The sequence below is a fragment of the Streptomyces sp. NPDC037421 genome, from assembly GCF_055602105.1.
Window position 1 is genome coordinate 27074 of record NZ_JBVJWV010000031.1, and the last position, 53409, is coordinate 80482.

Consider the following 53409-nt stretch of genomic DNA (forward strand, 5'->3'; position numbering starts at 1 on the left):
CGGCGGGGAGCTTCTTGGTGGTCTGGAAGGTGCGGACGGCGGCGGTGGTGGCGGGGCCGAATTCCCCGTCCGCGTCGATCCGGCCGCCCGAGGCGTTGAGCTGGTGCTGCAGGGCCTTGACGGCGGGGCCACGGCTGCCCTGCTTGACCGTGACAAGCAGCGCCCCCCAGGTGCGGGGGCCGATGATGCCGTCGGCGGGGAGCTTCTTGGTGGTCTGGAAGGTGCGGACGGCGGCGGTGGTGGCGGGGCCGAATTCCCCGTCCGCGTCGATCCGGCCGCCCGAGGCGTTCAGGAGCTCCTGCGCAGTCACGACGTCGGTACCGCGGCTGTTCGCCTTGAGGACCGGCGCCCCGGTGACCGGCGGTGCGGTCGGCTGCTGCGGGGCGGGCGTGGTACCGTCCCCGTCCCCGGCGCCGAGATGGGCGAGCTGCCGCAGCTCGGCGAGCGAGCCCCGGAAGACATTCAGGTCCACGTTGTTCTTCGACGGAATGCCGGGCACGTTGCCGGTCTCGGTGTACTGCCAGATCTTCCAGCCCTGCCCGGCACGCGGAACGGCCGCGGGCTCCTTCGTGCCGCTCTCGTACCGCGGCTGCCACAGGACGTGACCCGCGAACATCGACCCGTTCCCGTTCATGCAGGTGTCGACGAACGGCTTGTTGGTGTAGATGATCGGCTTGACACCCATCTGCGTGCTCACGACGTCGAGGAAGGCCTTGACGCCTGCGGTGCTGAAGTTGCCCGGGCAGTGCCCGGCCTTGTCCAGCTCCAGGTCGAGTGTGGGCGGCAGCTCTCCGGCGCGCTTTCCCGTGTAGCCAGCCGCTTTCATCGTGTCGACGAAGTTGCGGGCCTGGGCGGCCCCCGGCGTGCGCCCGTAGAAGTGGTACGCACCCTGCAACAGCCCGGCCTGCCCGGCGGCCTGGAGGTCGCGGCTGAACCAGCGGTCGCTCCAGTCGGCGCCCTCGGTCGCCTTGGCGACCATGAACACGTAACCGGAGGCGCGGACCTTGTTCCAGTCGATCGCCGCACCACCGGTGTGGTTGTAGTGGCTGGTGTCCACGCCCCTGACGTCGAAGCGCGCGGGGGAGCTCGCGTTCGCCGGCAGGATCGTCATGCCCGCGAAGAGCATCCCTCCGCTCGCGAGTGCCGTACTAGCCCAGCTGATGGCCTTCTTGGTCGTCTTCCCCACCGCCGTGTCCTCTCGGTCCTGCCCGGGCCGCGCCCCGCGTGGCAGGGTCTGGCTCGTGGGCCGTTGGTGAGCGTTGTCGCTCGAAAGAGGACGCTGACCGTCCCGCCGTACCAGCGCTAGAGTCTGGGTGACAGTGGGTCACATCAGGATGCGTAAGCCGCTGACCAGCACGTTTCAAAGCCAGTTGGGGGTTGTGTGGGACAGTTAGGGACGGGCGGAGGCCGTGATGAGATGGCACAGGACGGCTCCGCCGAGTCGCCGGAGACTCCGGAACTCGCTGCGATGCTGAATCTGATCCGCCGGTACATGGCGGAGCTGGGCTGGTCCTACAACGTGATGGGGCGCAAGACCGATGCCTCGTCAAGCACCTGGAACCGCTGGTGCACACAAGGGAAACTGCCCCGGCGGGAGGCGCTGGTCAGCTTCGCCGACGCCGCACCCCGAGTGATCGAGAAGACCGAGCTGCTCAGGCTGTGGGAGGTCGCGTGGGCGGCACAGGAAGCACGGCAGACGCAGGTCACGGCTCTTGAGCCGACCGAGGAACAGCACCACAACGCGTCCGCCGTCCCGGCAGGGCACACACAGCCGGCCACGGCTACCGGATCGGCCCCACAGGAGGGCCGCCGCATGACGCGGGCCGTCCTGTTATCCGTCTCCGGGCTCGCGGCCGCCGTGATCGCGGGCACGTTCCTGTTCTGGACCCTCGACAGTGACGCGAACACGTCCTCCGGATCACAGGGACCGCCGCCGGCCTCCTCGGCCGCAGCGTCGCCGTCCCCCACGGTCAGTTGCCATGGAACTGCGTGCGCCTCGCTGGAGCCGGCACAGTCGATCTGTTCCAGGGATGCGGTCACGGCGTATTCCGGCAACCAGTACGGAGCGGTAATCGAGCTTCGCTACAGCGCCCACTGCAGCGCCGCCTGGGCAAAGATGAGCAAGACTTCACCTGGGGACCGCGTGGCCATCACGCCCGTCCAAGGCCCTGCCGAGGAGTACCGCCAGCAGTACGGGCGTGACGCGCACACCCGTATGGTCGCTGCGGACAAACCGGAGGACGCCCGCGCCTGCGCGATAGTCCAGGACCGCGGCACCGTCTGTGCTACCGAACCGGGCGCCCCCACGGCCGCACCCAACTGAGTCGACGGGTCGATGCGGTGCTGGCCCCGGACGGTGGCAGCACCGCCGACCGCACGGAGGGAACGGCCTCTACGGCGAACTCGCCCTCGGTGACGCAGACCACGGGCTTCACTGGAAGTCATGCCCCGATGGCGTCAGAGGGGAACCGGCTAGACGCGGACGTTGCCGGTCGCCGAGACGCTGCTGCGGTAGGTGAGGCCCGCAGCGAGCCTTCTACGGCGGGAAGCAACAGCGCACCGCGCTGTTGCCGGAGCCGACCGACCCGGACGCCCTACCCCAGCTGCACCCAGCGATCTATCTTGGGCTGGACACACGTCACGGCGACCGAGGGGGATCAGTGGCTCTGGCAGCGAAATCGCTCATAGAAGACGCAAAGAGGAAGCAAGACCAGGTAGCCCGCAAGAACCCGGCGCACCCCGACGAAATCGCTCAGTCCCAAGCCGCCATCAACCTGGCCCTCGCCCAAAGCAACGTCGAACTCGCGGGTGCCATCAAAGCCCTCACCGACGCGGCCGGAAAGAACAGCGCCACCATCAAGGACGCCATAGCCAACCTGTCCACCAAGCTTGCCGACCTAGCCAAACGCTGAGCAGCCAGCGCAGCCGATACCGCCTCCGATCAGTTCTCCAGGGCGTGCTGCTGCCCGCTGCCCGCCCGTACGCCCGCTACGCCCAGCTCCCGTCCGCCACACCTGTCAGGCCATCGCCCACCCCAGCCCGAGCCTCGCCAGTTGCTGGAGCTTGTCGGCGGTGAGCTTGGCGCGCCTGCTCTTGGTGTTCGACAGAAACACCCCGAGCTTGACCTCAGTGCCGTCCTCCAGCCGCTCTACGTGGGCCCTGGGCACCGTCACGGAGCCCGTACGGGCCTTGTACTGCGCCTCGAAGGCCCGCACGGGCGCCGTGGACGGCTGCGTGAGTGCCTCCGGCTCCGGGGCCAACGGCGTGATGCCGAGCTGCTCCAGGCGCTTCGCGCGCAGGCCGGTCATCTGCCCCGCCCCGTACGCCCGTCGCTGCTCCGCGATCCACTGCCCAAGGGGGTACGTACGCGCCCTCCTTGTGCCCGTACGGAACCCGGGGCGTGAAGCTCGCGTTCGGTGAACTCTTGCGCGACGCCCAGTCGCGAGCCCAGTCTGCTTCTCCGGGGTGAGCTCCGCCGCCGCCAGCCAGTTCTCTGGTCCTACTCGGACAGGAGGGAGTACTCCGCCACATCCAGGACGCTGGGGATGGTGCCCTCGATGATTCCCAGCCGGTAGGCGCGCAGCAGGCCGAGGTCCCGGTCGCTGGGAGGGTTCTTCTCGGCGGCCCATGCCTCCGCTTCGGCGCACGCGCCCGCGCGGGCTTCCTCTTCCTGCTGGAATTCCGGGCTCTTGGCGAGCTCTGCTCGCGCGTCGGCCTGGATGGTTGTCCACTCGGCGGGGATCAGCGTGGCGAGGCGTTCACGCACGTCTGCGGGCATGTCGTCGAGCCGGTTGATGAATGCCTGCTCGGTGTTGAAGAGGTCGGTGATCTCGTCTGACCTGTTCACGTGCATCCATACGCAGTGGTTGCCGATGTTCTGGTAGTCGCCGACGGCGTGGCTGATGCCCAGGCGCACGCGTACGGCCCGGGCGGTGTCGTTGTTGACGATGGGGAAGTTGCCTGCGGGGAATTTCGACGTGATCCAAGAGTCGTCCCTCAGGGCAGTCGAGTAAACACGAAGCGTATGTTTCAGGCCGGCCCGTATCAGGCTGACCCGTAACCGGGCCCCGCCCACGCCGAGCTCGGCGAGTGCCGGAGGTTCGGGGTTGCATAGGTTCTCGCGACCACTCTGGATGGTCCGACCCGGATTCCGGCTTCCACGGTGCTTGGGGCCGGTTTGCCCTGTCTCCAGGAGGGGGAGGTTTTTGCCGCCCCGAGTGATCGACTCGGGCTTACGGGAAGGTTGTGGGGATGCCGCAGCAGGGTGTCGTGAAGTGGTTCAACGGCGAAAAGGGGTTTGGCTTCATCGCTGTCGATGGCGGGGGGCCGGATGTGTTCGTGCACTACTCGGCAATCCAGGGTGCCGGCTTCAAGGAGTTGCAGGAGAACCAGCGGGTGGAGTTCGAGGTGACCCAGGGCACCAGGGGTCCCCAGGCCGATCAGGTGCGGGTTCTCTGACTCCTCGTAAGGCCCGCGGCACGCTGGCCCCAGGCCGGCCCGCACGCTGTCGAGGCCGACACCGATCGTGATGGGCGGCACGGGCTTTTCACCCGCTGGTGGCGACGGCCTGCACCGGCGGGTGGGCCCTACGTGGTCCGGGGCCGGTGAGTGTCGTCCGCGTGGTCAGGTCGGTGCCGATCGCGGGCGGCCGGCATGCCGCACCTGGAGCAGGAACTACGCCTCGCTTCCCCCCGGCTCTTCGCGCCCAGTCCACGCCCAGCTTCGCGAGGGCGGCGAGCCGGTCGGCGGTGAGCTTGTCACGCCGGCTCTTGGTGTTCGAGACCCAGACGCCCAGCTTCACGACCACCGGCTCGGCCTCGCCCTCGACCGCAACCTCCTCGCCGTGGGCGCGCGGCACCGGCCGGTGGGCGCCTTCCCGCTCCACCCACTGCGTGAGGGCTGCCAGGCCCTGCTGGAACGCCTGCTGCGCCTTGCTCGGACCCCTTCGCCGTACGACCAGCCGCCGGGGCCGGAGCCGCCGCCTCAAGCGGCTTGACGTCCAGCGCGGTCAGCCGCTTCTGCTGCTCGGGCAGGAACCGTGCCCCGGTGGCTGGCTGGCTGCTTCTGCTGCTGGAGCCACCGTCCGATGTCGTCGCCGTCCATGAGTACGCCGGGGGCGATGTCGGGCAGCTGGCCGTCGGCGTCGACCAGGTCCGCGAGGACGCGGTGGTGGCGTTGCCAGTCGAGTGGCCAGGGGCAGTTCCAGTCCTTGTCGATCGCGGCGAGCTGCGCGGCCCGGCTGGTCGCGGTGTCCTCGTTCTTCCCGAGTCCGTTCTTGGCGCCTGTGCGGCGGAGGTTGGCCATGTACTGGCCGATGGACACCATCTCGTCGCCCGGTGGCCCGCCGATAGGGCCGCAGGGCGGCGAGCTTGGCCTCCCATGCCTCTTCTCCGGGTTCCCACACCATCCCGGCCTCAGGCGCGTCCAGCAGAGTCTTGCGCCGGTCCTCGAGCTCCCCGGTGCGCAGGGCTTCGCGCTGCTGGTGCACCCACCGCCCCAGCGGGAACGCCTTCGTGACGCCGACCTCGGTCTCGGTGTCGTACGGGACGGCGTGAAGGCCGGTGATCCCGTGCTCGGCCCGCCACCGCAGCAGGGCCTGGTAGCCCTCCAGCCACACCAGCGACTCGGGCCGGTAGACGCGGGTGCGCAGGAACGCGGCGATGGTGGCGGCGTCGCGCGGGCTGGAGAAGTGCAGCAGCGCGGACTCCGCGGCGCCCCGGGGGTCACGACGCCCCGGGGCCCTCCACTTCGCTGACCTCCCGGCTCAACGACGGGCGAGGTGGCGTGTCACGCCCAGTCACCGTGTGGCGGCCTCGGAGATGTGATGACGGGTATCTGTCCGTGGGCCGGCTCTCGCGCGGCTCACCCCGGGGCGCCCGGGGTGAGCCCCTGCTTGTCCAGGTTGTAGCGCAGCTGGGCGAAGCCGCCGACGTCGGCGGTGGAGTCCAGGCGGAGCGGGATGTCCTTCGTCAGCTCGCCGAAGAGCCGGTGGCAGCCGGCTCCGATCAGGACCGGGGCGACGCTGATGATGAGCGCATCGACGCGACCTGCGCGGATGAAGCTCTGGATGAGGCGTCCGCCGTCGGGCTAGACATGCTTGATCCCGCGCTGGTCGAGGTCGGCGAGGAGGCTGTCGATGTCCCGGTAGACGGTGATGCGGGGGTTGGCGTCCTCGGGCAGCGTGGTGCTCAGGACGCCCACGTGGCGGTTGCCGTAGTGCCGGTTCTCCTTGCCGAAGCCCATGACCTCGTCGTAGGTGTTTGCGGCCCGTGATCACGGCGTCGACCGAGTTGAGGAACTCGAAGAAGCCGAGGTCGCCGGCCTTCTCGCCGCGCGGGGTCAGCCATTCGATGTCATCGTCGGAGCGGCCGACGCAGCCGTCGAGGCTGGTGCCGATGAAGACGGTGGCGCTGAAGGTCATGAGGTCGTCCCGAACAGGTGGTCAAGGTCGGCGCGGAGCAGGGCGGCGGGATTGCCGTCGCCGGTGAGGGCCCACCGCAGCAGGGAGGAGCCGTCAGTGGTGATCTTGATGGCGCGGGCGAGGCGCGGTACGTCGGTGCCGGGCGGGAGCTCGCCCTTCGCCAGGGCATCGGTGAGCAGCTCTTTTCAGTGCGGCGTCCACCGCGCGGGTGTGCGCGGCGGCATGGACGCGGAACTCGGGACCGGTCAGGTCGAGTTGGAGCATGCCGAGGTGATTGGCCATTTCCTCGGAGGTGGACATGTGGCCGCGAATTCCTTGGCGACAGCGTGCAGTGCCGCCAGGGGCGAGTCGTGCTCGGCCCGCGCACTCCGGTAGGGCGCGGCGGCATGCGCGGCGGCGTCCGCCGCGAACGCCGGCAGCAGGCCCCGTTTAGACCCGAAACGCTGGGACAGGGTCGCCGGCGAGACCCCCGTCTCGGCGCCAACATGCGCCAGCGTGAGCTGCCGGGACCGTGCGCACCAATGGCGTTGGAGCTGCCGTTCGCCTTCGTGCTGAGCTCCGCCGCCTGACTTTGGTCCGATCGGCTGGATGTGCCGGTGGTTCGTGCGGGGGTGCTCCGCGGTGCGGCGGAGTCGAGGTTATGAAGGGGAGTCGAACGAAATCGGATGGAAGTTCGCCATCCGGTCATTCCCGGACATCAATCTCAGGAGTCGCATGATGCGCCCCATCAGAGCGGCCGGCCTCGGCACGGCCACGCTGGTCACCCTCCTCGCCTGCACCCCCGTCGCGGCCGCCGCGACGGACACCGGTTCCGCCCAGGCCAGGGATAAGGCCCGGATTATCACACTCCTGGCCGAGGTGCAGCAGCTGAACCGCTTCCCCGTCACCCCCGGCAGCGTCTCGCAGGGCGATCAAGTCGTCGTCCGCTCGGACCTCTTCGACGAGGCGCACAACAAGGTCGGCGAGACCCACGGCACCTGCACCACCACCCGGGGCGGCGCCGACGAAGCGGAGCAGTGCGTCGTGACCTACACCCTCCCAGGCGGCCAGCTCACCGTGCAGGGAATGTACTTCAACTACCTCGACCAGGGACCCTTCGACAACGCGATCACTGGCGGCACCGGGGAGTACAAGAAGGCTCGCGGCTGGGTCCACTCCGACACGATCGCCACGACCCCCAAGGTCGTGCGGCGCTTCACGATCCACCTCGTCTGACGGACCCGGACGTCACATAACCCCGGAATCCGGCCTTCTCCCCTGGCGTAGCACCATTGGAGACGGTCGTACGAAAGGAAGTGCGGGTCAAGGGGACGTCCAGGGCGGCTCACCCTTCAGATCGCCAAACGCACCGACGACATGAGCGGGTTCGTGGTGCTTCCACGCAGGTGGGTGGTGGAGAGGACGCTGAGCTGGCTGATGCGCTCGCGGCGCCTTGCCCGGGACTACGAGACCCGGCCCGAAAGCAGCGAAGCCGCCGTCCTGTGGTCGATGACCATGCTCATGGGACGCCGCCTCGCCCGCGACCGGAGCCGACACGTCACCCGGCAGCCCGCCTCGGCGTGAACACCCCGGGCCGCTCCTCGGCCAGCCAGCCCCGCTCCACCAGCCGCTTCCCCTTCGACCGCACCCCCTCGACCTTCGCCGGCACCGCTTCCAGGCCCAGCCGCCCGGCCAACTCCCGCGCCCGCAGCCCGGACCCGCCCGCCTCCGCCTACAGCACGCCCCCCAGCCGCTGGTAGTCCGGCGCGAGCACCTCCAACGTCAGGCCCACCCGCCACTGCGGCACCACCGGCCCCGCCACCGGGGCCTCGGCAACGGCCGTCGCCGACCCCGGCGGGTGGTCGGCCGCCGGCTCCGGCCCGGCCAGGGCCTCGGCCGGCTCCACGCGGGCGATGGCCCGCCGCTCAGCACCGCCTCCGCCTTCGCAAGCTCGGCCGGTACCCGCTCCGCCTCCTCGCGGAGCTCTTCGACCCGAACTTGCGCGGCCGTCTCGCGCGCTTCCAACAAGCCCATGACCGAAGCCATCGTGCCCCGTCGCCGATCCAGGGTCCGGTAGGCCGGTTGTCCTGATCTGCCTCCGCGCCGGCTTTGCCCTGGGATGATCAGGCAGTTCCTGGACAGCTGCGAAAGGTGAGGGGGAGCGTGGTGTGGGACTACTCGGAACTCAGCGCGGAGGCACGCAGGCTAAGGGCTGTCCCGTAATCCCCGGTGGATCGGCGCACGGCGTCGGGTGCGGTGCATCGCAAGGCGGAGGGGCGCCCCCGTACTGGGCGTATTCGGGCGTTCCGACAACGCAGCGAGGTGCCGTAGCCGGCGTCGTGCGCCCGCCGGGGATTACGGGACAGCCCTTAGGAGGTCCTGATGCCCTAAGGGCGGCATACGTCCAGCTCGGGCGGAGGCTAGGCCAGCGGCGAGCCTTCATTCTCGGCGCCCTTGCCGTCGGCGTGCCGGTGGCTGGGTGGAAGGTCTTGACGGACTATCGCGACCGCCGCGCCGTTGCCGCTTCCCAGGCCACGGTCGGGACCTCCGAGGCCGTTCTCGCGACGGAGGAGGCCGTACTCGCGGAGGCGGAGGTTGTGTTCGCGGCTGTCGAGGCCACGCCCGTGGTCGACGAGCCGGAGCCGGAGCCCGCCGCCGAGTCCTCGCCCTCGGCCGCCGTAGTCCAGTCCACCCGAGCGGCCGGCGGGCAGGTCAGCGCGTAGGGGCGCGAATTCCCCAGCGCTGGCTGATGGGAAGGGCGACGCTAGGACTCTCCTTGGTCCTCTCTCGCGCAGCGCACCGACCGGCCGACCGGGGAGCCCCCTGGTACGGGCGTAGCTTCGGCAGCAGCCTGGTGAGCGGGAGAGGACGCCGGTAGTCCGCCAGGACGCGGTGGTGCCGCCGCCAGTCCAGCGGCCAGGGGCAGTTCCAGTCCTTGTCGGTCGCGGCGAGCTGCGCGCCCCGGGCCGCCGCAGTGTCCTGGTTCTTCCCGAGCCCGTTCTTGGCGCCCTTGCGGCGGAGGTTCCATGTACTGCCCGATGGGCGCCATCTCGTCGTCCTCGTCCCACACCGCATCTTGGGGTGCCGGTAAGAACGCTGTCACCAGCCGCAATCGGCGGTGATCTCGCGAGGGCATCACTCGTGTGGGTGGGTCCGAGGCCGTACGGCTGCGGCGGGTGAAGCTCTGCGAAGACGATCGGCGATCGCGGCCCGTACTCCGCTGGACCTGGATGAACTCGTCGAGCACTGGACGTTGCTGAAGGACGAGCCGGCGCTCGTGTCCGGCAAGCGCGGTGCGACGCGACTGGGCTTCGCCGTGCTGCTGAAGTTCTATACGCAGTACGGCCGGTTTCCCCGGGGCCGGGCCGAGCTGTCTGGTGAGGTCGTGGAGTTCGTCGCCAGGCAGGTACAGGTGCCCGCCCCGGACATGGGTTTCCATGACTGGACGGGCCGTACGGTCGAGTACCACCGCGCGCAGATCCGGGAGCACCTCGGCTTCCGTGAGTGCAGCGTCGCGGACGCGGAGAAGGTGACGACGTATCTGGCCGGGCACGTCGCGGACAAGGAACGCAGGCCTGAGAAGCCGTTGCCATACCGATCACGGAGCCTGTCGATCGAACGGGCGTCTCGATCGGCTGGTCGCGGGCACTGCCCGGCATGAGGGCAGGGCCTGGCGGTATACGGGGATAATCCAGAGGAGCGGACGGCCGCGCGCTGCTACGGTCGGGCGCCATGAGCTGGCTCCCCGACAACTTCGTCCATCCCGTCCTGGTACCGCTGCCGGGCGGTGGTCATCACCTGCGACCGATCCGGGAGGCGGACACCCCGCTCGACTATCCGGCTGTGATGGGTTCCCGCGAGCGGCTGTGGACCATCTACGGCCCAGCCTGGGGCTGGCCCGCGGCCACCATGACCTACGAGGCCGACCAGGCCGACCTGTTGCGGCACGAGAAAGAGATCGCCGCACACCAGTCTTTCAACTACGCGCTGTTCGACGCGGCGGAGACAGCTCTGCTCGGCTGCGTCTACATCGACCCGCCGGAGAGGGTCGGCGCGGACGGTGAGATCTCCTGGTGGGTGGTGGACGAGCTGGTGGGCAGCAAGGTCGAGCAGGCCCTCGACGAGCTGGTGCCGCAGTGGATCGCCGCCGACTGGCCGTTCGAGCAGCCGCGCTTCCTCGGCCGAGAGATCTCCTGGTCGGACTGGCTCGCCCTGCCTGAGCACCCCGACGCGTAAGTAGCTTTTATCGTAAGGCTCTGGGACTGGTGCTCGAACGGTCGTCTCGGCCTGACTACGGTCAGCCTCCTCACGCAGGCCATCGACCCGACGCCGAGCAACGAGCTCGTGCTGTTCCAGTAGTCCAACGATGTGTGCCGCGGCCTGCAGGCGCTCGCCCTCGCCGCCCTGCCCCTGCTCACGACCACCTCGGCCTCCCATGCGGCGGTCCGTGTCCCGGTGCAGGTCTCCGCCCCCGCTGGGAAGGGCACTGCGGCTGCGGTGAGCAACTGGTACTTCGCTTCCTCCGGCCCAGTGGAGACGGGATCCACGGGCCGTTGGACACCCGGAGCTCTGTGCGGCCCTGGCCCCTGTGGCTACAGCATTATGTGGCGACTGAGTCTGGAGGCTGCCGGCGACGCGAGGTTCCTCGACGAGGTGGGGTCTTCTGTCGCCCTGGTGACGAACAACGCGGGTGCCCGGGTGGGCAACTGCACCGTGCAGAGCTTTACGCGGGTCCTGTGTGTGCCGGACGCGGCCGGGTCCGTCCAGAACGGAGACGGTCTCCGCCCCGGCTTGCTGGTGCTGCGGGCTGTGTCCACTTCCTGCACGGATACCGCCTACGCCGTCTGGTACGACGACGGTACTGCCGACGGCAACGAAAACGATGGCAAGCCGATCTTGACGACCGACGGCTGCGCGTAGCCAAGGTGGAGCTGTCCTGGCCCGCCGGGGTGCGGGGTACGGCCGGCTCTGCCGATCGGGGTCGTGCGGCACGGCCGTGTGTACGCGTTGGTGTCTCCGGTGGTCTGTTCGGTTTTGGTGAGGCGGCGGGTGCGGATGAGCTTGTGCTCGATGAGCTTGTCGAGGGCGTCGTTCTGGTCGGGGGGTCGGGGATCGTGGCGGACGCGGAGGCGGTTGTCGGGGAGGACCTGGGCGACGGCGTGTGCGGCGGGGGTGCCGGTGGGGGGCGGGGTGCCTTCGCGGGCGCAGGCCACGAGTGTGTCGAGGAGGGCGCGTTCGGCGGGGGTGGGGCCGAGGTCTTCTACGGGGCGGCCGACGCGCCGGCTGGGTCCCTTCTCGGCGTAGAGGCGGAGCATGTCGGCCGCGAAGACGGGGCCGGCGGCGAGCTGCTGGAGGGGTGTCAGGTCGCCGTGTCTGACCAGGCGGGGGATCTGCTGCTCGTGGACGTCGAGGATGGCGGCGGCCTCGGCGACACCGGCGAGTTCGGGCATGTCGGGTTCGGCGGCGCGCCGGTCGGCTTCGGCTTCGGTGAGCACCTCGGCGCCGGTGACGGTGTCGGGAAGTCCCAGTGCGCGTACCGTCCGGCGGGTGGTTTCGACGGCCTGGGCGAGGGCGTCGAGGACGGTGTCGGCGTCGGTGTACAGGCGCACGGAGAGGTTGCCGTTCCGGTGTTTGAGGTCTGAATGCAAGGGAATCCGCGGTCTTGGAGGTTGATGCACGTGATTCCCCTGCTTCTCGTTCTTCTGCTGGCCCTGCTCCTTTTCGGTGCGGGGTTCGCTTTGAAAATCCTGTGGTGGGTCGCAGTCATCGTGCTGGTGCTGTGGCTGGTCGGCTTCGTTGCCCGGCCCAAGGGCGGCAGCGCCCGCTGGTACCGCTGGTAGTACCCCGCGCGAGCGGGCCGGCGCAGCCGGCGCACCTCGGCCATCCGCAGTGAATTCCCGCGCTCCGGCCGGAAAGCCGGGCGAATGGCATAGCGGCGGGACGCTCCCGCCGAATTCCGCAACCCAGAGGAGTTGATCAGAGTGACCGAGCGCGTATGGCATTACAAGTCGACCTCGGGCCATCTGGCCGGGACCGACCTGACCGGCTACAAGGTGGAGGCGACGGACGGCAGCGTCGGCAAGGTGGACAAGCACTCCGACGAGGTCGGTGACGCCTATCTGCTGGTCGACACCGGGGTGTGGATCCTGGGGAAGGAGGTGCTGCTTCCCGCGAGCACGGTGGTGAGTGTCGACCCGGAGCGCCGGAAGATCTACGTCGACCGCACCAGGGGCCAGATCAAGGACGCTCCCGAGTTCCACCGGGAACAGCACCTCGGCGACAGCGGGTACCGAGAGGAGCTGGGCACCTACTACGGCACCGGCGCTCCGTTCGGGGGCCGCCCGGCCTGACCGCGGCACGGAGTTCCGGAGGCGATGCCGTACCGCGGGCCGAGCGGGTCCTTCGCGGTGAGGATCGCGGCCGCCACGGCACCGCTCCGGTGCCCGGGCGCCGGGGAGTGCTTGGGTGGAGTCAGCCAGCCCCGATCCGGAGGAGAACCATGAACAGCGATGGCCGTCCCGACGACCAGGCCCAGAACATGCGCGCGAAGGCCGAGGAGCTCGAACTCGCGGCCCAGCGGTCCACCGACCCCGACGAACGTCGGCGGCTGAACGAGAAGGCCCTGCACGTCCGGCAGAAGCTCGAAGAACTCCACGGGCCGGAGAGCGCCACCATGGACCCGATGTAGCCCGCCCGCGCGGCATACGCCCCGTATGGGACATGCCCGGATGGCCTTCGACGGCTGGATCGCCGGCGTCTACCACTTCGACGAGGTCCGGACCGGGCCGGTGGCCGTCCGCGCCGGGCACACCGCCTGGGAGGTCTCGGCGGGCGCACTGGCCCTGCGCTTCGACGTCGGCCGGCGCGGCCCGCTCGGCCTGGCCCTCCGGGCCGTCCCGCGTCCGCTCGCCCGCCGGCCGGCCTGGGCCGCCCTGGCCACCCTGCCGGCCCGCGCGCTGGCCGGCGTACGCACCCGCGGCAGCTCCCGGCCCGGCCGGCGCCAGTGGTACGCGGCCTTCGACCTCTTCCCGATCACCGCGGCCGCCGCCTCCCTGGACGGGACCGACCTCGGTCCGCTCGCCCCGGTCCTGCCGCCCGTCCGGTTCGGATTCGCCTCGGCCCCGGCCGCGCCGTCCCTGGTACGGGTCGTCTCTGCCATCCGGGAGCGAGAGGGTTCGTGAGCCGCCCGGAAATCATGCGGCCGCCGGCGGCGGCCGGTGCGAGACTCGGCCGCATGAAGCTCAACGACCCCAAGGACGACCTGCACCGCTACCTCAAGGCGGCGCGCGAAGCCGTCGTCTGGAAGCTGGACGGGCTGGCCGAGTACGACGTCCGCCGCCCCCTCACGCCGACGGGCACCAACCTCCTCGGCCTCGTCAAGCACCTCGCCAGCGTCGAGTTCGGCTACTTCGGCCCGACCTTCGGCCGCCCGCACGGCGAACTCCTCCCCTGGCACGAGGAGGACGCCGAGCCCAACGCGGACATGTGGGCGACCCTGGACGAGTCACGCGAGGACGTCCTCGGCCTGTACCGCCGAGCCTGGGCCCACGCGGACGCGACGATCGAGGCGCTGCCGCTCGACGCGATGGGCCACGTCGCGTGGTGGGGCGAGGGCGGCGACGCCACCCTTCACCGGATCATGCTGCACATGACGGCCGAAACGAACCGGCACGCCGGCCACTGCGACATCGTCCGCGAGCTGATCGACGGCAGGACCGGCATGCGGGCGGCCAACAGCAACATGGCCGGCGGTGACGCGGCCTGGTACCAGGAGTACTGGAACAGGCTGGAGGCGACCGCCAAGCAGGCCCAGGCCGAACCGAGCTGACGCCGGGAACGCTCAGAGCCCGTCCGCCGTGTACGGAGCCGGGCCGGGCCGGGCTGACTGCTGAAGGAGCCATCCTCGTGTCTGCTTCTCCCGCACCCTGCCGCGCTCTCGCCGTGCGGGGCCGCCACCGGACGACGGTGGCGGCCCCGGCGCGACGTCGCCGTACCTCGGCCGCCGGATCCGCGAGGGCCGACTCCCGGCGGAGTGCGTCACCGCCCCGCCCGCCAGGGAATGGCCACCGGCAAGCGGGACACAAGCGGAGCGTGCTGAAGACACTTCCCCTGGTCCTGCCGGCCCTGTGCGCCTCGGGCGCAGCCGTCCTCGCCCCGCCCTGGCGGTGGGCGGTGGCGGTTCCCTCGCTCCTGCTCCTTGCGGTCGCCGCGTACGACCTCCTGCAGCGCAGGCACTCCCTGTTGCGCAACTACCCCCTGCTCGGGCACCTGCGCTTCGCCCTGGAGGCCCTGCGGCCGGAGATCCAGCAGTACTTCATCGAGCGGAACTTCGACGGCCGCCCCTTCGACCGCGACACCCGCAGCATCGTCTACGAACGGGCCAAGGGCTCTGACGCGGAGGAGCCGTTCGGCACCGAGCGCGACCTCGGCCGGCCCGGCAGCGAGTACCTGGTGCCTTCCATGGCCCCGCTGCCGGTACGGGCCGAACCGCCCAGGGTCCGCGTCGGCGGGGACGACTGCCGCCGGCCGTACGACATGGCCCTGCTCAACGTCTCGGCGATGAGCTTCGGCTCCCTGTCCGCCAACGCCGTCCTGGCCCTCAACACCGGCGCCCGAATGGGCGGCTTCGCCCATGACACCGGCGAAGGCGGCCTGTCCGATTACCACCTGCGCCCCGGCGGGGACCTGGTGTGGGAGATCGGCACCGGGTACTTCGGGTGCCGTACGCCGGACGGCGGCTTCGACGCGCGGCAGTTCGCCGACAAGGCGGCCCACCCCCAGGTCAAGTGCGTCTCCCTGAAGATCAGCCAGGGCGCGAAGCCCGGCATGGGAGGAGTGCTCCCGGGCCGCAAGGTGAACGCCGAGATCGCCCGGGTACGAGGCGTGCCGCAGGGGGAGACGGTGATCTCACCGCCCTACCACCGCGTGTACTCCACCCCCCGCGACCTGGTCCGCTTCCTGGCCCGCATGCGCGAACTCGCCGGCGGCAAGCCCGTCGGCTTCAAGCTGTGCCCCGGGTCGCGCCGTGAGTTCCTGGCGGTCTGCAAGGCCATGCTGGAGGAGGACACCACACCCGACTTCATCGTCGTCGACGGAGCGGAGGGCGGAACGGGCGCGGCGCCCCTGGAGTTCGCCGACATCGTGGGCCTGCCGCTCGGCGACGGGCTGATGACGGTGCACAACGCTCTGGTCGGCGCCGGTCTGCGCGACCGCGTCCGGATCGGGGCCGGCGGCAAGGTCGCCACCGGCGGCGACCTCGTACGGCGGCTCCTCCAGGGGGCCGACTACACCAACGCCGCCCGCGCGATGATGTTCGCGGTCGGCTGCATCCAGGCCCAGCGCTGCCACACCAACACCTGCCCCGTCGGCGTCGCCACCCAGGACCCCCGGCGCGCACGCGCCCTCGACGTGGGCGACAAGGCCCAGCGCGTCAGGCGCTATCAGGAGGCCACCGTCAAGAGCGCCCTCCAGATCATGGCGGCCATGGGCGTCGGCGACCCGCGCGACCTGCGCCCCCACATGCTGCTCCAGCGCACGGACCCGCACACCGTCCGCTCCTACGCCGAACTGCACGACTGGCTCACCCCCGGCGAACTGCTCGCATCCGCGCCGGAAGGCTGGGCAGGCGACTGGAAGGCGGCCCACCCGGACCGCTTCACCCGCTGAACCCGACCGGAGGACACCGCCGTGGCACGTACCGTCGCCGATCTCATCGTCAACTCGCTGCGGGAACTGGGCGTCCAGCACGTCTTCGGCGTCGTCGGGGACGCCCTGAACCCGCTGACCGACGCCATCTGCACCACCGACGGGGTCGACTGGATCGGCTGCCGGCACGAAGAGGCCGCAGCCTTCGCCGCGGGGGCCCAGGCCCAGCTCTCGGGCACCCTCGGCGTGTGCGCGGGTACCGTCGGCCCCGGCTCCGTCCACCTCCTCAACGGCCTCTACGACGCCGCCAAGAGCCGCACGCCCGTCCTCGCGATCTGCGGACAGGTCCCCCTCGCCGAGATGGGCGGCGACTACTTCCAGGAGGTCGACAACGACCTGCTCTTCCGCGACGTGGCCGTCTACCGGGCCACCGTGACCTCCCCGGACCAGATGCCGCGCATGCTGGAGAACGCCGTACGCGCCGCCGTCACCCAGGGCGGCGTGGCCGTCCTGACCGTCCCCGGAGACCTGGGCGGCCAACAGCTCGGCGAGGACCGGCCCACCCGCTTCGCGCTCGCCCGGGCCGTCACCCGGCCCGACGAACCGGCCCTCGCCCACGCCGCCGGCATACTGAACGCGGCCTCCCGCGTGACCCTGCTCGTCGGCCGCGGAGCCCGCGACGCCCGGACCGAGGTCCTGCGCACCGCCGAACTGCTCTCGGCGCCCATGGTGCTCACCCTGAAGGCGAAGGAGGGCTTCGAGGGCGACAACGACTTCCAGGTGGGCCAGACCGGCCTCATCGGGAACCCCGCCGCCGCCCACGCCCTCGACACCGGTGACGCGCTCCTCATGCTCGGCACCGACTTCCCGTACCGGGAGTGGTACCCGAAGGACTGCCGGGTGGTCCAGATCGACGCCCGGGAGGACCACCTGGGGCGCCGCACCCCCGTGGACGCCGCCCTCGCCGGCGACGTCGGCGCCACGCTGCGGGCCCTGCTGCCGCTGCTGAAGGCGGCGCCGGACCGCACCCACCTGGACGACGCCCGGGAACGGTTCGCCACGTGGGAGAAGGGGCAGCGCAGGCTGGCCGACCCCGCCCTCGAACGCCGCCCCGTCGGGAAACTGCGGGCGGTCCTGGACAACCGCGACCACGACGTCCGCCCCGAGGCCCTGGCCGCCGCCGTGGACGCCCACGCCGACGAGGACGCCGTCTTCACCTCCGACACCGGCATGGCGACCGTCTGGCTCTCCCGCTTCGTCACCATGCGCGGCGCCCGGCGGCTGATCGGCTCCTACAACCTCGGGTCGATGGCCAACGCCATGCCGCAGGCCATCGGGGCCCAGCTCTGGGCGCCCGACCGGCAGGTCGTCGCGTTCTGCGGGGACGGCGGGCTGAGCATGCTGCTGGGCGACCTGATGACCGTCACGGCGTACCGGCTGCCGGTGAAGCTGATCGTCTTCGACAACCGCCGCCTGGGCATGGTCAAACTGGAGCAGGAGCAGGCGGGCCTGCCCGAATTCGGCACCGGACTCGACAACCCCGACTTCGCCGCCGTCGCCACGGCCCTCGGCCTGACGGGGATCCGCGTCACGGACCCCGCCGATCTCGACGACGGCGTACGCCGCGCCCTGGCCACCCCGGGACCGGTCCTGCTGGACGTGCTGACCAACCCGGAGGAAGTGGCGGTCCCGGGCCGGCCGACCGTGGCGCAGGGCTGGGGCTACGCGGTGGCCAAGGCCAAGGAGGTCCTGCCGGGCGGCGAGCACTGACGGACGGCGCCCGGCGCGGCCGCACCCACGAGGGCGGCCCCCACCCGGTGGGGGCCGCCCTCGTGTACGCCGTGCGCGACGCGGATTCAGACGCGGCCGCCGGTCAGCCGGGAGAGCGGCCCGCGCCGGCGCAGTCCCGCGCGGCGGCCGATCGCGTACGTGATACCGAGGACGGCCGCCGTCCCGCCGGCCGCCACGGCGCTGACGGCCTTGCGGGCCCGCACCGCCGCCCACACCCGCCCGGGGTCGCCGAGGCGGCCCCGCAGGGCCTGCGCGGCCGCACGCGCCTTCTCGGACAGCGGGGCGGGCAGGGCCTCCGGACCGGCGGCCCCCCGCTCCTCGGCTTCGGCCGTCGCACCGGCCGCGGCCCGGGCGGCTCCGGCGGCCCTCTGACGGGTGGCCGTCCCGTTGGATGAGGAACGGTAACTGCTGCTGGCCGTCTTGCCGTTGTCGGACTTCTCTGATGGGGTCATGTAGCGCGTGCAGCCGGATCCGTGTTCGGTATGCGCGCCCTTCAGAGAAGCTTGCCGAGCGGACCCGGATCGATGTTGAGGTCCTCGGGCTCCAGACCGAACCGGGTCCGCAGCAGCTCCATACGGTCCTCCAGGAGCATGAGGGTCAGGCCGAGCCGCTCCTCCTGGTCCTCGCTCAGGCCGCCGGCCTCGACCCGCCGCAGCGCCTGCCCTTCCATGAGCTGCCGCAGCAGCTCGACGACGGTCAGCACCAGGCGGGCCAGGTCGCGTTCGACGGTATCGGGGTCGAGGTCCACCCGCCGTGGCGCACTCACGCGCCCACCTGCTTCCAGGGGGAGGGCACGGCCTCGCCGACCGAGCTGACGAGGGCTTTGAGTTCGATGCGGACGAGGCCGACGCCTGCGAGGCTCAAGGTGACGTCGCCGGCCAGGACCACTCCCGTGGCGAGCAGCCGGTCGAGGAGGCCGACGAGTGCGGCCTGCTCGCCCGTCATGGCTGCCGCTCGTGCCGCTCGTGCCGCTCGTGCCGTTCGGCGGCCGTCCGGGTGAAGGAGTACGGGACCCACGGGCCGGTGACCTCGCCGCGGATGCCGGACGGGAGGTCGGCGGGGCCGGGGACGGCGTCGAGGAAGGCCTCGCGCGCCTCACACGGCACCAGGTACGCGGCGTTCAGGACGTTCGTGTCCGGCAGGCCGGAGAGCCGGGCCTGCTGCGGGGGGTGCAGGACCGACTCGGTGGCCCGCGCGGCCAGCCGCCGGTGGACCCGCTCGGCGGTTCCGGCGGCCAGGCCGGCCCGTTCCTCGCGCCGGCGGCGGTCACCGAGGCGGCGTCGGAGGTACTCCCGGCCGGTCCCGGTCCCGGCGGTCGAACTAGGCCGCGTCCAGCTCGCAGTCCTCGAACGCCGCGACGAGCAAGGAGAGTTCACGGTGGACCACGGCCGGGTCGCGGTACTGCCGCTCGGCCTCGGCGACGACCTGCTCCAGGACCCAGACGGCTCCCCGCAGCGGGGCGGCCGGCAGCAGCACCCCCTTGAGCAGCCCCGTGGTCAGTCCGCGTCCGCGAAGCTGTACGAGGGCAGCGGTCCCGTCACCTGCACCTGGAGGTGCTCGTGCTCCTCGTGGAGGTGGCGCACCGCCTGCAGGAACCGCTCCCGCCGCTCACGGGCCACGAGGAACGAAAGGTTCGCCGGCCACCCCGGCCCTCCCGGTCCGTGCCGCAGGGCGGCCGCGTACGGCCGCAGCGTCTCCTCGACCAGGACGGCGTCCGTCCGCCCCTGCGCGGCAACGGCCCGGGCCACTCGCTCGCCGAACGCCAGCTTCTGCTCGTGCGTGCCCCCGCCCGCCGCCCGGTTGGCGTGGTGCAGGGCGAGCAGCTCCGGATCCGAGCTGACCACGGCGAAGAGGACGGCGTCCTCCTGGTGCGAGACCTTGACGTTGAACTCGTCCTTGCCCTCCAGCTCGGCCAGCCGCTCCAGGTAGGCCTCCTGGCGCCGTTCGAGGACGGACGTGACCGTGTCGTCGTCGGGGGAGACCCCGCCGAACCGCAGGGGCAGTACGGGGCCGCCACCGCCTGCCTGGATCACCACCCGCTGATGGGCGAGCAGGTCACGCCGCTTCGCCCGCAGCTCCGCGGGCGCGTCACTGACCAGGGCCACCAGCTGCCCGCTGCGTACCGTGCGCACGGGCAACGGTGGCTCCCCCACACCTTCGAGGGCGTCGGGCAGGCTCTGATCGGCCCGGGCGATGCCGTACACGTACGTGGTCATTCCTTCTCCTCCCGGCGGGCGGTGGTGCGCCGGCCGCGGGGCCGGCTTTCGGTCTTCTCTTCCGAGGTCTCCTCGCGGTCCCGGCCGAGGGCGTCCGAGATCGTCTGCGCGGCACCGCTCAGGACGCCCTTCGTCTTTCCCCGCGCCCCGGACTCGGTGACCTCGCCCACGAGTTCCGGAAGCCCCGGGCTCTTGCGGGGCCCGGCCTCCGGGTCGAGGCGGTTGTACGCCTCGGCGAAGCGCAGGCAGGTGTCCACGCCGGCCACCACCACACGGATGTCGATCTTCAGGATCTCGATGCCGACGAGGGAGAGGCGTACGAACGCGTCGATCACCAGGCCGCGGTCCAGGATCAGTTCGAGGACGTCGTACAGGCCGCTGGAGCCACCGCCGGCAGTGGCGGGAGCGGGCTGGGCAGGAACGACAGTCATAGCTTCCGGTTCCCCTTGTCGGGCGGCTTGCTCCCGCCCGCCTTCTTCTCTTCTTCGTCAGGTGAGTCGGCCATGTCTCCTCCTGGCGCGTATGTCCGCACGCGTCACCCCCAAACGGGTGCCGCCGGAACCGGGCACGACCGGTGCCCGCAGCACCCTCCGGTGCGGCGGCTAGGCCCTGTCCGGGCGATCTTCGCGGGCCCGCGACGTCTGGCACGGCACCTCGCCGCGTTGTCGGAGCGCGCGAGTACGGCCAAGTACGAGCTGCGCTCCTCCGCCTTGCGATGCACCGCACCAGACCCCGCGGCCTGATCCACGAAGATCGCCCGGACAGGACCTAGGCGGCCCGCAGTCGCCGCCGCTCTCCGGCCGTCAGGCCGCCCCACACGCCGTAGGACTCGCCCATCAGCAGGGCGTGCCGCAGGCAGGCCTGCCGTACCGGGCAGGACGCGCACAACTCCTTGGCCTCCCGGTCGCGTTGTTCCCGGTCTCCGCGCTGTTCGTTCCAGGGGCCGAAGAACTGCTCCGAGTCCAGCCCCCTGCACACGGCTCGGGACTGCCACGCCCAGTGCGTCAGCACAGGACCGGGGAGACGGGGAGGCTTCGGCATTTCTGGCTCCTTCGGTGTCGGTGTCAGGAGCGCGTCTGTTCCCGCCTGTTCGAATGAAACCCGCCGAAAGCCCGTAGTCCCGGGCGGGGTTCGGCCCACGAGCGAGTCGGCCCCGGGCCGTGTCACCTCTCCGAGCGGGGGCAAGCGCGTCCGTATGACAACGAACACGACCGCTGTACTGGCCTGGGCCGCCGAATCCGGACCCGTCTGGCTCCACCTGCTGGTGGTGGCCTTCGCCCTCGTCGTCCTGGTGGCCACCCTCGCCCGGCACAGGTAGCCCTCCCGTGCTGTTCCTGGCGCTGCTCGTACCGCCACTGCTGATGTGCGCGTTACTCGGGCTCGGCCGGTACGAGGAGCGCGTGCTGGGGCCCGCGAGGACCTCCGGCGGACCGGAGCCGGCGGCGGCCAGGGGCAGGCACAGGCGTCCCGCCCGCCCCGCCCGCCCGGGGTTCCGGTCCGCTGCGTCCGCCCGCCACGAACGCGCCCGGCACAGCCGCTTCCCGACGTAGGCTGGGCCCGCGCAGCTCCTCCGTGCCGCGCCGCCGCGCAAGAGGACGCCTCCACCATGCAACGACAGCCGCACGCCGCCGTGCCGCCGGGCGGGCACGCCTTCCGGACCTCCGACGTGGACGTGGCGCGGGACTGGCTGAAGTCGGCCTACGGGACCAGCCTGCGCATGAAGGCGCCCGCGCCCCGGAGCACCTTCCGGTACACCCGCGACAGCGCGGGTCCCGTATCGCTGAGCACCATCTCCCTGCGTACCGAGTACGCCTACGCCACCGGCCCCCTGGGCGCCGTGGCCGTCACGCACGTGGTGGGCGGCCGCATGGCCCGGGAGTGCGCGGACGACGTCACCGAGGCCGGCCCGGGCGACGTCCTGGTCATCTCGCAGCCCCATCTGCCCTACGCGGGCCGGGTGTACTCCGCCGAACTGCGTGCCGTCACGGTGCCCCTCGCACTGGTGGAGGAGCTCGCGGGCCGCCCGGCAGACCGGCCCGCCCGCCCGCTGCGCTTCACCCGCTTCACCCCCGTCTCCACGGTCATGGCCGGCCAGTGGAAGAGGACCGTCGACTACGTCGAGGAGAGTATCCTCGCCCTGCCGGCGGCGGGCGAACCGCTGGTGCTCGACGCCGCCGCCCGGATGCTCGCCGCGACCGTCCTGGCCGCCTTCCCCACCAACGCCCGCCCCGACCCCGTGCTCTGCGACACCCGGGACGCCACGCCGGAGACCGTCCGCCGTGCGGTCGCCTTCATCGAATCGCAGCCGGCCGCCGGGATCGGCCTCGCCGAGATGGCCGCCGCTGCCGGAGTCACCCCCCGGGCCCTCCAGTACGCCTTCCGACGCCACCTCGGCACCACCCCGACGGCGTACCTGCGCCGCGTACGCCTGGCGCTGGCCCACGCCGACCTGGTCGCGGCGGACCCCTCCCGGGACACGGTCACGGCCGTCGCGAACCGCTGGGGCTTCCACCACCAGGGGCGTTTCGCCGCCGCCTACCGCGCCGCCTACGGTGGCCCGCCCAGCCGTGCGCTCGCCGGGTCCTGAGCGGCGGCTCAGGACCCGGCCGCGCCGCCTGCCCGTCCCTCCGCCGCCGGCGTCCCCGGCCGGACGGTGAGCAGGTGCTCCCCGTGGGGGACCACGTCGAGGCCCGCCTCGCGCAGGATCACGGCCAGCGCCGTCCGGAGCGCCTTGTGCAGGCCGGCCAGCGAGGTGAACCTCGACAGGTCCTCCTCGTGGCCGTGGACCTGGAAGGTCGGCCGCAGCACCTCACGGGCGACCCATCCCACCATGACCCCCTCCGCCGCCGCCCACACGCGCAGACCGTCCCCCTCCCGCGAGGACGTGTCGAAGCCGGCCCGCGCCAGGACGCGCCGGACCAGCCGGCAGAAGTCGTCGTCGCCCGCCTCGTCGGAAGGCTCGGAGGGCGGTGCGTCCTGTGTGGGGGGCATGCCCCCACTCCAGCGACCCGGAGCCCGCGGCGAAAGCCCCTGCGCGAACGGATCCCGGCCGCCCGTCCGTAAAACGAAACGCCCGTCCCCGGCGCCCGTGTGCGACCGGGCGGGCGGGGCAGGCGCGGGATCACGCAAGGAAGCGACACCCCCGATCAGGAAGGGCCACCCGACATGACCGAGAACGTGTGGGGATACAGGGAGACCTCGGGCCGCCGGCAGGGCATCGACCTCGCCGGATTCAAGGTCGAAGCCGTCGACGGGAGCATCGGCGAGGTCGACGAGCACTCCGACGAAGCCGGCTCCGCCCACATCGTGGTCGACACCGGCGTGTGGATCTTCGGCAAGGAGGTCCTCCTGCCGGCCGGCACCGTTTCCCGGATCGACCTGGACGAGGAGAAGATCTACGTGGACCGGACCAAGGAGCAGATCAGGAACGCTCCCGAGTTCCACCGCGAGACGCACCTCGGGAGCCCCGGCTACCACGACGAACTCACCGCCCACTACCGGCAGGGCGACGCCTTCGGCGGCCGCCCCTTCTGAACCACCAGGGCCGGCACCGACCGGTACGGCCGCGGCTCCGCGGCGCTCCAGGGGCTCCGGGGAGCCCGCGCGTCCCGCTCCCGCGTGACACCACGTGTGCGGGCGGCCGCGCAGGGCACACGCGGTCCATGACCGTACCCAAGACAAGCGTCCTCGTACTGGACTGCGCGGAGCCCGAACCGCTGGCCCACTTCTACGCCTCCCTGCTGGGCGCCGAGGTGGCGCCGGCCGACGGCGACGACGGCCTACTCCTCGTCTCCGGCCCCACGGGCACCGTCCTCGGCGTCCGCCACGACCCCGACCGCGTACCGCCCAGCTGGCCGCTGCCCGAAGGTTCCCAGCAGCCCCACCTGCACATCCTCGTGACCCCGGACACCCTCGACGAGGCGGAGCGCGAGGCCGTGGCACTCGGAGCGCGTCCGGTGGCGGCGGAGGCGGACGACACCCGGCCCGGCAGCAGGACCACCCAGCGCCGCTACGCCGACCCGGCGGGCCACGCGTTCGTCCTGGCGGCCCTCGGCGAACCGGCCGCCTGAGCCCTCCGGGCAGGAAGCAGCCGATGGCCGCACTCCGTTCCGGGGGGACGGAAACGGAGTGCGGCCACCGCTCTCGGGTGTTGCCACACCGCTCAAAGGGGCAACGCACCGACACCACGCGTGTGTCCCCGATCCGCACCTCCAAACCCCCCGCCCGCCGACCGATCCGCGAACGCGCGTCCGGGCGGCCGCCGACGGGGCGGCTCAGCCCGCCGCGGGCCTGCCGGAGACCAGCCGGGAAGCCTCGATCTCCGCCCACACGACCTTGCCCCGCTCGTGGACCTCGGCGCCCCAGCGGTCGCACAGGCGGTCGATGATGTAGAGCCCGTGACCGCCCGGGACGCCCCGCCTGGGGGACGGCTGGCGGCGCGGCCGCGCCGTGGAGCCGTCGAACACCTCGATCCGCAGGGCTTCACCGCGGGTGAGGACCAGCTGGATGCAGCCGTCCGCGTGCAGACCGGCGTTGGTCACCAGTTCGGAGACGACGAGCAGGGTGTCCTCCGAGGTCTCGGTCCCGTCCCACCCCCAGTCCCGCAGCGCCTGCCGCGTGAAGTCACGGCCCTTGGCGACCTGTCCCCGGGCCCCGGCCAGCGCCAGGAGCCGGCGCTGCCCCGCCACCCCGGGGCGCGGTGGATGGCCGGTCTGCGATCCGCTGCTCTTCACTGTGGTCTCACCCCCGCCGTTGACACGGCTTTCTTCTCGTGGCGACCGCTCGGGCCCCGCTGATCCCGTCGCCTTCCGGACGGTACGTATGCCCCCGGCCCGGCCGGGGACACCCGGCGGGCCACCCTCCCGGCGACGTCGAGTGCCGGGACAGTTTAAGGGGGCCGGGCTCTCAGACGTCGGCCATGTGCAGTCTCAGGGTGAGGCCGGAGCGCGTCGCGCGGATCTCGACGAGGTCGCACAGCTGGTGGATCATCCACAGGCCGCGGCCGCCGCTGGTCGAGGCGAGCGAGGGGCGGCGCCGGCCGGCCAGCGGATCGGCCAGCCGGCCGCCGTCGCGGACCTCGGCCACCACGCCCCGCCCCGGGGTGCTCCACAGCCGCAGGGTGCCCTGGCCGCCGCCGTGGGCGCAGGAGTTGGCCGTGGCCTCGCTGACGGCGAGGATCAGGTCGCCCCGCCGCCCCGCGGCGAGGGAGGTCCCGTCGGCCCAGGCCTCGGCGAACTCGCGTACCCGGGCCAGGTCCCCGGTCGCGTAGTCGAGGCGGGCCGTTCCCGGGCCGGGTTCGGGCAGCGGGACGTCGCAGTCGCCGCTGACCACCGAGGCGTCGGTGTAGCCCGGGCTCGGCAGTTCGCGGCCGCCCTCGATGACCGTGGGGTGCGTACGGCGGGCGTCGGCGACCACGCCGGGGGAGAGGCCGGCCACGTCGTACGGGCACAGGATGGTGGCGTCGCGGCCCGCGAACGCGGTGTTGATGAGGGCTTCGTGGCGCGTGGCCTCCAGCACCTCGGCCCGCGTACGGCCCGGCCAGATCGGCTCGCCGACGATGCGCGCGGGCCGCCCCTCGTGCCGATTGGAGAAATCCCGCAGCGCGGCGAGGATCCGGCCGGGATTGCGTCCCAGCCGCGTCATGTCCGCGAACTCGACGCCCGCCCCGCTGCCGAGGTCCTCCCGCAGCGGGTCCAGCCGGAGTCCCGGTACCGCGACCAGGACCGGCTCGTCCGCCGCGAGCGCGGCCCGCACGAAACCGCCCACCCCGGCGAGGTATTCGTCGGGGCCGCGGTAGAACAGCGCGGGATGGACGAAGGCCCCGGGGCCGTCGGCCGCAGGAACTGTGATCATGCTGCGACCTCCAGCGCGGCACATTCGTCCGGGAACATCTCCATCACCTTGCGGAGCGAGTACGGCGGGTCGTGGAGCAGCAGGCACCGGCCCTGGCAGCGGAGGAGGGCCGACGCCTGCACCAGGGCGGCCACGGCTGCCGTGTCGAGGAAGCTCACGGCGGACAGGTCGAGGTGTACGACGGAACCCGGGATCCGGCCCAGCGCGGCCAGCGCCGCGCCCAGTGCCTGCCGGGTGTCGAGGTCCCCGCTGCCGCAGAGGCGCGTGCCCGCGCGGTCTCCCAGCGGTACGGCTGTCAGGGCCACCATGACTCCTACGAGGTGAGCATTCCGGCGCGCAGCCGGGCCAGTGTCCGGGAGAGCAGCCGGGACACCTGCATCTGTGAGATGCCGAGTTCGGCGCCGATCTCGGCCTGCGTCTTCTCCTGCCCGAACCGCATGCTCAGGATCAGCCGGTCCCGCGGCTCCAGCCGGCGCAGCATCGGGGCGAGCGTGTGGAAGTCCTCGAAGAGCTCCATGGCGGGGTCGGTGCCGCCGAGCTTCTCGGCCAGTGCGCGGGCGGGGCGGCCCGTCCCCTGGGTCTCCTCGGCGTCGCCGGCGGTGTCCAGGGAGCCGCTGGTGTAGCCGTTCGCGGCGACCAGGCCGTCTATCACCTCTTCCTCGGACAGGTCGAGGTACCGGGCGACCTCCCTGACGGTCGGGGCCCGGTTCAGGCTCTCCGTGAGGGACTCCTGGGCCTTGGCGAGCTCGGAGCGCAGCTCCTGGAGGCGGCGCGGGACGTGGACGGCCCAGGTGGTGTCGCGGAAGTGCCGCTTGATCTCGCCGGTGATGTACGGGAGCGCGAGCGTGGAGAACTCGACCTCGCGGTCGGGGTCGTAGCGGTCGATGGCCTTGATCAGCCCTATGGTTCCGACCTGGATGATGTCGTCCATGTCGAGCCCGCCCCCGGTGGCCCGGGCACGGAACCGGCGCGCGGCGTACTGCACGAGGGAGAGGTTCATCTCGATCAGCGTGTTGCGGGCGTACTGGTACTCCCGTGTGCCTTCCTCCAGGCTGCGCAGCTTCCCGAAGAACAGCCTCGACAGCTCACGGGCGTCCGCGGGCGCGATCTCCCGGGCCTGCTCCACACGGGGCAGCGGCGATACCGCCGGCGGCTCCCCTCCCGCGGGCGGGGTACAGCCCGGAGCCTGGCGGTCCGTCGCACGATCAGGGCTTACGGCTGCTGCCGAACGAGGCATGGTGGCGGTTCCCTCCCTGTTGCTGCCGATGGCTGCCGCCGCGCTCCTGCCCCCGGATCAGGGCCTTACACGTACCGGAACGTGACCCTCGCCACGGGGGCCGCGCTCCGCGGAGGGGGCGTCGTCGCCGGGAGGGCCGGCATGCATACTCCATTCCGGAACCCGTACAGGTGAGATCCGGGGAGGCGGACATGACCGGAGCAGAGGACGCGCAGGGAGACGGCGTGGTCGGGGGCGGCTACCCGGCGGGGCCCGGCTGGGTCGTCGTGGCGCGCGGGGAGCTGGACCAGGACACCCTGCCCTCGCTGGAGGAGGCCCTGACCGCCGCCGCCGGCCGGCACCGGGTGGTGGTCCTGGATGCGAGTTCGGTCACTTTCGGCGACTCCTCGTTCCTCAACCTGCTGCTGCGGCTGCACCGTCTGACGGAGCTTCGGATCGCCGCCCCGGGCGAACAACTGCGCCGCCTGTTCGCCCTGACCGGCGCGGATACGGTCCTGTCGCTGCACTCCGGTGTCGAGGACGCCCTCGGCCGCTGACGGCCGGGGGCTCCGCGGAGGGGGCTCCGCGGCGGGGTTAGCCTTCACCGGTCGGGTACGGCGAGAGTGGGGTTGGAGATGGCTGAGCGGACCGGCGCGGTCGCACCGGGCGGAGCGCCAGTGGCAGCAGGCGAGGGCGGCATCACCGAGTCCGAGCTGCGCCTGCTGCTGGAGGGGCTGACGGCCGTGCGGGACGGGGATTTCCGCACGCGGCTGCCCGACGCGGCGGAAGGGCTCCTCGGGGAGATCGCCACCGTCTTCAACGGGATGGTCAACCAGCTGTCGCTGTTCACCTCCGAGGTGACGCGGGTGGCGCGCGAGGTCGGCACGGAGGGAACGCTGGGCGGCCAGGCCGAGGTCCCCGGGGTCGGCGGAGCCTGGTTGGACCTTACGGATTCGGTCAATTTCATGGCGGGAAACCTCACTGCGCAGGTGCGGTCCATCGCCCAGGTCGCCACCGCCGTCGCCCAGGGCGACCTCTCCCAGAAGATCACCGTCACCGCGCGCGGCGAGATCCTGGAGCTGAAGACGACCATCAACACGATGGTCGACCAGCTGTCCGCGTTCGCCGCCGAGGTGACGCGGGTGGCGCGCGAGGTCGGAACCGAGGGCAACCTCGGCGGCCAGGCCACTGTCCGCGGGGTGTCCGGGACCTGGAAGGACCTCACCGACAACGTCAACGTGATGGCGTCCAACCTGACGGGCCAGGTGCGGTCCATCGCCCAGGTCGCCACCGCCGTGGCCCGCGGCGACCTGTCGCAGAGGATCACGGTGGAGGCGAAGGGCGAGGTCGCCGCGCTGGCCGAGGTCATCAACACGATGGTCGACACGCTCTCGGCGTTCGCCGACGAGGTGACGCGTGTGGCGCGCGAGGTCGGCACCGAGGGCCGCCTCGGAGGCCAGGCCCGCGTGCCCAACGTGGCCGGGACCTGGAAGGACCTCACCGACAACGTCAACTCCATGGCGAACAACCTGACCAACCAGGTCCGCAACATCGCGCTCGTCACCACGGCCGTGGCCAACGGCGACCTGTCGAAGAAGATCGACGTGGACGCGCGCGGCGAGATCCTGGAGCTGAAGACCACCATCAACACGATGGTCGACCAGCTGTCCGCGTTCGCCGCCGAGGTCACCCGTGTGGCGCGCGAGGTCGGCAGTGAGGGCCGCCTCGGCGGTCAGGCCGAGGTGGAAGGCGTATCCGGCACCTGGAAACGGCTCACCGAGAACGTCAACGAGCTCGCCGGCAACCTCACCCGGCAGGTCCGGGCCATCGCCGCCGTCACCAGCGCCGTCGCCGAGGGCGACCTCACCCGCTCCATCACCGTGGAAGCGCCCGGAGAGGTCGGCGACCTCAAGGACAACATCAACTCCATGGTCGGCTCGCTGCGGGAGACCACCCGCGCCAACCAGGAGCAGGACTGGCTCAAGTCCAACCTCGCGCGGATCTCCGGCCTGATGCAGGGCCACCGCGACCTCGCGGTCGTCGCCGAACTCGTCATGGACGAGCTGACCCCGCTCGTCGCCGCCCAGTACGGCGCCTTCTACCTGGCCGAGGACACCCGGCAGGGCACGATGCTGACGCTCGTCGGCTCGTACGGCCGCTCCGCGTCCGACGGGGTGGCCGTACGCTTCGCCCTCGGCGACTCCCTCGTCGGACAGGCGGCCCGCAGCCGCCGGACCATCGCCACCGACCAGGTTCCCGCGAACTACGTCATCTCCTCCGGGCTCGGCCACACCACCCCGGGCAGCCTGATGATCCTGCCGATCGTCGTCGACGACCAGGTCCTCGGGGTGATGGAACTCGCCTCCTTCTCCGCCTTCACCCCCGTCCACCGCGACTTCCTCAGCCAGCTGATGGAGACCATCGGCGTCAACGTCAACACCATCGTCGCCAACGCGCGCACCGACGAACTCCTCGGCGAGTCCCAGCGCCTGACCGCCGAACTCCAGGCCCGCTCCGCCGAACTCCAGGACCAGCAGGAGGAGCTGCAGCGCTCCAACGCCGAACTGGAGGAGAAGGCCGCCCTGCTGGCCAGCCAGAACCGCGACATCGAGGCCAAGAACCTGCAGATCGAACAGGCGCGGCAGGAACTGGAGGAACGCGCCCAGCAGTTGTCGCTGGCCTCCAAGTACAAGTCTGAGTTCCTCGCGAACATGAGCCACGAACTGCGCACCCCGCTCAACAGCCTGCTCATCCTCGCGCAGCTCCTGGCCCAGAACCCCACCCGCAACCTCACCTCGAAGCAGGTCGAGTACGCGGGCATCATCCACTCGGCCGGCTCCGACCTGCTCCAGCTGATCAACGACATCCTCGACCTCTCCAAGGTCGAGGCGGGCAAGATGGACATCCACCCCGAGCGGGTCCACCTGCCGCAGCTGCTGGACTACGTCGAAGCCACCTTCCGGCCGATGACCACCCAGAAGAGCCTCGACTTCACCGTCACCACCGCCCCCGACGCCCCCGCCGCCCTCCTCACCGACGACGCCAGGCTGCGCCAGATCCTGCGCAACCTGCTGTCCAACGCGGTCAAGTTCACCGAGCGCGGCGGCGTCGAACTGCGCATCGAACGCGCCACCGACTCCGAGGTGCCCGCCGGGCTGCTCCGCCGGGGGAGCCTGATGGCCTTCCGCGTCCGCGACACCGGCATCGGCATCCCCGAACAGCAGCTGGAATCCGTGTTCGGCGCCTTCCAGCAGGCCGACGGCACCACCAGCCGCAAGTACGGGGGCACCGGACTCGGCCTCTCCATCACCCGAGAGATCGCCCAGCTGCTGGGCGGCGCCGTCACGGCGGAGAGCACCCCCGGCCAGGGCAGCACCTTCACCCTCTACCTCCCGGTCAGCCACGCCGAGTTCGAAGGGGACCCCGGAGCCCCCCTCTCCGCGGCCCCCGCGCCGGCCCCGGGGGCCACCGCGTACGAGCTGCCCGACCAGCGGCGCGAGGGCGCCGACGAGACCTCGGGCGGACCGCAGCGGCAGGCCCGCCGCCTCCTCGTCATCGAGGAGCGCCAGGGCGGCCTGCTCTCCCTCGTCGCCGAGAGCGCCGAACGCGAGCTCGTACCGCGCCCCGCCCCGGGCGCGGAGCAGCACGGCATCCAGGTGGTCGGCGCCACCAGCTCGCGAGAAGCCGCCGCGGTGCTGGCGTCCGAGCCGTTCCACTGCGTCGTCCTCGAACTCGACATGCCCGGCGGCGAAGCCCTGCGCTTCCTCGACGCGCTCGACGGGGACCCGGCGCTCAGCTCGCTGCCGGTCCTCGCCCACAACAACCCCCGCCTGAAGAACGGCCCGGGCGAGGCCCTGCGCGAGCGGCTCCCGTCCCGCCGCGTGGAACTGCTCAGCAGCCTCGACGAGCTCCGCGAACGCATCGTCCTGCACCTGTCCGCCGACCGGCCCGGCGAGGTGCTGCCACTCGCGCACGGGGTGCCCGAGGGCGAGGAGAGGCCACCCGTGCCCGAAGGGGACCTGGCAGGGCGCACCGTCCTCGTCGTCGACGACGACGCCCGCAACCTGTTCGCCCTCAGCGGCATCCTCGAACTCCACGGCGTGCACGTGCTCCACGCCGAGGACGGCCGCAAGGGCATCGAGACGCTCACCCGCAACCCCGGCATCGACCTCATCCTGATGGACGTGATGATGCCCGAGCTCGACGGCTACGCGGCGACCGCGGAGATCCGCCGCATGCCCGCGCACGCCGAGCTGCCCATCATCGCCGTCACGGCCAAGGCGATGCCCGGCGACCGGGAGAAGAGCCTGGCGGCCGGGGCCAGCGACTACGTCACCAAGCCGGTCGACGCCGACGACCTCATCGGCCGCGTCCGCCACTGGCTGACCGGCCCCGGCCCCCACGACGAGGGGCCGGCCGTCCGGTGACCTACTCCCACACCTCCCGGACCCCCGAAGGCCGGGCCGGAGAAGGGCCGCCGCCCTCCCTCCCGAAGCAGGCGCCGACCCCGCTGGGGCGCCTCGTCGCCACGGTCGAGCGGCTGCGCCGAGAGGTACGGGAGGCCCATGCGGCGGCCGACGGCCGGGCCCTGGTCGAGCTGGCCAAGGGCATCCTGATGGGGCGGCTCGACTGCACCCCGGCCGCCGCCGCCCACCAGCTCGACGAGCTGTGCCGCGAGGCGGGGCTCTCCCCCCTCGAACTCGCCGCCGACATCGTCAACCAGGCCGCCCGCGACCACGTCAGCCAGGTCGCGGCCGAGTTCGTCGAACGCACCGCGACCGCCCCGCCGGCCGGGCCGGCCTCCACCCTGTCGGTGCGCCTGCGCACCGCCGAGAGCGGAGTGCTCGCCGCCGCCGCCGACACCCAGGCCGTGGCCGAATCCCTGCTCGCCAACGCCCTGGCCCCGCTGGGAGCGGTCGCCGTGGCCGTGTGGGCCGCGGCCCCCGACGGCTCACTGGCCCTCGCGGGCCACGCCGGATTCCCCTCCGAGGAAGCCTCCCGCTGGCGTCACGTGCCCCCGGGCGTCTCCACCGTTCCCCGCCTGGCCCTGCGTGAACGCGCCCCCGTCACCCTCGCCGACCTCGGACGCGAGGGCATCCCCTCGGTCGGGCGCCTCCAATGGCCCGAAGGCGGCCGGATGGCCGTACCCGCCGGGACCGGCGGGCGCGTACAGGGCGTACTCGAAGTCTGCTGGCCGCGGCCCCTGCCGCCGCAGCCCCCGCAGATCCAGCGCCAGGTGGAGGCGCTGGCCGAACTGTGTGCCCACACCCTCGACACGGCGTCCCCGCCCGAAGCGGCCGCGCCGGAGGGACTGCTCCCCGACGTCTCGGAACTCATCGACCTCGCCGAGGGCCTGCACGACCCCACCATCATCCTGACCCCCGTCCTCGATGCCGACGGCCGGCTCGCGGACTTCCGCATCCGCCACGCGAACAGCCGCTTCGTCGACCCCGTGGGCCGTCCGCGCGCGGACGTCAACGGCGCACTGCTCCTGGAGGCCTACCCGATGGCCGCCGGCGAGAGCGGGCTCTTCGACACCATCGAGCGGGTGCACGCCACCGGCGAGCCCTTCCGGGCCGAACGCGTCAGCCTGACCGCGCTGGTCGACCAGATCCCGCTCACCTCGGTCGCCGACATCAGCGTCAGCCGGCACGGCGCCGCCGTCCTGCTCGTCTGGCGGATCGAGGACGAGACCGCCCGGCTGGCCAACCTGCTCCAGCACGCCCAGCGCCTGGGCCGCATCGGAGGCTTCGAGGAAAACCTCGCCACCGGCGAGATCACCTGGAACTCCGAGCTCTACGCCCTCCACGGACTGCCGACCACCGCGTCCCCCGTACCGCTGCGCGACCTGCCCGGCCACGCCCACCCGGACGACTCCGCCGCCCTCGGCCGCTTCCTGCGCGCCGTGCTGCGCTACCGGCGTCCCGCCTCCGTCAACCTGCGCCTGCGAAGGTCCGACGGCATCCTGCGCCACATCCGGGTCGTCGCCGAACCCGTACTCGACGCGGCACAGCGGCTGCACGCCCTGCGCGGTGCGTACCAGGACATCTCCGCCCAGCACTGGACCGAGGTGGCGCTTGCCGCGACCCGGGACCAACTCGCCCTCACCGAAGCCGAATCGGCCGAACGCAACAGGCTCGCCCTCCAGCTCCAGCACGCCATCATGCCCCCGCACCACCACATCGAGGCGCCGGGGCTGCGCGTCGCCGTCCGCTACCGGCCGGCGGAGACGGAGTCCCTGGTCGGCGGCGACTGGTACGACACGCTGGTCCTGCCCTCGGGCCTGATCATGCTCTCGGTGGGCGACGTCGCCGGACACGGCATCGAAGCCGCCACCGGCATGGTCGTCCTTCGCAACGCCCTGCGCGGCCTCGCCGTCACCGGCGCCGGCCCCGCCCAGCTGATGTCCTGGCTCAACACGGTCACCCACCACCTGACCAAGCAGGTCACCGCCACGGCCGTCTGCGGCCTCTACGACCCCCGCACCCGCGTCATGCGCTGGGCGCGCGCCGGACACCTGCCGCCGGTACTCGTGAGGAAGGGCGAGGCCAGTGCCTTCCCCCTCATCGAGGGCCTGCTCCTCGGAGCGCTGCCCGACGTCACCTACGCCGAGGGGGAGGTCCGTCTCGAACCGAAGGACACCCTGCTGATGTTCACGGACGGACTGGTCGAGCGCCGGGACGCCTCCGTGGAGGACTCCCTGGCCCATCTGCTGGACACCGCCGCCACCGGCGCCGGGGACCTCGACGGCCGGCTCGACGCGCTGCTCACCGAGAGCTGGTCCGACACCGACGACGACACCTGCGTCATCGGCGTACAGGTCGACTGAGCCGTGCCGCCCCGCCGCCCCGCCGCCCCGTCGGCCGGGCGGCTCAGGCGGTGTCGGACCGGACCGACAGCGGGGTGGCGATCCGCTCCAGCGAACGCCCCTCGGCGGCCACCGCGTAGAAGACGGCGACGAGTCCCGCGGCGACCATCAGCGCCGCCCCGACGCAGAAGGCCAGCACGGTGTCCGAGCGGACCCCGCTGGAGGTGAGGCCGGCGAAGACCAGCGGCCCCGAGATGCCGCCGGCGGCCGTGCCGATCGCGTAGAAGAATGCGATGGCCATCGCCCGCGTCTCCATCGGGAAGATCTCGCTCACCGTCAGGTACGCCGAACTCGCCCCCGCCGAAGCGAAGAACAGCACCACGCACCAGCAGGCCGTCATGCTCAGTGCCGTGAGCCCGCCCGCGCCGAACAGCCAGGCCGTGCCGAACAGCAGCAGCCCCGACAGCACGTACGTGCCCGCGATCATCGGCCGCCGCCCGACCGTGTCGAAGAACCGGCCGAGCAGGAGCGGCCCGAGGAAGTTGCCGAACGCGACGACGGCGAAGTAGTAGCCGGTGACGCCACTGGAGACGTCGAAGAACCGGATCAGGATCGTGCCGAACCCGAAGGTGATCGCGTTGTAGAGGAACGCCTGACCGATGAAGAGCGACAGCCCGAGGACGGCGCGCCGCGGGTACGAGCGGAAGACGGTCCGGGCGATCAGGCCGAAGCCGATGCTGTGGCGCCGGGTCACGGTGATCGCCTCGTCGGGCTCGGGCAGCCGCTCCCCCTTCTCCGCCTCCACCTGCCGTTCGACGTCGGTGACCAGCTCCTCGGCTTCGCGCGCCCGGCCGTGGATGGACATCCAGCGGGGGCTCTCGGGTACGTGCCGGCGGACCAGGAGGATCACCAGGCCCAGGACCACGCCGAGGGCGAAGGTGAGCCGCCAGCCCAGCCACGCCGGGAACACGTCCGTGTCCAGCGCGACCACGGACAGCAGCGCACCGGCCACCGCCCCGAGCCAGAAGCTGCCGTTGATGATCAGGTCGACCCGTCCCCGGTACTTGCTCGGGATCAGCTCGTCGATCGCGGAGTTGATGGCCGCGTACTCGCCGCCGATGCCGAAACCGGTGAGGAAGCGGAAGAGGAAGAACCACCAGGGCGAGAAGGACACGGCGGTCAGGGCGGTCGCGGCGAGGTAGAGGCCGAGGGTGGCCAGGAAGAGCTTCTTGCGGCCGAAGAGGTCGGTGAGCCGGCCGAAGACCAGGGCCCCCGAGCACGCCCCGGCCACGTAGAGCGCGGCGGCGACGCCGGTGACCTGGGCGTCGGTGACGGAGAGGCCGCTGCCGTCCTCGGAGAGGCGTCCGGCGATGTTGCCGACGATGGTCACCTCCAGCCCGTCGAGGATCCACACGGTGCCCAGCCCGACCACGATCATCCAGTGCCAGCGCGACCAGGGCAGCCGGTCCAGCCGCGCCGGTACCTTCGTGGTGACCGTTCCCGTGTCCGGGCTTCCGCGGTGATCCCCGAGCTCAGCCATGCACGCGCTGTTGCCCGCCGCCCGGCACCCCAAACCACCACCGGGCCGTACGGGAGCCGGGCGCCGTCCGGTGGCGAGTCGGGACCTCCGGGCGCGGGTACACGGGCCTGCACGGCACGACCCGGTCTCGGAGGGAGCGGTCCATGGACCTACGCGGGAAACTCGCCGCAATGCGCCGGCCGAAGCGTCCGAAGCGGACGGAACGGATGGAACCGACGGAACGGGCGGAGGGGATGGACCGGACGGAAGGCGGGCGGGAGTCCGTAACCGTGGTCCGGCCCCCCGTCGGACGGGCGTTACGGGCGCTCGCGATGCTGGCCGCCTTCGCCGGGACCGTCCTGTTCAGCCTGGTCCTGGCGCGCGTCACCCTGGAGCCGTCGGCCGCCTCGGCCGGGATCGCGCACAGCAACACCCACCCGGGCGCCTCGATCGGCCTGTACCTCGACGGCGCGTCCGTCGGGGAGGCCGTCGAACAGCTCGGCGGGAACGTACTGCTCGGCATCCCGTTCGGAGTGCTGCTCCCGGTCCTCCTCCCTCAGGCGCGCGGGCTGCTGAGGGTGGCGGCGGTGACGGCCGTCGTGATGACGCTCGTCGAGCTGATCCAGGGCGCCCTGGTCGCGGGCCGCGCCTTCGACGTGGACGACGTCCTCCTCAACACCGCGGGCGCGCTGCTGGGTTACCTCCTCCTGGGCCGCCGGCTGGGTCGGGCCGTGCACCCGCGCCGCCGCCGCTGGTGGCACTCCCCGCTCCGTCGCGGACGCCGCGCCCCGGCCCGCGGCTCCGCGCCGCGGCCGGGCGGGTAAGGCCGCGTCCGGTCCGAACCCGGTTGCCGGTGACGGGGTTTGGGAACGGAGATCGGGGACACAGGCGCCAGTGACGGCGGCACGTCTCGCCAGACCGGCGACCACCGCGGCTGGTGACCGCGGGCGGCACCCCTCACCGGGACACCGCCCGCGGGCCGCCGGCACGGCACCGCTCCGTCGTCCCGTCGCAGGCAAGCCCACGGCCGCGTCCATGCCTCCCCGCAGACCCGGCCCGGCCGAGCCCCCGGCGGCCACTGCCCGCACAGCGGCCCCCGGGCCCGCCGGCGGGACGACGACCGGGGCCGACGGCTACGGACGGCCCGCCTGATCCCGAGCGGGCCCAGCGTTCCGTTCGAGGCCGTCGCCGACGGTGCGGATCCAGACGGGATGCAGGGCCGCGAGGACCAGACAGGCGAAGGACATCGCCCCCCACAGCCCGGCAGCTCCGGCATGCGAGAGCAACTGTGTGCCGACGAGCGGGGCGGCGATCCCGGCGATGCCCCAGCTCGTGCCGTAGACCGCCAGGTACCGCGCCTTCCCGGCGGCGGGGGCCATGCTCGCGACGACCGCGTACCCGGCGAGGCCGAGGGCCATCTGGAGATGGCCGCCGGCGAAGGCGGCGGGTGCCGGGAGCGTGGCGAGGCGCTCGAGCCTCAGCAGCGGCTGCCCCGTTCCGCGACCCCACCCCCCGACCGGTACGGGGACGCGTACCCGCGACCACGAAGGCCGGTTTCCGTGCCAGGCCCGGCGGCGCCACCCACGCGGTCAGCCCAGGTGGACGACGCGGGCCCAGGGGGGCGGGGCGTCGGGAACGTAGTCCGGGTCCTCCTCGTCGACGGAGCGGGCCGGGCGGGGGAAGAGGCCGACGACCGTACGGCAGGACGGCTGGGCGGAGGGCCAGGGCGTCTGCCCGTCCGTCAGGGCGACGATCACGTCCGGGCGGGGGCGGCACCGCAGCGCCCGGGCGAACCCCGACCTGAGGTCCGTACCGCCGCCGCCGATCAGTTCCAGGTTCTCGGCGCGGCACAGCGGTACGGCGACCCCCGCCGCCGCGTCGCAGGAGATCACCGAGACCAGGTCGCGGCGGCCGCCCACCGCCCGTGAGATCGCCGCGACCTCCAGCAGCGCGGTGCCGAGTTCGGCGTCGCTGACCGATCCGGAGGTGTCGATCACCACGCAGACCCTGGGCGGCATCCGGCGCAGGCTGGGCAGCACGACGCCCGGAACCCCGGCGGAGCGCCGGGACGGGCGCCGGTAGCTGTGGTCCTCGCCCGCCCCGGGCCCGCCCGCGGCCGCCCGCACAGCCGCGCCGAGCAGCTGCCGCCACGGCTGCGGGGGATGGAAGGCCTCGTCGGCCCACCGCCGCCAGCCCTCCGGGGCGTCCCCCGGCCGGCCGGTGATCGCCTCGGCCACCCGGAAGCGGACGGCGTCCCGCTGCTGCCGGGTCAGTCCGTGCGCGCCCTCCGGCCCCAGTTCCCACGGCCGCGCCCGGCCGTCGGCGCCGCTGCCGCAGTCCAGCCAGGTCAGCAGCGGGGTGCGGGCGGCCAGCGAGAACCGGCTCAGGTACTCCTCCATCAGCAACCCGTCGGGCAGGCCCATCATGGCCGGCCGCACGGCCCCCGCGGGCACGGGCAGGCCGTCGCCGTAGATGTCGTCGTTGATCTCGAAGTCGGCGGCGAGGTTCTGCCGCAGCCGCTGCCCCGGACCGCCTTCCCCGTGCTCCCGCGCGTACCGCTCGCTGCGTCCGTGATGGTCCCTCAGCAGGTGGGAGACCTCGTGCACCCACACTCCCGCCAGGTCCTCCAGCGGGGTGCGCGCCACGAAGGACGGGGAGACGTAGCAGCGCCAGTGGGCGTCCACCGCCATCGTGGGCACCGACCCGTCCTCCACCACGTGCAGCGCGAACAGCGCTCCGGCGAGGTACGGGCGGACGGCGGCCGCGTGCAGCCGGGCGGCCAGCAGCTTCTCCGTGTCCAGCGGGACCGCGGGGCCCGGCGGCGGGCCGGGGACCGCGACCCGTACGGGGCGCGGGGGCGGTGGAGGGGACATGGGGCGCGGGCGCGGGTGCGGGCGCGCGGGGGTGCTCATCGGCCCCCGCCCGCCGTGCCGGCGGTGCCCTTCGCGGTGCGGGCCACGGAGTCCTCCGCCCGCCGCGCGAGGCCGACCACCGCGGTGAGCCGCTCCACCGTCTCCGGCACCTCCCAGCCGTCGCGTCGGAGAGCGGCCAGCGCCTTCGCCGGGCCGACCAGCAGATCCGGTGCGCCGGTCTCCAACGCCCGGACGAGGACGGCCCAGCCCGCCTCCCAGCGCTCCCGTTCCGGGCGCGCTCCGACGGCGGCGACCACGGCTTCGAGCGCGGCCTGGCGCAGGTCGCCGCGCTCCGGCAGTTCGGCGGCGGCCGGGTCGGCCAGCAGCGCGTCCGGGTCGGGCAGCTCCATCCGGTCGATGTGGGCGAGCAGTTCGAGGCCGGGGCCGTCGCCGACCGCGCCCCTGACCAGCAGCGCCAGCACGTCGCGGGAGACGGCGGCGGCCGTGCCGAAGGCGAGCAGCGTCATCGCGGCCTCCCAGCTGCGGGGCGAGGGCCAAGCGCCGCCGCGCCGGGTCTCGGTGGTCGGCAGCCGGTGGATCAGGGTGGGCCGGGCGCTCAGGAAGCCGCAGACCGCGCGGCGGGCGAACGCCACCGCCTCCGCCAGCCCCGCCGGGTCCAGCCGGGGCAGCTCCGCACGCGGCCAGACCCCGCCGAGGCCGCGCACCACCACCTCCCGGTCGTGCACCCAGTAAAGGTGCACGAAGCGGTTGGCCAGGGGCGGACTCAGCTCCCAGCCGTCCGCGGCCGAGGCGCGGGGATTGGCGGCGGCCACGATCCTCACGCCGGGCGGCAGTTGCAGCGCGCCCACCCGCCGCTCCAGGACGACGCGCAGCAACGCGGCCTGGACGGCGGGGGTGGCGGTGGACAGCTCGTCGAGGAAGAGCAGCCCCCGGCCGGCGCGAACCAGCTCCACGGCCCATTGCGGCGGCGCCATGGGCACCCCGTTCTCGGCCGGGTCCTCGCCCAGGACGGGCAGGCCGGAGAAGTCGGTCGGCTCGTGGACGCTGGCGATCACGGTCGTCAGGGGCAGTCCGAGGGAGGCGGCGAGCTGGGTCAGGGCGGCGGTCTTCCCGATGCCGGGCTCGCCCCACAGAAGGACGGGCAGGTCCGCGGCCACGGCCAGGGCCAGCGCCTCCAGTTGCTCATCGGGGCGCGGCTCCGTGGTGGTGGTCCGCAGGAGGGTCAGGAGGTCTTCGGCGAGCGAGAGCTGGGGACGATCGGGGAGGGCGGGGATGGCGGGGAGAAGAATGCCAGAGGTCATGGTCATCACCTGTGCGGGTTCGGGGACGGGGGTTCCGTCCGGGAGGTGGTCGGCGGCGGGGCGCGTGAGGGCGGGCCCGGTGCGGCGCGCGGTGCCGGACGTACGTGGAAGGGGAGCCGGGCCGGTGCGCCCGACGGCCCCGGCCCGGGGGCCGAGTGCCGTGCGGGCCGTCAGCTGTAAAGGCCGGTCCGGGGGCGGGAACGGGAGCCCTGCTTGCGGCGGAGGTCCCAGGGGACACGGCGGTCGAGCCGCGGCCGGTGGCCCGTACCGCCCGCCACGAGCGCGGCGGGATGCACCGGCACCAGCCCCGCGCGGAAGAGCCCGTGGTCGAGCCGGCCCGCCACCGCCGCCTCCAGGGCCTCCCGCAGGGGACCTTCACGCAGGACCGCGCCGGGGCCGAGCAGCCCTTCGACCACGGCCAGGGCGCCGGTCACATCGCCATGGCCGAGCCGCTCGCGGACGGCGGGCAGCGCCTCGGGGCTGCGGTGGACCGTGTCGATCGCCCGGAGGCAGGGCAGGCCGGGCCCACCGAGCGCCATGAGCAGTTCCTCACGGGCCAGTTGGGCCGGCTCGTGGTCGACGGCCGCCAGCGTCCCGTCCCGCAGCGCGATCCGGTGGACCTCCCCGAGGCAGTCGACCCGGTGCGGGTCCGTGGCTCCGGCCGCCGCGCCCGGCGCCGCCGCCCCGGAGCCGGGGCCCGACAGCACCCCCGCGACCAGCGGGTGCAGCCGGTCGGCCCGGAGCAGGCCGGCCCGCAGCAGTTCGAAGTCCGGCAGCGGTCTGGCCGCGGCCTCCGGCAGCACCGGGAGCGCCGCGACCTCCCGCGCCGACAGCACCGCCCGGACCGGCCGCAGGACCGGCGCGTGGCTGTCGTCGGGGGCGACGAGCTCGAAGACGGCGTGGCCGCGAGGGCCGAGCCGTACGGCGAGCGGCCCGCGGGGGCTGCGGCCCGCGGCCCGCAGCAGCAGCTCGGCCTCGGCGGCCCAGTGGTCCGGCGGCCGCGAGGGCGCGTGGTTCCCCGGCTCACGGCGTTCCGGACCGTACGGCAGCTCCTCGGCCCAGTACCTTCCGGCCAGTTCGGCGCTGCGCGTGCCGTCCCAGAGGTGGCGGTGCAGGTCGAGCCGGAAGCGCCGGTCGGGATGGGGGTGGGGATGGTGTGCGGGTGCACCGTCCCGGGGTCCCTCCCAGAGCGCCAGGGACATCCGCTGGCCCGCGTCCGCCCAGGCGGGCGGGGTCCGCACCACGAGCCGGGGTGCGGCGTGGCCGGGGGCCGCGTAACGGGCCAGACAGAGGGTGAGGCCGGGCCGCAGACGCCCGTCGGGGGCGATCCGGGGCATGTGCCAGCGCAGCAGATCGGGCGCCAGGCGGCGCAGATCGGCCCGCACGCGGGCGGCGAGTTCGGTGCCGTGGCGGTCGCGCACGGCATGCAGGTCGAGATCGACGTCGATCCGGGCGGCGGCGCAGGCCCCCGCCCAGTCACCGGCGGCCCGGCGCGCCGCAGCGTTCTCGATCATGGACGGGGGAACCGCGTACTCGCGTACGCGTTGCCACATGAGCAGACGGGACGGAATCGGTTCCGCGAAGTGAGGTGGCATCAGCACTCACCTTGCGCGGACGATTCCCCCGTTCCGGTAGAGGAGTAGGTCTTCATCGGCGGCATCATAAGCAGGTCCCGGATGATCTGTCAGCCGGCTTTCCGGGCCCCCTGGGGGGTCCGCCGGCGCGTGAGGGCGGCCGGCGGTTCATGCGCCGCCGGTGGTGCGGCGGTGCCCTCCGTACGAGGCGACCAGGGCGTCGGCGACGGCGGTCGCGTCCGCGTCGGCCGCTTCCGCCGGGTATTCGGGCAGGAGGTCGTCCCAGACGGGGAGCCACGACCCGTACAACTGGGCCTGTCCTTCGGGCCGGGCGAAGAACCACACGTGCAGGTGTGCGGCCCCGTCCCCGATCCGGTAGACGTGGGCCCGCGAGACGTGCGGCAGCGCCTGCACGTGTCGCACGATGTGAGTGGTGAGCACGCCCAGCTCGGCGGCCAGTTCGTCGGGCAGGTCGGCCATGTCGTAGTGGTCGCGCGGGAACAGCATCAGCACCAGCGGTACGCCGACGCCCGGTATCCGGGCCAGGCGCCAACGGTCGTCGAGCCAGATGCCTTCGTCGCGCGAGCGGCACTCGTCGCAGTCGGCCGGATCCTCGCCGTGCCGCGGCGGCTCGGGCAGAACGGGCGGGCGGAGAGCGGAGACGCGTAGCCCGTCCGCCTCGAAGGGACTGACGTCCCACCCGGTCATCCTTGCCAGCGGAAGCCGGAGCTCGTCATCCGCGGCCGCACGTGCGTGGTCGAAAAACTCGTCGGGTCGCAAAGCCATGATCGTAAGACTAGGACCGGTCCTGTTACCTTCCCCCGTCGGCATCCGTCATGGGTGTGACGGCCGGAGACGAACGGCCACCGCACCGACGAGTGAATCGAGAACCGGAATGCTGACCGGCATCATGTACGTGACGATCTACGTCACCGACCAGGACCGCGGGCTGGACTTCTACACCCACGGGCTCGGCCTGGAGAAGCGGATCGATTACCCCGGGCCCGACGGACGCTTCCTCACCGTCGGCGTTCCCGACAGCCCGGTGCAGATCATCCTGTGGGCGCAGGCGGCAGGCACGGGACGGCCGGCCGGCGTGCCCGGTCCGGTGATGCTCGAATCCGACGATCTGCGAAAGGACTTCGAGATCATGCGCCGGCGCGGCGTCACCTTCGAAGGGTCCGAACCCGAGGAGTATCCGTTCGGGCTCCGCATAGAGGCCGTGGACCCCGACGGCAACCGGGTCTCGCTGCGTCAGCCGCGCAAGCCGTGACCGCACATCCGTCCGGCCTCGTGACCGAGGCGTTCGAAGCCCAGCGCGACCGGCTGCGCGCCGTCGCGTACCACGTGCTGGGCTCGCACGCCGATGCCGAGGACGTGGTCCAGGAAGCCTGGCTGCGGCTCGTCCGCCAGGACGAGGAGACCATCGGCAATCTGGCGGGCTGGCTGACCACCGTGGTCGGCCGGATCAGCCTGGACCTCCTGAGATCCCGCCGGTCCCACCCCGAAGCCGCCTACGGGGAAGAGTTCGCGAACCTCGTGGTGACGCCCGACGACGACCTCGCGCCGGACGAGCGGGTGGCGCTGGCGGACTCGGTCGGTCTCGCCCTGCTCGTCGTGCTCGACTCGCTCACCCCGAGCGAGCGCCTGGCGTTCGTCCTGCACGACATGTTCGCGGTCCCGTTCCAGGAAATCGGCCGGATCCTGGGCAGATCCACCGACGCCACCAAGATGGCCGCCAGCCGGGCCCGCCGCAAGGTCCGGGCCACGGACCGGCCGACGGGCACCGGACACGACCGGCGAGAGGTCGTCCGGGCATTCGGCGCCGCCGCCCTCGGCGGCGACTTCGAAGCGCTCCTGCGCGTGCTCGACCCGAACGTGAAGCTGACCGTCGACACCCCCGACGGCGTGGTCGTCACCCTGGGCGCCACCAAGGTCGCCGCCGGCGCCCGCACGTTCTCCCGCGAGGCCGCCCGCCACCGCCCGGTGCTGGTCAACGGCAGCCCCGGCCACATGTCCTGGAGCCCCGACGGAAGCCCTCTCTCCGTCATCGCCTTCACCGTCGCCGAAGACCGGATCACCCGCATCCACATCGTCGTCGACCCGGCCGAACTCGCCTCGATCGACCTGCCCGCGCCGGACTGCTGACGCCGGCCGGCCCGTACGGTCCCGCCCCGGCGGGGCGGGACCGTACGGAGGGCCCGCGGGCGGTCAGCCCAGCCACGGCCGCCAGACGCGCTCGTTGCGCTCGACCCACTTCTTCGCCGCCTCCTGCGGTGAGAGCTTCTCCTCGGCGATCATCAGGGACACCTCGTTCTGCTCCGCCTCGGTCCAGCGGAACCTCTTCAGGAAGGCGGCCGCCTCGCCCCCCGAATCGGCGAAGCGCGCGTTCAGGTACTTCTGCAGCGGCGTGTGCGGGTAGGCGCAGGCCACCTTCTCCGGGACGTCGGCGCAGCCCTCGGTGTACTCGGGCAGCTTCACCTCGGTCATCGGCACCCGTTCGAAGAGCCACTGCGGCTCGTACCAGTACGTCAGGAAGGGCTTGCCCTCCTTGGCGAACTGCTTGATCTGGGTGATCTGGGCCGCCTCGGAGCCGGCGAAGACGACCTCGAAGTCGAGACCCAGGTTCTTCACCAGTGCCTTGTCGTTCGTGACGTAGGACGGGGAGCCGTCCATCAGCTGGCCCTTGCCGCGGCTCTCGGGGGTGCGCAGCTGGTCGGCGTACTTGTCGAGGTTCTTCCAGTCCGTGACGTCCGGGTGGGCCTCGGCGAAGTACGTGGGGACGAACCAGCCGATGTGGCCGGTCACCCCCAGGTCACCGCCCCGGGTGATCGTCTTCTTGCCCTCGACGTACCGCTTCTCCTGCTCGGGGTGGCCCCAGTCCTCCAGGATCGCGTCGACCCGCCCCTGGCTCAGCGCGTCCCAGGCGGGGACCTCGTCGACCTGCACGGTGTCCACGCGGTAGCCCAGCTCGTGTTCGAGGAGGTAGGCGGCCACGGCGGTGTTCGCCTGCGCGCCGACCCAGGACTGGACGGACAGGGTGACCGTCTTCGCGTCCTGCTCGGCGGCGTACGGAGACGCCTGCCGGGTCATGTCGGCCGCACCGCAGCCGGAGAGGACGGCGAGTCCGGCAGCGGCGGCGAGCAGGGCCGCGCCGCGGCGGCCGCGCCCGCCGCGGAAGGGTCGGTATCGCATCTCAGGCCTCCTTCGCGGGCTGGGTGACACGGTCGAGCAGCAGGCCGAGGCACACGATCGCGGTGCCCGCGACGAGGCCGGTGGCCAGGTCGCCCTGCGCCAGACCGAGGACGACGTCGTAACCGAGCGCGCCACCGCCGACCAGGCCGCCGATGATGACGACGGCGAGGACCAGGACCACGGCCTGGTTGACGGCGAGCAGCAACGCCGGCCGGGCGAGCGGCAGCCGGACCTGCCACAGCAGCTGCCAAGGGGTCGCGCCCAGCGAGCGGGCGGATTCGAGCGACGCCGCGTCCACCTCGCGCAGGCCCTGCGTGGTGATCCGGATCACCGCCGGCAGCGCGTACACGACCGCGGCGGCCGCGGCCGGTGCCCGCCCGACCCCGAACAGCGCGACCACGGGGATGAGGTAGACGAACTGCGGCAGTGTCTGGCAGACGTCGAGCACGGGACGCAGCAGCCGCTGCGCCCGGGCGCTGCCGGCCACGGCCACCGCGATCGCGAACCCGGCCACGAGGGTCACGGCGACGGCGGCGAGGACCTGCGACAACGTGTCGAGGGAGGCCTCCCACACACCGAGTACGCCGACCCCCGCCAGGGCGAGCACGGCCGTGAGCGCGGCGCGCCAGGTGCTCACGACGAGGGCGAGCCCTCCGGCGAGCAGCAGGAGCAGCCACCACGGTGCGGCCTGGAGGCCGCCGCGCAGGGGATCGAGGACCCAGCCGGTGAACCGGGCGGCCCAGTCGGCACTGCCCCCGACGACGGGCACCCCGGAGTAGAGGTGGGAGGTCATCCAGGCGGCCGCCGCGTTCATCGGCTCGGCGATGGACACCGTCCAGGACGCCGGCCACAGCGATGTGCCCGCGATGCGTCCGGCCACACCGGCCGCCACCGCCACGAGGACGGTGAGCAGCCACCCGTACCAGCCGTCGAACACCTTCAGCAGCAGCTGCCGCGCGCCGCGCACGGGGACGCCGGCCGCGCCGATCCGGCGGCCCGCCGCCTCGGCGGTGCGGTCGAGGACGACGGCGAGCAGCACGATGGGGATGCCCGCGGCCAGTGCGGCACCGACGTCGACGGACGCGAGCGCCTGGTAGACGCGGTCTCCGAGGCCGCCCGCGCCGATCACGGAGGCGATCACGGCCATCGACAGGCCGGTCATGACGGCCTGGTTGACACCCAGCATGAGCTGCCCGCGTGCCAGCGGCAGCCGGGCGGTCAGCAGCCGCTGGCGGCCGGTCGCGCCGAGCGAGGCGGCGGCCTCCAGCACCCCCGCGTCGGCCTCGCGCAGCCCGAGCGCGGTCAGCCGCGCCATCGGCGGGGCGGCGTACACGACCGTGGCCAGCACGGCGGCGGGCACGCCGATGCCGAAGACCAGCACCATCGGCAGCAGGTACGCGAACGCCGGCAGGATCTGCATGGTGTCGAGCAGGGGGCGCAGGACGCGGGCGGCCCGTGCGGAGAGCCCGGCGGCGAGACCGAGCAGGCCGCCGACGGCGACGGAGGCGGCGACGGCCACGACCATCAGCGCGAGGGTCTGCATGGTCGGCACCCACATGCCGAGCAGCCCGCACGCGGCGAAGGCGGCGGCACAGGTCAGGGCGAGCCGCAGGCCCGCCAGGCGCCAGGCCACCAGGGCGGCCAGTGCGGTCACGCCGGTCCAGCCCGCGGCGAGCAGGACGACGTAGACGGCCCGGACGGACACGACCACGGCGTTGCTGACGTGCCCGAGGAAGTAGAGGAACACCGGATGGCTGTCGCGGTGGTCGATGATCCAGTCACCGGCCCGGCCGAGCGGGCCCGACAGGTCCACGGCCAGGGCCGCGGGCCAGCTGCCCGAGGCCGGCAGGGCGACGGCGAGCGCGATCAGCACGGCGGCTACGGCGAGGGGCAGGAGCAGCCCGCGGCCTGGACGGAGCCCGGACAGGACCGGGCCGCCGCGCGGGCGTACGGGCGCTCCGGATCCGGCCGCCGCGTCCGCCGCCGCTGCGGGGCGGCCGGCGGCGGCGCGCTCCGGGGCGCCGGACCGGCCGGGCGACTGCGGGCCGCCCGGCCGGGAGGGTTCGCGTGCGGGGGCCGTGGCCGCGGTCATCCGCACCACCTCCCGGTGCCGGGTACGGGGACAGCGGGTCGGTCGGTGCCGTTCATGCCGCCGCCTCCCGCCCGGTGGCGGCCGGGAGCCCCGCCACCACCGCGAGCAGTCCTGCCTCGTCGACCACACCCAGGCACCGGCCGCCGTCGACGACCCGGACCGGACCACCGCTGCGGACGACGGCCTCGATGGCGTCGGCCACGGTCGTGGCGGGGGTCAGGGCGGGGCCCTGCCCGGCGTCGTCGCCGTCGGCGCGCCGCATCGCACTGCGTACGGTGAGGACCCGCTCGCGCGGGACGTCGCGGACGAAGTCCCGTACGTAGTCGTCGGCCGGCGAGCCGACGATCTCCTCGGGCGTGCCGAGCTGCACGATGCGGCCGTCCCGCATCAGCGCGATGCGGTCGCCCAGGCGCAGCGCCTCGGCCAGGTCGTGGGTGATGAAGACCATGGTGCGGCCCTCCTCGTGGTGGAGGCGCGCCACCTCGTCCTGCATCTCGCGCCGGATGAGCGGATCGAGCGCGCTGAACGGCTCGTCGAACAGGAGCACTTCGGGGTCGGCGGCGAGGGCACGGGCGATCCCGACGCGCTGCTGCTGGCCACCCGACAGCTCGCCGGGGCGGCGCTCCTCGAACCCGCCGAGCCCGACCTTCTCGACCACCTCGGCAGCCTTCGCGCGGCGCTCGGCGCGGCCCACGCCCTGGATCTCCAGGCCGTAGGCGACGTTGTCCAGGACGCTGCGGTGCGGGAGCAGGCCGAAGTGCTGGAAGACCATGGCGGCCCGGTGGCGGCGCAGTTCGCGCAGCCGGCCGGGGTCCATCGCGAGGACGTCCTCGCCGTCGAGGGCGAGGGTCCCGGCCGTGGGCTCGATCAGCCGCGTGAGGCACCGTACGAGGGTGGACTTGCCCGAGCCGGACAGGCCCATCACCACGAACACCTCGCCCTTGCGGACGTCGAACGTGACGTCGCGGACGGCCGCCGTGCAGCCGGTGCGCTCGCGCAGCTCCGCCGCCGGCAGACCGGCGTGATCGGAACCGGGGACCTTCGCGGCCGCGGCCTTGGGGCCGAAGACCTTCCAGAGGCCCTCGACCGAGAAGACGGGTTCTTCGACAGGGGTGGCGTTCACCGGGCACCGCCTTCCGGAGACAGCAGCTCGGCGGCCTTCTCGCCCACCATCAGGACCCCGATCATCGGGTTCACGGCGGTCATCGTCGGAAAGACGGAAGCGTCCGCGATCCGGATGCCGTCGAGGCCGCGCACCCGGAGGTCGGGTCCCACGACGGCGGAGGGGTCGTCGGGGGCGCCCATCTTGCAGGTGCCCGCCGGGTGGTAGACCGTGTGGGCGACCGACCGGGCGTACGCGCTCAGCGCCTCGTCGCCGGTGATCTCCGGCCCCGGGCAGACCTCCCGCTTCAGCCAGCCGGCCAGTGGCTCGGTCGCGGCGATCTCCCGGGCGAGCTTGATGCCGTCCACGAGGGTGCGGCCGTCGTAGTCGTCCTCGTCCGTGAAGTAGCGGAAGTCCAGGGCGGGTTTGACCTTGGGGTCCGCGCTGGTCAGGTAGAGGCGGCCGCGGCTGCGGGGCTTGGGGACGTTGGGGGTCAGCGACACCCCGTGCGCGGGGCGTTCGTACCCGATGCGCTCCGGGTTGTCGGTGAAGGGCACCTGGTAGAAGTGGAACATCAGGTCGGGTCCCCGGGACTGCGGGTCGCGCCGCACGAAGAGCCCGGCGTCGCTGTCCATCGCCGAGTTCTCCGGGATCGGTCCCTCGGTCTCCCAGACGATCACCGACTCCGGGTGGTCGAGCAGGTTCTCGCCCACCCCGGGCAGGTCGTGCACCGCGGGGATGCCCAGGGCCTCCAGGTCGGCGCGGGGGCCTATGCCGGAGTGCAGCAGCAGGCGCGGGGTGTCCACGGCGCCCGCGCAGACCACGACCTCCCGGCGTGCGGTGATCAGGGACGGCGTGCCGTCCTGAGACCGGACGTGCACCCCGCGCACCCGGGCACCGTCGAGTTCGAGGCGGTACGCCCAGGTCTCGAGGACGAGCCGCAGGTTGGGGCGGTCGTCCAGCACGGGGTGGAGGTACGCCACCGAGGCGGACGAGCGCTTGTTGTCCTCCGGGTGGTAGGCGAGGTCGAAGAAGCCGACGCCCTCGTGGAACGGCTTGCGGTTGAAGCCCTCGACGAGCGGTACGTCCAGGGCCGCCCGCGCGGAGTCGACGAAGTCGCGGGCGATGGCGTTGCGGTCCTTCTCCGCCACCGGGACGATGTTGTTGAGGAGCTTGTCGAAGTACGGCTCCATGGCGGCGGAGTGCCAGCCCTCGGCACCCGCCTGCGACCACTCGTCCCAGTCGGACGGCAGCGGCTTGAAGGCGATGAGGGTGTTGTGCGAGGAACAGCCGCCGAGGACGCGGGCGCGGCTGTGACGGATGTGGGAGTTGCCGCGCGGCTGCTCGGTGGTGGGGTAGTCGTAGTCGAGCTCGCCGCCGAGCAGGCCCATCCAGCGGCGCAGCGTGAGCACCTCGGGCCGGTCGACGTCACTGGGGCCGCCCTCGATCACGGCGACGGTGGTGCCGGGGTCCTCGGTCAGGCGGGAGGCGATGACGGAGCCGGCGGTTCCGCCGCCGACCACGACATAGTCGTACTCGTACTCGGTGATGTCCGTGTTCGCGTTCGCGTTGATGGTTCTCCTCCTCCTTCAGCCCGCGAACCAGCGCACGGGGCGCGGAGCGAGGTTCTGGTACACGTGCTTGGCCTCGCGGTACTCGGCCAGACCCGCCGGGCCCAGCTCGCGTCCGGTGCCGGACTTCCCGAAGCCGCCCCACTCGGCCTGCGGCAGGTAGGGGTGGTAGTCGTTGATCCAGACGGTGCCGTGGCGCAGCCGGCCCGCCACCCGGCGGGCGCGGCCCGGGTCGGCGGTCCACACCGCGCCGGCGAGCCCGTACTCGGTGTCGTTGGCGAGCGCGACGGCCTCGTCCTCCGTACGGAAGGTCTCGACGGTCAGCACGGGCCCGAAGACCTCCTCCCGCACGACGCGCATCTCCCTGTGGCACTGGTCCAGCACCGTCGGCCGGTAGAACCAGCCGGGCCCGTCCGGGCGGGAACCGCCGGCGCGCAGCACGGCACCCTCGGCGAGGGCGGAGTCCACGTACTCCTGCGTCCGCGCCAGCTGGGCCGCGGAGACCAGGGGGCCGCACTCGACGCCCGGGTCGGTGCCGCGGCCGAGGCGGATCCGGTCGGCCCGGCGGGCGAGCTCGGCCACGAAGCGCTGGGCCACGCGGTCCTCGATGACGAGCCGGGAGCCGGCGGAGCAGACCTGGCCGCTGTGCATGAACGCGGCGTTGAGGGCCTGGTCGACGGCGGTGTCGAAGCCTTCGGCGGTGGCGCAGGCGTCGGCGAAGACCACGTTCGGGTTCTTGCCGCCGAGTTCGAGCGCGACCTTCTTGACCGAGTCGGCGGCCGCCCGCATGACCTTCGTACCGCTGGCGAGGCCGCCGGTGAAGGAGACCAGGTCGACATCGGGGTGCTCGGACAGGCGGGCGCCGACGGGGTCACCGGCACCCGTCACCAGATTGGCGACACCGGCCGGCAGACCGGCCTCCGCCAGCAGGTGGACGAGCTCCACCGTGGACAGCGGGGTGATCTCGCTCGGCTTGAGGACGAAGGTGTTGCCCGCGGCGAGGGCGGGGGCGATCTTCCAGCTGGCCTGGAGCAGGGGGTAGTTCCAGGGGGTGATCAGCGCGCAGACGCCGACCGGCTCGTGGACCACGACGCTGTGGACGTCGGGGGAGCCGGCGTCGACCACGCGCCCGGCGCTCTCACCGATGACCAGGTCCGCGAAATAGCGGAAGGCGTCGCTGACGCAGTCCACGTCCACCCGGCCTTCTTCCAGCGTCTTGCCCGTGTCCCGGCTCTCCAGCAGCGCCAGGCATTCCCGGTTGCGCTGGAGCAGCTCGGCGGTGCGGCGCAGCACGGCGGCACGCTCCGCGACGGGCGTACGCGGCCACTCGCCGCCGTCGAAGGCGGCGCGCGCGGCGCGGACGGCGGCGTCGGCGTCCTCGGCGGCGCCCTCGGAGACGACCGCGAGGACGCTCCCGTCCGCCGGGTCCAGGACCTCACGGGTGGCCCCTGAGACCGCGGACCGCCAGGTCCCGGCGATGTGGATGGTTCTCTGCTCCGACACGACGCGCTGTACCTCCGCTTCCGACACCGCGGCTCGCCCGCGATGCGTGTTGCTTTCGGCCCGCTTGCCCCGCGGCTCGGCACACATGCCCCTTCCGTTACGGGAAGTGACGGGAGTCACGCCGAAGAGCCGTTCCGATTGCACGGGTGGCATACGGCAGCGGAGCCTTGGCGAAAACCGGTGGGAGACCACGGCGGCCAGCGGCTTCGCGGTGGCCACCGTCGACGCCGCCGGGCGCGGTGACCGCCCCCGTTCCGGCGCCGACGAGCAGGGCCGCGCCGACCTCCGCCGGATTCCCCGCGGGCGGCTACGTGCCCCGTGCCCAGCGGGAGGAGGCCCGGCGGGTCACCGTTCCGCTGCTGTTCCTGCTGCGGTGGGACGACGAGGGGAACCCCCGGCAACGGGCCCTGGACCTGTTCGAGGCCTTCGGCGGCGAGGAGAAGACGCTGCACGCCGATCCGGGAGGGCACACCGGAACCCCGTGGTTCGAGCTGGAGGACGAGTGCCGCTTCCTGGTGCGGCACCTGAAGTGAGCCACCGGCCCTCCCGGACGGCGGGCCCCGCTACGGCTGTTCCAGCTGGCGGCCCATGTCGAGCAGGTGGTGCCGTAGCTCGTGGAGGGTGTGCACGGCGACCCAGCGCAGGGTGCGTTCCTCGCGCTCAGGATAGGTGTATACCAGTGTGCGTTCCCAGTCCGACGGAGACAGCCGGTCGAGGACACCGGTGAACAGGACGACCGCGTCCTGCAGTTGGCGCGCCACATCGGCGGGCTCCTGAAGGGCGTATCCGTCGTACTCGACCCGCTCGTCGCGCCCCATCGACTCGGCGACCGGCGTGTCACGGCGCCGTGCGGCCATCACCCGCTCGCGCTGGACGAGCAGCACGTCGCGCACGTGACAGGCGTACTCGAGAGGTGACCAGACCTGCGGCGTGGAGCGCCGCCGCAGCACCGACGGTTCGGCGCTCAGCAGGTCCGCGTATTCGCGTGCATGGCCCTTGGCGAGTCCTGAGACGCCAGGAGCCAGGGCGAGGTTGTACTCGAAGCCGCATTCCGCGCAAGCCGTCACGCACCCACGGTAACGGGTCTGCCGCACTGGCGTGGCTCTGCCTCGTGGACGATCCCGTCCCGGACGATCTGCGGACAACGCTTGACGTTCTGGTCACGGATGGCCTGACAGAGGTCCTCGACGATGTGCCGTGGATTGTGCATGTCGACGACAACGGACTTGACCGCACCCTCGATCAGATGCTGAACAACGCGCGACCGGGCGTCCAGTGCGATGATCCCTGGGCCTGACTCCGTCTGTGTCCGGCCGTCCCGACTCATCAGCGAGGAGATCCTCGGCCACCCGCGAGATGAGGCAGTGCGCCTGCGGCTCCAACCCGCCGCGGTTGGTGACCGTTCCTTTTGCGGCAGGGCCGTCCGAGCCGTATGACTGCGCCGACGCGGCCGTTCGTGGCCCGTTCGTCGAGCGCAGCCGCGCGAGCTCCTGGAAGGCGCCGCCCGCTTACCGGGCATCGGCTGGAGTGCCTAGGGGAATTGGCTGGCAGGTGCATGACCGGTTGGTGGGGTGCGGGGCTACCTTCTTAGGGCTCCGGAGGGGCGGCTGTCCGAACCCGCGGGCCACAGGCGGGCGGTGGCGGCGTCTCCAGTGCCCCGGCTCCGCCGAGGGGCCGGCCCCCACGCATGAAGGAAGACGACCATGTCTCTGGGCACCTGGCTGAAAGTCGGCACCTCCGCCGCCGCGCTGGTCCTCGCGGCGGCAACCGCCGCGACCGCGGCACCCGCGCCCATACCCGACGCCACCGCAGCGGTAGTGACAATCCGTTACGACGGCAGCCGGGCCGGTGGCTGGGAAGCGGCCATCGCGGCCGGGGTCGCTTCCTGGAATGCGAACGTCAGCAACGTACGGCTGGTGGAGGCCGCGCCCGGGACCCGGGCCGAGATCGTCATCGTGGCCACCACCGGCTGGCCGCAGGCCACCCTCGGCCCCGTCCGTCCGGGACGACAGGTCCGAGTCGAGCTCGGCGCGCAGGCCGTGAGCCAGGGGTACGACAAGACGCGCATCGCTGCTCACGAGCTGGGCCACAGCCTGGGTCTCCCGGACACCAAGCCGGGGCCGTGCTCCCAGCTGATGTCCGGGTCCAGCGCCGGGACGGCCTGCACCAACGCCGTGCCCAACGCGACGGAACGGTCCCGCGTGCAGAACGCGTACGTGAACGGGCTCGCGGCAACGGTGCAGACTGACGGCCGGGTGCTCATCGACGCCCCCTGACCGGCGGGTCGGCGGGTCGGCGCGTGGGCCGGTGCGGGGCCCTGGCTGGGACGGGATTTCCGGAGGGCGGCCGTGCCGGTCCACTGCCGCGGCTTTATCGGGGCAGCTCCAGGAGCGCGGCGCCGACGGGGCGGTGTGGCGGCGGCTGGGACGGACCGGCGAGCAGACGCTGACGGCCGCGCTCGACCACCCCGACGGCGACGCCCTTTACCGCGCCCAGGTTGCCCGCGCCGACGAGCGGGCGGCGCAACGCCGTGCCGCCGACAGGGAGGCGCAGCGGGCGGTGTGCAGCCGGTGCGGGCAGAAGTTCACCGACGAGCGCTGGGAGGAGACCATCGCGCGCGCGGCGCTCGCGGCGCTCTGCGAGGTGCTGGAGTGCCAGCCGGGGGACCTCCTGCGCTGGGAGGCCGGCGGCGACGGTGAGGGCGCCGACGGCGGTACGCGGTTCGCCGATACGACCAGTAGGGTGACGGT

At 72.6% G+C, this 53409-nt stretch carries 60 protein-coding genes and 4 pseudogenes (1 of these 64 running past the window's edge); 29 read left to right on the plus strand and 35 right to left on the minus strand.

Annotated elements, in window-relative coordinates:
• A partial coding sequence (locus tag ACZ7IF_RS31535) for a GH25 family lysozyme (RefSeq protein WP_470978393.1) occupies positions 1 to 1111 on the minus strand: 1111 nt, incomplete at its 3' end.
• 306 nt (positions 1112 to 1417) lie between these two features.
• Here ACZ7IF_RS31535 and ACZ7IF_RS31540 point away from each other — a divergent pair.
• Complete coding sequence (locus tag ACZ7IF_RS31540) at positions 1418 to 2323, plus strand: helix-turn-helix domain-containing protein (RefSeq protein ID WP_470978395.1); 906 nt, start codon at positions 1418 to 1420, stop codon at positions 2321 to 2323.
• Between the two features lie 337 nt (positions 2324 to 2660).
• Entirely contained in the window at positions 2661 to 2912 is a 252-nt protein-coding gene (locus ACZ7IF_RS31545; protein WP_470978397.1) for a hypothetical protein, read from the plus strand.
• Positions 2913 to 3017: 105 nt separating this feature from the next.
• On the opposite strand, the gene ACZ7IF_RS31550 is transcribed toward ACZ7IF_RS31545, so the two are convergent.
• From ACZ7IF_RS31550 to ACZ7IF_RS31560, 3 genes and pseudogenes are all read right to left on the minus strand, one after another.
• Complete coding sequence (locus ACZ7IF_RS31550) at positions 3018 to 3308, minus strand: helicase associated domain-containing protein (RefSeq protein ID WP_470978608.1); 291 nt, start codon at positions 3306 to 3308, stop codon at positions 3018 to 3020.
• A gap of 9 nt (positions 3309 to 3317) precedes the next feature.
• Positions 3318 to 3485, minus strand: a pseudogene (locus ACZ7IF_RS31555) (hypothetical protein); the annotation flags it as partial.
• Between the two features lie 14 nt (positions 3486 to 3499).
• The gene (locus ACZ7IF_RS31560) at positions 3500 to 3916 is read right to left on the minus strand and encodes a hypothetical protein (RefSeq protein WP_470978398.1); all 417 of its coding nucleotides are present in this window, start codon (positions 3914 to 3916) and stop codon (positions 3500 to 3502) included.
• A 335-nt stretch (positions 3917 to 4251) separates the two neighbouring features.
• Here ACZ7IF_RS31560 and ACZ7IF_RS31565 point away from each other — a divergent pair, with 335 nt between their 5' ends.
• Entirely contained in the window at positions 4252 to 4458 is a 207-nt protein-coding gene (locus tag ACZ7IF_RS31565; protein WP_361229982.1) for a cold-shock protein, read from the plus strand.
• 88 nt (positions 4459 to 4546) lie between these two features.
• Here ACZ7IF_RS31565 and ACZ7IF_RS31570 read toward each other — a convergent pair.
• The 4 genes and pseudogenes from ACZ7IF_RS31570 to ACZ7IF_RS31585 all read right to left on the minus strand — a co-directional run.
• A pseudogene (locus ACZ7IF_RS31570) lies at positions 4547 to 5725 on the minus strand (helicase associated domain-containing protein); the annotation flags it as partial.
• A gap of 137 nt (positions 5726 to 5862) precedes the next feature.
• Positions 5863 to 6069, minus strand: a complete 207-nt coding sequence (locus ACZ7IF_RS31575; protein ID WP_470978596.1) for a hypothetical protein — start codon at positions 6067 to 6069, stop codon at positions 5863 to 5865.
• Between the two features lie 18 nt (positions 6070 to 6087).
• Positions 6088 to 6243, minus strand: coding sequence for a hypothetical protein (locus tag ACZ7IF_RS31580; RefSeq protein WP_470978401.1), 156 nt, complete (start codon positions 6241 to 6243; stop codon positions 6088 to 6090).
• A gap of 423 nt (positions 6244 to 6666) precedes the next feature.
• Positions 6667 to 7011, minus strand: a complete 345-nt coding sequence (locus ACZ7IF_RS31585) for a TetR family transcriptional regulator (RefSeq protein ID WP_470978599.1) — start codon at positions 7009 to 7011, stop codon at positions 6667 to 6669.
• A 127-nt stretch (positions 7012 to 7138) separates the two neighbouring features.
• Here ACZ7IF_RS31585 and ACZ7IF_RS31590 point away from each other — a divergent pair, with 127 nt between their 5' ends.
• Both ACZ7IF_RS31590 and ACZ7IF_RS31595 read left to right on the plus strand, forming a co-directional pair.
• On the plus strand, positions 7139 to 7636 hold the full coding sequence (locus ACZ7IF_RS31590; RefSeq protein ID WP_470978404.1) for an allene oxide cyclase barrel-like domain-containing protein: 498 nt from the start codon (positions 7139 to 7141) through the stop codon (positions 7634 to 7636).
• 108 nt (positions 7637 to 7744) lie between these two features.
• Positions 7745 to 7984: pseudogene (locus ACZ7IF_RS31595) on the plus strand (transposase); the annotation flags it as partial.
• Between the two features lie 148 nt (positions 7985 to 8132).
• Here the strand turns inward: ACZ7IF_RS31595 and ACZ7IF_RS31600 are convergent.
• Positions 8133 to 8306, minus strand: coding sequence for a hypothetical protein (locus ACZ7IF_RS31600; protein WP_470978407.1), 174 nt, complete (start codon positions 8304 to 8306; stop codon positions 8133 to 8135).
• Positions 8307 to 8889: 583 nt separating this feature from the next.
• On the opposite strand from ACZ7IF_RS31600, the gene ACZ7IF_RS31605 reads away from it, so the two are divergent.
• The 3 genes from ACZ7IF_RS31605 to ACZ7IF_RS31615 all read left to right on the plus strand — a co-directional run bounded on the left by ACZ7IF_RS31605 (position 8890) and on the right by ACZ7IF_RS31615 (position 10636).
• Positions 8890 to 9123: a hypothetical protein gene (locus tag ACZ7IF_RS31605; protein ID WP_470978410.1), complete on the plus strand. Its 234-nt coding sequence runs from the start codon at positions 8890 to 8892 to the stop codon at positions 9121 to 9123.
• Positions 9124 to 9518: 395 nt separating this feature from the next.
• The gene (locus ACZ7IF_RS31610) at positions 9519 to 10061 is read left to right on the plus strand and encodes a DUF4158 domain-containing protein (protein ID WP_470978413.1); all 543 of its coding nucleotides are present in this window, start codon (positions 9519 to 9521) and stop codon (positions 10059 to 10061) included.
• A gap of 71 nt (positions 10062 to 10132) precedes the next feature.
• The gene (locus tag ACZ7IF_RS31615; protein ID WP_470978416.1) at positions 10133 to 10636 is read left to right on the plus strand and encodes a GNAT family N-acetyltransferase; all 504 of its coding nucleotides are present in this window, start codon (positions 10133 to 10135) and stop codon (positions 10634 to 10636) included.
• A gap of 599 nt (positions 10637 to 11235) precedes the next feature.
• Here ACZ7IF_RS31615 and ACZ7IF_RS31620 read toward each other — a convergent pair.
• Positions 11236 to 12009, minus strand: coding sequence for a hypothetical protein (locus ACZ7IF_RS31620; RefSeq protein WP_470978419.1), 774 nt, complete (start codon positions 12007 to 12009; stop codon positions 11236 to 11238).
• 69 nt (positions 12010 to 12078) lie between these two features.
• Here ACZ7IF_RS31620 and ACZ7IF_RS31625 point away from each other — a divergent pair, with 69 nt between their 5' ends.
• From ACZ7IF_RS31625 to ACZ7IF_RS31655, 7 genes are all read left to right on the plus strand, one after another.
• Positions 12079 to 12240, plus strand: coding sequence for a DUF5670 family protein (locus ACZ7IF_RS31625; protein ID WP_469117147.1), 162 nt, complete (start codon positions 12079 to 12081; stop codon positions 12238 to 12240).
• A 141-nt stretch (positions 12241 to 12381) separates the two neighbouring features.
• Positions 12382 to 12750, plus strand: a complete 369-nt coding sequence (locus ACZ7IF_RS31630; protein ID WP_470978422.1) for a PRC-barrel domain-containing protein — start codon at positions 12382 to 12384, stop codon at positions 12748 to 12750.
• Between the two features lie 149 nt (positions 12751 to 12899).
• Positions 12900 to 13088: a DUF6381 family protein gene (locus tag ACZ7IF_RS31635; RefSeq protein ID WP_470978424.1), complete on the plus strand. Its 189-nt coding sequence runs from the start codon at positions 12900 to 12902 to the stop codon at positions 13086 to 13088.
• 25 nt (positions 13089 to 13113) lie between these two features.
• The gene (locus ACZ7IF_RS31640; RefSeq protein ID WP_470978426.1) at positions 13114 to 13581 is read left to right on the plus strand and encodes a hypothetical protein; all 468 of its coding nucleotides are present in this window, start codon (positions 13114 to 13116) and stop codon (positions 13579 to 13581) included.
• A 53-nt stretch (positions 13582 to 13634) separates the two neighbouring features.
• Entirely contained in the window at positions 13635 to 14228 is a 594-nt protein-coding gene (locus tag ACZ7IF_RS31645; protein ID WP_470978429.1) for a DinB family protein, read from the plus strand.
• Positions 14229 to 14491: 263 nt separating this feature from the next.
• On the plus strand, positions 14492 to 16066 hold the full coding sequence (locus tag ACZ7IF_RS31650) for an FMN-binding glutamate synthase family protein (RefSeq protein WP_470978431.1): 1575 nt from the start codon (positions 14492 to 14494) through the stop codon (positions 16064 to 16066).
• A gap of 21 nt (positions 16067 to 16087) precedes the next feature.
• Positions 16088 to 17815, plus strand: a complete 1728-nt coding sequence (locus ACZ7IF_RS31655) for a thiamine pyrophosphate-dependent enzyme (protein ID WP_470978433.1) — start codon at positions 16088 to 16090, stop codon at positions 17813 to 17815.
• Positions 17816 to 17901: 86 nt separating this feature from the next.
• Here the strand turns inward: ACZ7IF_RS31655 and ACZ7IF_RS31660 are convergent, their stop codons facing one another.
• The 8 genes from ACZ7IF_RS31660 to ACZ7IF_RS31695 all read right to left on the minus strand — a co-directional run bounded on the left by ACZ7IF_RS31660 (position 17902) and on the right by ACZ7IF_RS31695 (position 21093).
• Positions 17902 to 18288: a hypothetical protein gene (locus ACZ7IF_RS31660; protein WP_470978436.1), complete on the minus strand. Its 387-nt coding sequence runs from the start codon at positions 18286 to 18288 to the stop codon at positions 17902 to 17904.
• A 41-nt stretch (positions 18289 to 18329) separates the two neighbouring features.
• Positions 18330 to 18602 (minus strand): gas vesicle protein K, encoded by a 273-nt coding sequence (locus tag ACZ7IF_RS31665; RefSeq protein ID WP_470978439.1) that lies wholly within the window; start codon positions 18600 to 18602, stop codon positions 18330 to 18332.
• On the minus strand, positions 18599 to 18781 hold the full coding sequence (locus ACZ7IF_RS31670) for a gas vesicle protein (RefSeq protein WP_470978441.1): 183 nt from the start codon (positions 18779 to 18781) through the stop codon (positions 18599 to 18601). Before ACZ7IF_RS31670 ends, ACZ7IF_RS31665 begins: the two co-directional genes overlap by 4 nt.
• On the minus strand, positions 18778 to 19212 hold the full coding sequence (locus ACZ7IF_RS31675) for a GvpL/GvpF family gas vesicle protein (protein ID WP_470978444.1): 435 nt from the start codon (positions 19210 to 19212) through the stop codon (positions 18778 to 18780). Before ACZ7IF_RS31675 ends, ACZ7IF_RS31670 begins: the two co-directional genes overlap by 4 nt.
• Positions 19157 to 19312, minus strand: coding sequence for a gas vesicle protein GvpG (locus tag ACZ7IF_RS31680; RefSeq protein WP_470978447.1), 156 nt, complete (start codon positions 19310 to 19312; stop codon positions 19157 to 19159). Before ACZ7IF_RS31680 ends, ACZ7IF_RS31675 begins: the two co-directional genes overlap by 56 nt.
• Before the next feature lie 20 nt (positions 19313 to 19332).
• Positions 19333 to 20052 (minus strand): GvpL/GvpF family gas vesicle protein, encoded by a 720-nt coding sequence (locus ACZ7IF_RS31685; RefSeq protein WP_470978449.1) that lies wholly within the window; start codon positions 20050 to 20052, stop codon positions 19333 to 19335.
• Complete coding sequence (locus ACZ7IF_RS31690) at positions 20049 to 20483, minus strand: gas vesicle structural protein GvpA (protein ID WP_470978452.1); 435 nt, start codon at positions 20481 to 20483, stop codon at positions 20049 to 20051. Before ACZ7IF_RS31690 ends, ACZ7IF_RS31685 begins: the two co-directional genes overlap by 4 nt.
• Before the next feature lie 337 nt (positions 20484 to 20820).
• Complete coding sequence (locus ACZ7IF_RS31695; protein ID WP_470978455.1) at positions 20821 to 21093, minus strand: WhiB family transcriptional regulator; 273 nt, start codon at positions 21091 to 21093, stop codon at positions 20821 to 20823.
• 154 nt (positions 21094 to 21247) lie between these two features.
• On the opposite strand from ACZ7IF_RS31695, the gene ACZ7IF_RS31700 reads away from it, so the two are divergent.
• Together ACZ7IF_RS31700 and ACZ7IF_RS31705 are read left to right on the plus strand one after the other, a co-directional pair.
• Positions 21248 to 21370 carry a hypothetical protein gene (locus ACZ7IF_RS31700; protein ID WP_470978457.1) on the plus strand — a complete coding sequence of 41 codons (123 nt, stop codon included), beginning with the start codon at positions 21248 to 21250 and terminating at the stop codon, positions 21368 to 21370.
• Positions 21371 to 21658: 288 nt separating this feature from the next.
• Positions 21659 to 22639 (plus strand): helix-turn-helix transcriptional regulator, encoded by a 981-nt coding sequence (locus ACZ7IF_RS31705; RefSeq protein ID WP_470978461.1) that lies wholly within the window; start codon positions 21659 to 21661, stop codon positions 22637 to 22639.
• Positions 22640 to 22647: 8 nt separating this feature from the next.
• Here the strand turns inward: ACZ7IF_RS31705 and ACZ7IF_RS31710 are convergent, their stop codons facing one another.
• Positions 22648 to 23043, minus strand: coding sequence for a hypothetical protein (locus ACZ7IF_RS31710; RefSeq protein WP_470978464.1), 396 nt, complete (start codon positions 23041 to 23043; stop codon positions 22648 to 22650).
• 174 nt (positions 23044 to 23217) lie between these two features.
• On the opposite strand from ACZ7IF_RS31710, the gene ACZ7IF_RS31715 reads away from it, so the two are divergent.
• Positions 23218 to 23586: a PRC-barrel domain-containing protein gene (locus ACZ7IF_RS31715; protein ID WP_470978466.1), complete on the plus strand. Its 369-nt coding sequence runs from the start codon at positions 23218 to 23220 to the stop codon at positions 23584 to 23586.
• A 128-nt stretch (positions 23587 to 23714) separates the two neighbouring features.
• Entirely contained in the window at positions 23715 to 24122 is a 408-nt protein-coding gene (locus ACZ7IF_RS31720) for a VOC family protein (RefSeq protein WP_470978469.1), read from the plus strand.
• A 204-nt stretch (positions 24123 to 24326) separates the two neighbouring features.
• On the opposite strand, the gene ACZ7IF_RS31725 is transcribed toward ACZ7IF_RS31720, so the two are convergent.
• The 4 genes from ACZ7IF_RS31725 to ACZ7IF_RS31740 all read right to left on the minus strand — a co-directional run bounded on the left by ACZ7IF_RS31725 (position 24327) and on the right by ACZ7IF_RS31740 (position 27142).
• Complete coding sequence (locus ACZ7IF_RS31725; protein ID WP_470978472.1) at positions 24327 to 24785, minus strand: ATP-binding protein; 459 nt, start codon at positions 24783 to 24785, stop codon at positions 24327 to 24329.
• A gap of 172 nt (positions 24786 to 24957) precedes the next feature.
• Positions 24958 to 25905, minus strand: coding sequence for an anti-sigma factor RsbA family regulatory protein (locus ACZ7IF_RS31730; RefSeq protein ID WP_470978476.1), 948 nt, complete (start codon positions 25903 to 25905; stop codon positions 24958 to 24960).
• A complete protein-coding gene (locus ACZ7IF_RS31735) occupies positions 25902 to 26213 on the minus strand; it encodes an STAS domain-containing protein (protein WP_469117125.1) in 312 nt (103 codons plus the stop codon). Before ACZ7IF_RS31735 ends, ACZ7IF_RS31730 begins: the two co-directional genes overlap by 4 nt.
• Before the next feature lie 5 nt (positions 26214 to 26218).
• A complete protein-coding gene (locus tag ACZ7IF_RS31740; RefSeq protein ID WP_470978479.1) occupies positions 26219 to 27142 on the minus strand; it encodes a SigB/SigF/SigG family RNA polymerase sigma factor in 924 nt (307 codons plus the stop codon).
• A gap of 191 nt (positions 27143 to 27333) precedes the next feature.
• Here ACZ7IF_RS31740 and ACZ7IF_RS31745 point away from each other — a divergent pair, with 191 nt between their 5' ends.
• The 3 genes from ACZ7IF_RS31745 to ACZ7IF_RS31755 all read left to right on the plus strand — a co-directional run bounded on the left by ACZ7IF_RS31745 (position 27334) and on the right by ACZ7IF_RS31755 (position 33950).
• On the plus strand, positions 27334 to 27678 hold the full coding sequence (locus ACZ7IF_RS31745) for an STAS domain-containing protein (RefSeq protein WP_469117123.1): 345 nt from the start codon (positions 27334 to 27336) through the stop codon (positions 27676 to 27678).
• A gap of 120 nt (positions 27679 to 27798) precedes the next feature.
• Positions 27799 to 31548, plus strand: coding sequence for a HAMP domain-containing protein (locus ACZ7IF_RS31750; protein ID WP_470978483.1), 3750 nt, complete (start codon positions 27799 to 27801; stop codon positions 31546 to 31548).
• The gene (locus ACZ7IF_RS31755; protein WP_470978486.1) at positions 31545 to 33950 is read left to right on the plus strand and encodes a SpoIIE family protein phosphatase; all 2406 of its coding nucleotides are present in this window, start codon (positions 31545 to 31547) and stop codon (positions 33948 to 33950) included. Before ACZ7IF_RS31750 ends, ACZ7IF_RS31755 begins: the two co-directional genes overlap by 4 nt.
• Positions 33951 to 33993: 43 nt before the next feature.
• On the opposite strand, the gene ACZ7IF_RS31760 is transcribed toward ACZ7IF_RS31755, so the two are convergent.
• Entirely contained in the window at positions 33994 to 35469 is a 1476-nt protein-coding gene (locus tag ACZ7IF_RS31760) for an MFS transporter (RefSeq protein WP_470978489.1), read from the minus strand.
• A 206-nt stretch (positions 35470 to 35675) separates the two neighbouring features.
• Here ACZ7IF_RS31760 and ACZ7IF_RS31765 point away from each other — a divergent pair, with 206 nt between their 5' ends.
• Positions 35676 to 36272 (plus strand): VanZ family protein, encoded by a 597-nt coding sequence (locus tag ACZ7IF_RS31765; protein ID WP_470978492.1) that lies wholly within the window; start codon positions 35676 to 35678, stop codon positions 36270 to 36272.
• 309 nt (positions 36273 to 36581) lie between these two features.
• On the opposite strand, the gene ACZ7IF_RS31770 is transcribed toward ACZ7IF_RS31765, so the two are convergent.
• The 5 genes from ACZ7IF_RS31770 to ACZ7IF_RS31790 form a co-directional block, all read right to left on the minus strand.
• Positions 36582 to 36866 (minus strand): hypothetical protein, encoded by a 285-nt coding sequence (locus ACZ7IF_RS31770; RefSeq protein ID WP_470978495.1) that lies wholly within the window; start codon positions 36864 to 36866, stop codon positions 36582 to 36584.
• A 171-nt stretch (positions 36867 to 37037) separates the two neighbouring features.
• Entirely contained in the window at positions 37038 to 38360 is a 1323-nt protein-coding gene (locus ACZ7IF_RS31775; RefSeq protein ID WP_470978498.1) for a vWA domain-containing protein, read from the minus strand.
• Positions 38357 to 39622, minus strand: a complete 1266-nt coding sequence (locus ACZ7IF_RS31780; RefSeq protein WP_470978501.1) for an AAA family ATPase — start codon at positions 39620 to 39622, stop codon at positions 38357 to 38359. Before ACZ7IF_RS31780 ends, ACZ7IF_RS31775 begins: the two co-directional genes overlap by 4 nt.
• A 170-nt stretch (positions 39623 to 39792) precedes the next feature.
• Positions 39793 to 41217, minus strand: coding sequence for a hypothetical protein (locus ACZ7IF_RS31785; protein WP_470978504.1), 1425 nt, complete (start codon positions 41215 to 41217; stop codon positions 39793 to 39795).
• 147 nt (positions 41218 to 41364) lie between these two features.
• A complete protein-coding gene (locus ACZ7IF_RS31790; protein ID WP_470978507.1) occupies positions 41365 to 41904 on the minus strand; it encodes a hypothetical protein in 540 nt (179 codons plus the stop codon).
• Positions 41905 to 42091: 187 nt separating this feature from the next.
• Here ACZ7IF_RS31790 and ACZ7IF_RS31795 point away from each other — a divergent pair, with 187 nt between their 5' ends.
• Positions 42092 to 42469: a VOC family protein gene (locus ACZ7IF_RS31795; RefSeq protein ID WP_470978510.1), complete on the plus strand. Its 378-nt coding sequence runs from the start codon at positions 42092 to 42094 to the stop codon at positions 42467 to 42469.
• Positions 42466 to 43344, plus strand: a complete 879-nt coding sequence (locus ACZ7IF_RS31800) for a sigma-70 family RNA polymerase sigma factor (RefSeq protein WP_470978513.1) — start codon at positions 42466 to 42468, stop codon at positions 43342 to 43344. Before ACZ7IF_RS31795 ends, ACZ7IF_RS31800 begins: the two co-directional genes overlap by 4 nt.
• A gap of 63 nt (positions 43345 to 43407) precedes the next feature.
• Here ACZ7IF_RS31800 and ACZ7IF_RS31805 read toward each other — a convergent pair whose 3' ends face one another.
• The 5 genes from ACZ7IF_RS31805 to ACZ7IF_RS31825 are packed head-to-tail and all read right to left on the minus strand — an operon-like array spanning position 43408 to position 50659.
• Complete coding sequence (locus ACZ7IF_RS31805; RefSeq protein WP_470978516.1) at positions 43408 to 44391, minus strand: ABC transporter substrate-binding protein; 984 nt, start codon at positions 44389 to 44391, stop codon at positions 43408 to 43410.
• Between the two features lies 1 nt (position 44392).
• Positions 44393 to 46483 (minus strand): ABC transporter permease subunit, encoded by a 2091-nt coding sequence (locus ACZ7IF_RS31810; protein WP_470978518.1) that lies wholly within the window; start codon positions 46481 to 46483, stop codon positions 44393 to 44395.
• Between the two features lie 52 nt (positions 46484 to 46535).
• Positions 46536 to 47606, minus strand: a complete 1071-nt coding sequence (locus ACZ7IF_RS31815) for a quaternary amine ABC transporter ATP-binding protein (protein WP_470978521.1) — start codon at positions 47604 to 47606, stop codon at positions 46536 to 46538.
• Complete coding sequence (locus ACZ7IF_RS31820) at positions 47603 to 49135, minus strand: GMC family oxidoreductase (RefSeq protein WP_470978602.1); 1533 nt, start codon at positions 49133 to 49135, stop codon at positions 47603 to 47605. The genes ACZ7IF_RS31815 and ACZ7IF_RS31820 overlap by 4 nt, the downstream gene beginning before the upstream one ends.
• A gap of 39 nt (positions 49136 to 49174) precedes the next feature.
• Complete coding sequence (locus ACZ7IF_RS31825) at positions 49175 to 50659, minus strand: aldehyde dehydrogenase family protein (RefSeq protein ID WP_470978524.1); 1485 nt, start codon at positions 50657 to 50659, stop codon at positions 49175 to 49177.
• 46 nt (positions 50660 to 50705) lie between these two features.
• Here ACZ7IF_RS31825 and ACZ7IF_RS31830 point away from each other — a divergent pair.
• Positions 50706 to 51192, plus strand: a pseudogene (locus ACZ7IF_RS31830) (hypothetical protein).
• A 30-nt stretch (positions 51193 to 51222) separates the two neighbouring features.
• On the opposite strand, the gene ACZ7IF_RS31835 reads toward ACZ7IF_RS31830, so the two are convergent.
• Positions 51223 to 51726: a DinB family protein gene (locus ACZ7IF_RS31835; RefSeq protein ID WP_470978527.1), complete on the minus strand. Its 504-nt coding sequence runs from the start codon at positions 51724 to 51726 to the stop codon at positions 51223 to 51225.
• 44 nt (positions 51727 to 51770) lie between these two features.
• Here ACZ7IF_RS31835 and ACZ7IF_RS31840 point away from each other — a divergent pair, with 44 nt between their 5' ends.
• The 3 genes from ACZ7IF_RS31840 to ACZ7IF_RS31850 all read left to right on the plus strand — a co-directional run.
• Positions 51771 to 51956, plus strand: a complete 186-nt coding sequence (locus tag ACZ7IF_RS31840; RefSeq protein WP_470978529.1) for a hypothetical protein — start codon at positions 51771 to 51773, stop codon at positions 51954 to 51956.
• 406 nt (positions 51957 to 52362) lie between these two features.
• A complete protein-coding gene (locus ACZ7IF_RS31845; RefSeq protein ID WP_470978532.1) occupies positions 52363 to 52935 on the plus strand; it encodes a snapalysin family zinc-dependent metalloprotease in 573 nt (190 codons plus the stop codon).
• 133 nt (positions 52936 to 53068) lie between these two features.
• Positions 53069 to 53409, plus strand: the 5' portion of a protein-coding gene (locus ACZ7IF_RS31850; protein ID WP_470978535.1) for a helix-turn-helix domain-containing protein. The gene runs 19 nt beyond the window's last position; only the first 341 of its 360 coding nucleotides appear in the window; the start codon lies at positions 53069 to 53071; its stop codon lies beyond the right edge, outside the window.

Coding starts and splice junctions, on each gene's coding strand:
- ACZ7IF_RS31540 (WP_470978395.1), top strand. CDS start 1,418: ATGGCACAGGACGGCTCCGCCGAGTCGCCGGAGACTCCGGAACTCGCT.
- ACZ7IF_RS31645 (WP_470978429.1), top strand. CDS start 13,635: ATGAAGCTCAACGACCCCAAGGACGACCTGCACCGCTACCTCAAGGCG.
- ACZ7IF_RS31745 (WP_469117123.1), top strand. CDS start 27,334: ATGACCGGAGCAGAGGACGCGCAGGGAGACGGCGTGGTCGGGGGCGGC.
- ACZ7IF_RS31720 (WP_470978469.1), top strand. CDS start 23,715: ATGACCGTACCCAAGACAAGCGTCCTCGTACTGGACTGCGCGGAGCCC.
- ACZ7IF_RS31705 (WP_470978461.1), top strand. CDS start 21,659: ATGCAACGACAGCCGCACGCCGCCGTGCCGCCGGGCGGGCACGCCTTC.
- ACZ7IF_RS31845 (WP_470978532.1), top strand. CDS start 52,363: ATGTCTCTGGGCACCTGGCTGAAAGTCGGCACCTCCGCCGCCGCGCTG.
- ACZ7IF_RS31805 (WP_470978516.1), bottom strand. CDS start 44,391: ATGCGATACCGACCCTTCCGCGGCGGGCGCGGCCGCCGCGGCGCGGCC.
- ACZ7IF_RS31670 (WP_470978441.1), bottom strand. CDS start 18,781: ATGACGGGCGAGCAGGCCGCACTCGTCGGCCTCCTCGACCGGCTGCTC.
- ACZ7IF_RS31690 (WP_470978452.1), bottom strand. CDS start 20,483: ATGACTGTCGTTCCTGCCCAGCCCGCTCCCGCCACTGCCGGCGGTGGC.
- ACZ7IF_RS31565 (WP_361229982.1), top strand. CDS start 4,252: ATGCCGCAGCAGGGTGTCGTGAAGTGGTTCAACGGCGAAAAGGGGTTT.
- ACZ7IF_RS31770 (WP_470978495.1), bottom strand. CDS start 36,866: ATGGCCCTCGGCCTCGCCGGGTACGCGGTCGTCGCGAGCATGGCCCCC.
- ACZ7IF_RS31700 (WP_470978457.1), top strand. CDS start 21,248: ATGACAACGAACACGACCGCTGTACTGGCCTGGGCCGCCGAATCCGGA.
- ACZ7IF_RS31635 (WP_470978424.1), top strand. CDS start 12,900: ATGAACAGCGATGGCCGTCCCGACGACCAGGCCCAGAACATGCGCGCG.
- ACZ7IF_RS31660 (WP_470978436.1), bottom strand. CDS start 18,288: ATGACCCCATCAGAGAAGTCCGACAACGGCAAGACGGCCAGCAGCAGT.
- ACZ7IF_RS31640 (WP_470978426.1), top strand. CDS start 13,114: ATGGGACATGCCCGGATGGCCTTCGACGGCTGGATCGCCGGCGTCTAC.
- ACZ7IF_RS31550 (WP_470978608.1), bottom strand. CDS start 3,308: ATGACCGGCCTGCGCGCGAAGCGCCTGGAGCAGCTCGGCATCACGCCG.
- ACZ7IF_RS31795 (WP_470978510.1), top strand. CDS start 42,092: ATGCTGACCGGCATCATGTACGTGACGATCTACGTCACCGACCAGGAC.
- ACZ7IF_RS31710 (WP_470978464.1), bottom strand. CDS start 23,043: ATGCCCCCCACACAGGACGCACCGCCCTCCGAGCCTTCCGACGAGGCG.
- ACZ7IF_RS31735 (WP_469117125.1), bottom strand. CDS start 26,213: ATGGTGGCCCTGACAGCCGTACCGCTGGGAGACCGCGCGGGCACGCGC.
- ACZ7IF_RS31790 (WP_470978507.1), bottom strand. CDS start 41,904: ATGACCGGGTGGGACGTCAGTCCCTTCGAGGCGGACGGGCTACGCGTC.
- ACZ7IF_RS31715 (WP_470978466.1), top strand. CDS start 23,218: ATGACCGAGAACGTGTGGGGATACAGGGAGACCTCGGGCCGCCGGCAG.
- ACZ7IF_RS31740 (WP_470978479.1), bottom strand. CDS start 27,142: ATGCCTCGTTCGGCAGCAGCCGTAAGCCCTGATCGTGCGACGGACCGC.
- ACZ7IF_RS31765 (WP_470978492.1), top strand. CDS start 35,676: ATGGAACCGACGGAACGGGCGGAGGGGATGGACCGGACGGAAGGCGGG.
- ACZ7IF_RS31695 (WP_470978455.1), bottom strand. CDS start 21,093: ATGCCGAAGCCTCCCCGTCTCCCCGGTCCTGTGCTGACGCACTGGGCG.
- ACZ7IF_RS31685 (WP_470978449.1), bottom strand. CDS start 20,052: ATGACCACGTACGTGTACGGCATCGCCCGGGCCGATCAGAGCCTGCCC.
- ACZ7IF_RS31760 (WP_470978489.1), bottom strand. CDS start 35,469: ATGGCTGAGCTCGGGGATCACCGCGGAAGCCCGGACACGGGAACGGTC.
- ACZ7IF_RS31580 (WP_470978401.1), bottom strand. CDS start 6,243: ATGGGCTTCGGCAAGGAGAACCGGCACTACGGCAACCGCCACGTGGGC.
- ACZ7IF_RS31780 (WP_470978501.1), bottom strand. CDS start 39,622: ATGACCTCTGGCATTCTTCTCCCCGCCATCCCCGCCCTCCCCGATCGT.
- ACZ7IF_RS31730 (WP_470978476.1), bottom strand. CDS start 25,905: ATGATCACAGTTCCTGCGGCCGACGGCCCCGGGGCCTTCGTCCATCCC.
- ACZ7IF_RS31615 (WP_470978416.1), top strand. CDS start 10,133: ATGAGCTGGCTCCCCGACAACTTCGTCCATCCCGTCCTGGTACCGCTG.
- ACZ7IF_RS31785 (WP_470978504.1), bottom strand. CDS start 41,217: ATGCCACCTCACTTCGCGGAACCGATTCCGTCCCGTCTGCTCATGTGG.
- ACZ7IF_RS31775 (WP_470978498.1), bottom strand. CDS start 38,360: ATGAGCACCCCCGCGCGCCCGCACCCGCGCCCGCGCCCCATGTCCCCT.
- ACZ7IF_RS31810 (WP_470978518.1), bottom strand. CDS start 46,483: ATGACCGCGGCCACGGCCCCCGCACGCGAACCCTCCCGGCCGGGCGGC.
- ACZ7IF_RS31590 (WP_470978404.1), top strand. CDS start 7,139: ATGCGCCCCATCAGAGCGGCCGGCCTCGGCACGGCCACGCTGGTCACC.